Here is a 56,024-nt window from a genome sequence, read left to right on the forward strand (position 1 = left end):
AAAAACTTGTCCCAACAGGCGACTTCCTGCGCGCTTATATATGCCCACACCCCGAGGTGGGGGGGCGTGAATTTTCGGCCCCCGCCCCCGCACGTCGCTGGGCGCGGGCTTGCCCAGACTGACGGCGCGACAATCCGCGCGGCCACACCCGCGATATCGCGGGTGAGAGAATCACGCTTAACTATGCATTAATATTATCTCAGTACCTTCCGAACATGTCGGTTATAGCGCTATTTCGGTACGATGTCCCCTCGTCGATAGTTGTTTTCCTGATCGCCATCCCGTTGTCCCTCGGCATCGCTGCCGCCTCCGGAGCACCGCTGCTGGCCGGGTTGATCGCCGCCGTCGTGGGCGGGATAGTCGCTGGCGCGCTCAGCGGCGCGCCGCTCCAGGTCAGCGGGCCAGCGGCTGGGCTCACCGTGATCGTCGCGGGCACCATCGCCGAGTTCGGCTTCGCCGGCACCGCCGCGATCGTGACCGTCGCCGGGCTGCTGCAGATCCTGCTGGGCATCACCCGCCTCGGGCGGGCCGCGCTCGCTCTGTCGCCAACAGTCGTACACGGGATGCTGGCCGGCATCGGCCTGGTGATTGCGCTGAGCCAGGTCCACGTAGCACTCGGCGGAGCGCCCCAGAGCTCCGCGTGGGCGAACCTCCGTGACCTTCCCGGCCAGGTCGCCAACTACCACAGCATGTCCGTGCTGCTCGGCGCGCTGACCATGACGCTGTTGCTGATCTGGTCACGCCTGGTCAAGACCACCATGCTGCCGGCGACCCTGGTGGCGGTGGTGGTTGCCACTGTGGTCGCGACGACCCTCGGTGCCGACGTGGAGCGGGTGAATCTGCCCGCCAACCCCTTGAGCGCGCTCACCTTCGCCCGCTGGCCCGACTCACCGCTGTGGGAGGTGCTCCCGGCAGTCATCACCATCGCCCTGGTAGCGAGCGTGGAATCTCTTCTCTCGGCGGTGGCCGTCGACCGCATGCACCACGGCGCACGGGCGAACCTCGACCGTGAACTCATCGCTCAGGGCGCCGCGAACGCCGTCTCCGGAACGCTCGGCGGCCTGCCGGTCACCGGCGTCATCGTGCGCAGCTCGGCCAACGTCGCGGCCGGGGCACGCACCCGCGCCTCGGCGATCCTGCACGGAGTCTGGATCGCCGGATTCGTGATGGCCGGCGCCGTACTGCTGGAAATGATCCCGATGGCCGTGCTCGCCGCCGTGCTCGTGGTGGTCGGCCTGCGGCTGGTGAGCCTCGCCCAGATCCGCACGTACGCCCGGCACCGGGAACTGCCCATCTACGTGATCACCGCGGTCGGCGTTGCCGCGACCGATCTGCTCATCGGGGTCGGGCTGGGCATGGCGACGGCGGTGCTCTTCATGTTGTGGCGGTTGGCTCGGTGCGACATTCACGTCACCGAGCCGACCTCCGGCGCCTGGCTCGTGTCGATCACCGGAACACTCGCCTTCGTCGCCTCCGGACGACTCACCCGCCGACTCGCCGCCCTGCCCCCGGGGCAGCACGTCGTCCTCGAACTTCACCTGGACTATCTCGACCACGGCGCCTACGAGACCATCCGCGACTGGCAGGCGTCCTACGCGCGGTCCGGTGGCAACGTCCGGGTCAGCGAGGTACACGGCTCGTGGTTGCATCGTGCGGACACCGACGGGCTCGGCACCGGCAAACGCACCTCCCCGTGCGTGACTCGGGGTTGTCAGTCTCCGGACGCGCACGGGCACGTTGCACCGCCCCTGGCAAAGCCTCGGGTTCCGTAAGTCGGGGCATCTTCGCACGTGGGACACCCCGACTTCCGGAAAGTCGAGTCGATCAAGCCGCGGCGGGGGCGACCGAGCTGCGGCGGGCGGCCGAGGTCAGACCCGGGTGAGGCGGACGGCGTCGGCGATGACCAGGCCGGCGGCGTTGCTCCACCGGCTCACGCCCACCCGGTTCGCGTCGCCCGCCGGGAGTGCGAACGTGCCGAGGACGCGCCACTGCCCGCCGGTGGCCCGCTGGTCGACCCGCACCGTCTGGTTGCCGGTGCTGGTGGCGACGAGGTAAGGGGCGGCGCTGTTGTAGCCGGAGTTCGCCGGCCACCAGGCCTCGACCCGGTAGCTGGCGGTGGCCGGGACGTTGAACCGGTACCACGCGACGTCGCTCGCGGCGACCGGGTCCGCGTAGCGGTAGTCGGCGCCGTAGCGCTGACTGGAGTACGACGACACGCCCCAGTTGGCGCTGGCGGTGAACCGGCCGCTTGTCGTGTTGTCCACGGTGGAGGACCACGCCGTGCCGCCGGCCATCCTCGCCGCCACGTCGGCGCGCATCACGTTCAGGTCGATGAACGACGGGTCGATCTTGCCGGTGGTGCTTGTCTCCCGGTGCCCCCGGGCGTAGCTGCTGTCCCGGCCGAGGCGGGTGAGCACGGCGGCGGTGGCGGCGAGCGACGCGTTGTACTGCGCGGCGGTCATCTCCTGGCTGACGCCGTTGTAGTCGATCTCCCACCCGATCATGAGGGTGTTGCCGTCCCCGGCCGGGATCGGCCCACTGCCGCCGCTGACCCCGGCGTGGTTGCACCGGCCGGCGGAGATGACGTGGAAGACGCCGTTGTAGTCGACGAGCGCCTGGCACAGCGGCCCCGGCAGGTCGGACCGGCCGTTGATGCAGATGCCGAGCGCCGGGTGCGGATTGCTGGCGCTGGACGTCGAGGCGGTGTGGTGCCAGAGCACCCCGATCGGGTCGAAGGAGCCCGGTCGCATCCGGTTGAGCCAGTCCCCCTCGACGACGACCTGGACTCCGGCGGCGCGCAGCACGTCGACCAGCCAGGGAATCGTGGCCATCAGGAGTCCTGGAGCAGGTCGGCGAGGCACTCGGCCTTCGGCGCGGCGCTCGCCGCGGCGGGCCGGGTGACGACTGTCAGCGCGGCGACCACCAGGGCGGGGATGCCGAGCACCCCACGGCGGCGCAGACGGACGGACGGGGTTCGGGCCATGGCGATCCTCCAGCGACGGCGGGTACTGACGCATCGACGAACGTGATGACGGGCACGCTATACCGTCACGTACGTCGATGTCGACACCCTTCATCACCGGGTCGCTGAATGAAGGAATTCGCCGCCTCAGACGTCGCCGAGCGCGTCGATGTCGCGCATCTCCTCCGCCGTCAGCGCGAAGTGGAAGACGTCGAAGTTGGCGGTGATCCGCTCCGGGGTCACCGACTTCGGGATCGCCACGATCTCGTGGTCGATGTGCCACCGCAGCACCACCTGCGCGGGGGAAACCCCGTGCGCGGCAGCGATCCTGGTCAACACCGGGTCGCTGAGGTCGCTGGTCTTGAACGGGCTGTAACCCTCCAGCACCACGCCCCGGTCCCGGTGCTCGGCGTGCCGCTGCCGGTCGTACAGCGCCGGGCTCCACTCGATCTGGTTGACCGCCGGGTTCTCCTCGGTCGACTGGATCAGCTCGTCGATCTGCCCGGTGCTGTAGTTGCTGACACCCACCGCCCGGACCAGGTTCTCGTCCCGGGCCGCCAGCAGCTCACGCCAGAGCGGGATGCTGTCCGACGGCGACGACGGCGGCCAGTGGATCAACCACAGGTCCACCTGGTCGACGCCGAGCGCCTCCAGGCTGGCCTCCAGGGTCGCGCGCTCCTGGCCCACCCGGTTCGGCGGGAGCTTCGTGGTGATGAAGAGGTCCTCCCGGCGCAGCCCGCTCTCCTGCACGGCCCGGCCGACCTCGCGCTCGTTGCCGTACACCGTGGCGGTGTCGACGTGTCGGTAGCCGGTGTCGAGCGCGGCCAGCACCGCCTCGTAACCGGCCTGGCCGGTGGCCTGCCAGGTGCCGAAGCCGAGCAGGGGCATCCGGACGTCCCCCGGGAGCAGGACGGTGGGCTGGTCGGTGAGGTCCATGAGGTCCGTTCTACCCCGCCGAGCCCTCCGCCGCCGAGCGAACCGGACACTCCGGCATCCAGCGCACCGGTCCGGTGTGCCGCAGAATGCCTGTGTGACCGACCGGCTGGAGGAGTACCGGCGACGACGGGACGCGGCCCGTACGCCCGAGCCGGTGCCCGAGCGGAGCCCCGCGACGGCCGGCCCGGACGGCGACACCGCGCGCTTCGTCATCCAGCAGCACCACGCCCGAAGCCTGCACTGGGACCTGCGCCTGGAGCACCAGGGGGTGCTGGCGTCCTGGGCGGTGCCGCGCGGCCTGCCCCGCGATCCGGGTCGCAACCACCTCGCCGTACACACCGAGGACCACCCGATGGAATACCTCGACTTCGCCGGCGAGATCCCCGCGGGTGAGTACGGCGGCGGCCGGATGCTGATCCACGACCGGGGCACCTACCGGTGTGAGAAGTGGCGCGACGACGAGGTGATCGTGACCCTCTCCGGTGACCGGACCGCCGGCCGGTACGTCCTCTTCGCCACCGGAGGACGGGACTGGATGGTCCGACGGACCGACCCCGCGCCGCCGGGTTGGACGCCGATGCCCGACCTGGTCCGCCCGATGCACGCCACGGCCGCCGCCGGGCTCCCCCGCGACTGTGCCGCCTGGGGGTACGAGCTGCGCTGGGACGGTATCCGCGCGATGGCGTACGTCTCCGGCGGGCGGCTGCGGTTGCTCTCCGAGACCGACGAGGAGATCACCGGCGGGTACCCGTGGTTGCGGGCGATGGCCGAGGCGCTCGCACCCACCGAGGCGGTGCTCGACGGTGTGCTGGTGCGCATCGACGGCGCCGGCCGGGTCCGCCCGGTCCGCCCCGCCAGCGGCACTCGGGTGCCCGCCGGCGCCCAGTACCTGATCGTCGACCTGCTCTGGCTGGAGGGTGTGAGCAGCGTCGACGTGCCGTACGCGCAACGCCGGGAGCTGCTCGATGGGCTGGCCTTGGCCGGTGTGCACTGGCAGACTCCGCCATGGTTCCCGGGCGCGGGCGACGAGGCCCTGCGCACCGGGCGGGAGCAGGGCCTGCCGGGTGTGGTCGCCAAGCGGCTCGACTCGGTGTACGAGCCGGGGCGGCGCAGCCGGCGCTGGTTGAGCATCGACGCGGTCTGAAACGGCGAGGAGCGATGTGTACCTGACCCACCTGGACTGCCCGCGCTGCGGCAAGGAGCACTCCGCCGACGAGCTGCGCAACCTCTGCGCCTGCGGCTCCCCACTGCTGGCCCGTTACGACCTGCCGGCGGTGGCGAAGGCGGTCACCCCGGAACGGTTCGGACTGCGCCCGGCCGACCTGTGGCGCTACCGGGAGTTGCTGCCGGTCGGCGACCCACGGCACGTCACGACGCTCGGCGAGGGCTGGACGCCGCTGCTGCGCGCCCCGGCGTACGGTGCCGAGATCGGCATCGCGGACCTGATGGTCAAGGACGAGGGTTTGATCCCGACCGGCTCGTTCAAGGCGCGCGGCGCGGCGGTCGGCGTGAGCCGGGCCCGTGAGCTGGGAGTCGAGCGGATCGCGATGCCCACGAACGGCAACGCCGGATCGGCCTGGGCGACGTACGCCGCGCGGGCCGGCATGGGCGCGACGATCGTCATGCCGCTGGAGGCCCCGAGCATCTGCCGGCGCGAGTGCGTCGCCGCGGGGGCCGACCTGCGCCTGGTCGACGGGTTGATCAGCGACGCCGGCCGGCGGGTCGCCGAGCTGATCGCGGAGTCGAACGGGGCGATCTTCGACGCCGGCACGCTGCGCGAGCCCTACCGGCTGGAGGGCAAGAAGACGATGGGGTACGAGATCGTCGAGCAGCTCGGTTGGCAGACGCCCGACGTGATCATCTACCCGACCGGCGGCGGTGTGGGGCTGATCGGCATCCACAAGGCACTGCACGAGCTGCGCGAGCTGGGCTGGGTCGGCGACAAGCTGCCCCGGCTGGTGGCGGTGCAGTCGATCGGCTGCGCACCGATCGTGCGGGCGTTCGCCGCCGGTGAGGACCGGGCGCGACCCTGGGCGGACGCGCACACGGTGGCGTTCGGCATCACCGTGCCGGCGCCGCTCGGCGACGAGCTGATCCTGGCGGCGCTGCGGGAGTCCTCCGGCACGGCCGTCGCCGTGGACGACGCGGACCTCCTGGCCGACCTTCGGGACTTCGCCGGCCGGGAGGGTTTGCTGCTCTGCCCGGAGGGGGCGGCCTGCCTGACGGCGGCGCGGCAACTGCGTGCCGGCGGGTGGATCCGGGCCGGCGAGCGGGTGGTGGTGCTCAACACCGGGGCGGGGCTGAAGTATCCGGACACGGTCGACGTGTCCGGCGTACCCGTGCTGGGGTGACCCGGCGGGCCGCTCAGTAGCTGTCCGGCGCGGTCAGCCGCCAGGCCGCGTTGATCAGCCCGACGTGGGAGAGCGCCTGCGGGGTGTTGCCGATCTGCTCCCCGCTGTTCAGGTCGATCTGCTCGCTGAACAACCCCACGTCGTTGGCGTACCCCACCACCCGCTCGAACAGCGCCTCGGCCCGCGGCATCTCGCCCGCCATGACCAGGCACTCCACCAACCAGAACGAACAGAGCAGAAACCCGCCGGGGTCGGTTGACCACCGTCGGACCAGCCCGTCGTCGGTGCCCAGTTCCCGCTCCACCATCGCTATCGTCGAGCGCATCCGCGGATCGGTCGCGGGCAGGAAGTGCGCCACCGGCAGGGTCAGCGCCGAGGCGTCCAGCTCCGCCGAACCGAAGGCGCCGGTGAACGCCCCGATCCGGTCGTTCCACCCCTCGCGCAGCACGGTCTCGCGGATCTCGTCGCGCACCGTGGCCCAGCGGCGTGGGTCGGCCCTCTCGCCGAGCCGGTCGGCGAGGCCCACCGCCCGGTCCAGCGTCAGCCAGCAGATCACCTTTGACGACAGGTAGTGCCGCTCCTCGTCCCGGGTCTCCCACATGCCCCGGTCCGGCAGGTGCCAGGTCGCCGCCACCTGCTCGGTCAACCCGAGCACCATCTCCCGCAACTCGCCCTCGAACGGCGTGCCGAGGTAGTCGCGCAGCCGCCACACGGCCGACATCACCTCGCCCGGCACGTCGAGCTGCCGCTGTTGCCAGGCGTCGTTGCCGATCCGGACCGGCCTGCTGTCGCGGTATCCGCGCAGGTGGTGGCAGTGGTGTTCGGAGAGGTCACGCTCGCCCTCCAGCCCGAAGAGCACCGGCACCGGTTCGTCGCCGATCCGGCCGATCGAGCGCGACGCCCAGGCGAACAGCCGGGACGCCTCGTCGGGACAGGCGGCCACCCAGAGCGCGCGGATGGTCAACGAGAAGTCCCGCAGCCAGGAGTAGCGGTAGTCGTAGTTACGGTCGCCGCCGATCCGCTCCGGCAGCGAGGTGGTCAGCGCCGCGGCGACCGCGCCGCTGCGGGCGTACGTGAGGCCGGTCAGGACCGTCGCGCTGTGCCGGACGAGGTCGGGGTACCGGCCGGAGTACTCGTGCACGTCCCGGTACGCGTCCCAGGCCTGTGTCGTCTCGGCGAGCGCGGCCACCGGGTCCAGTCGGGCCGGTGGGTCGCCGTAGGCGGCGCCGTACGCCACGTCCACCCCGACCACCTGACCGGCGGACACCTCGAACTCGTGCGTCACCCGGTCGAGGCCCGCGCGCAGGCGCAGGCCCGGCGCGCGCAGCACCAGCACCACCGGGCCGGCGCCGGCCAGCACCCCGCCATCCGGCTGCTCGTGCAGGTACGGCGTGAGCAGGCCGTACTCCGGTCGGGGTGCGAAGTCCAGCTCCATCCGGACGCGGCCGGACAGCCCCTCGACCACCCGGAGCAGCACGGCGGGCGAGTTCATCCCCAGCTCGTGGGCGCGGGCGCCGATCTCGGCGGCGAGCGCGTCGGTGACCGCCACGCTGCCGTGCGGTGTGTGGTGCACCGTGCGCAGCACGAGGGTGCCCGGCCGGTACGCGCGTTCCACCCGATACCCCGGCCCACCGGCACCGACCGGAGCGAGCCGGAAGTGCCCGGCGGTCGGGTCGAGCAGCCGCCCGAACACGGAGGCCCCGTCGAACCGGTGCGGGCACCACCAGTCGATCGAGCCGTCCTTGCCGACCAGGGCACCCGAGCGGGAGTCCGAGAGGAATCCGTAGTCGGAGATCGCCGGCTGCTGCTCCACCCGCCGCGGGTACCCGCATCGGCCCGGATCAGACCGCCCTACTCGGTGGGGGGCTCGTCCTTGCCCGCCGCCTCGGCCGCGTCGGCCTCCTCCTTGGTCCGGTGGACTGCCTTGTCGGCGTGCTCCGCCGGCCCGTAGACCGTGTACAGCACCAGCGGGTTGGGGCCGGTGTTGACGAAGTTGTGCTTGGTCCCGGCCGGCACGACCACCAGGTCACCGGAGACGACCTTCCGCTTCGAGCCGGCAACCCGGGCCTCGCCGACACCACTGACGAAGGTCAGGATCTGGTCGACGTCCTCGTGCACCTCTTCGCCGATCTCCCCGCCCTCGGGGATGGTCATGATGACCAACTGGCTGTGCTCGCCTGTCCACAGCACCCGCCGGAAATCCGGACTCTTCTCGGCGACTGTCGCGATCGTGAAATGTTCCATGACCACGCTCATACCCCGTTCGTCGGCGCGTCACGCAGGGACTGAACGGGTTGCCGGGACTCGCGAATGGCGGAATTCCCCACGGTCGGCGGGTTTGGATCCGCGCCGGCCGGGGATCGAGTACGCGGACCGGCACCAAGAGTCGGTCGAGCCAGGTCCCTGCCGGCGTACCGCCGAACGGCTGCGATGGTGGGAGACGGCCAGAGCGCGGCGACGTTCCGACAACTGTCGGAGCGGCGCCGCGCGCTCCTGTCCCCAGCACCCCGCCGGGCCGCGCCTACTGCCGCTCGGTGAAGCCGAACTGGATGACGCCCTCGTCGTCGACGGTGGCGTCGACCGAGGCGTCACCGAGCAGCTCGGCGGCGTCCTCGTCCAGGAAGATCCGGGCACCCTGGTTGTCGACCACACGGTCGCCCTGCACCGGCTCGGGCACCAACTCGACGGTCAGCGAGCCGGCCTCGGTGTCGGCGGCGATGCGTACGCCGCCGTCCTGGGCGACGTCCTGCTGGTTGGCGAGGTCACGGATGACGAGCACGGCGTTGTCGGTCATGGTGAGCATGTGTGGAACTCCTCGTGGATTCTCGGCTCGCGGTCGCAGTGACGCACAGACCGGACGGTCGGCTCGCGTACGAGCACACGTGGGAGGCGACAGAAGGGCGGACGGTCGTCGCCGTCGCATCGAATCGGGGCAGCTGACGGCCCCGTCACCTCCACCGTGCCCGCTGGCCGGTCATCCGTCAAATAGAGCCAGGTCAGTCGAGAGCGGGGGCCGGGGCCAGCCAGGCGCGAATCTCGTTGACGGCGGCACGGCCGGCCCGGTTGGCGCCGATCGTGCTGGCCGAGGGGCCGTACCCGACCAGGTGGATCCGGTCGTCGGCGACCACCCGGGTGCCGTCCATCGTGATACCGCCGCCCGGCGCGCGCAGGCCCAGCGGGGCGAGATGGTCGATGGCGGCGCGGAATCCGGTGCACCAGAGGATCACGTCCGCCGGCACGAATCGCCCGTCCGCCCAGGCCACCCCGTCGGGCGTGATCCGGTCGAACACGGGTAGCCGGTCCAGGACGCCCCGCTCGTGCAGCCGGCGTACCTCCGGGGTGACCGGCAGCCCGGTCACGCCCACCACGCTGCCCGGCGGGCGGCCGGCCCGGACCGCCTCGTCCACGCGGGCGACCGCGGCACGGCCCAGCTCCGCGTCGAACGTCTCGTCCCGGAACTTCGGCGGCCGGCGGGTGACCCAGGTGGTGGCCGCCGCGACGGTGGACACCTCGCCGAGCAGTTGCACGGCGGATGTCCCGCCACCGACGACCACGACCCGCAGGCCGGCGAACTCGGCCGGGCCCCGGTAGTCGGCGGTGTGCAACTGCCGGCCCCGAAACGACGACCGGCCCGGGTAGTGCGGCCAGAACGGCCGGGTCCACGTGCCGGTCGCGTTGATCAGCGCCCGCGCGATCCACCGGTCCGCGTCGGTGTGGACGTCCAGCCGCCCGTCCGGGCGGGAGCGCACCGCACGGACCCGCACCGGTCGCCGTACCGGCAGGTCGAAGGCCCTCTCGTACGCGGCGAAGTAGGCGCTCACCTGCTCGGCGGCCGGGCGCTGCGGATCGGCGGGCGGCAACGGTAGGCCGGGCAGATCGTGGAAGCCGTGCACCCGGTCGAAGACCAGTGTCGGCCAGCGGTGCTGCCAGGCACCGCCGGGTCCGTTGTCGCCGTCGAGGATGACGAAGCCGCTGCCCGGCGCGAAGCCGGTACGACGCAGGTGGTAGCCGGCGCTCAGGCCAGCCTGGCCGGCGCCGATCACCACGACGTCCGCGGAGTGGGTGTCCACCTCGGGTGCAACGCCCCGGTGAGCACCGCTGTGCCCGTACCTGCCGTCGTGTCGATCACAGACAGCCATTCCGGCAACAGCCATCTGACCTGCGCCTACGCTGAGTTCATGAGCGACTTCCGTCGGTACGCGGCCGAGTTCCTCGGCACTCTGCTGCTGGTCTTCTTCGGGGTCGGCAGTGCGGTCGCGGCTCGGGTCCAGGGCGGCGTGGTGGTGGTCGCCCTGGCCTTCGGCTTCGTGATGGTCGCCCTCGTCTACACGATCGGCCCACTGTCCGGAAGCCACGTCAATCCGGCGGTGACGCTCGGTGTGCTGCTCTCCGGAAAGATCTCGGTGGTCGGCGCGGTGGCGTACTGGATCGCGCAGTTCGTCGGTGCGACGGTGGCGGGCTTCGTGCTCTGGGCGTTGACCCGCTGGGGTGACGTCGCGGACCAGACCGGGGCGCTGGGCACGAACGGTTACGGCGCGCACATCAACCGGGGCGGGGCAGCGGTGCTGGAGGTCGTCCTGACCTTCCTCTTCGTGCTTGTCGTCCTGGTGGTGACCAGTCGTAGCGAGAATCCGGGCACCGCCGGTCTGGCCATCGGGCTGGCCCTCGCGGCGACCCAGCTGATCGGCGTGACGCTCACCGGCGCCGCGGTCAACCCGGCCCGCGCGTTCGGCCCGGCGGTCTTCGAGGGTGGCGTGGCGCTGCGGCAGCTCTGGGTGTTCATCGTCTTCCCGCTGCTCGGTGGGGCGCTCGCCGCGCTTGTCGCGCCGATGGTGATGGGTGCCCAGCGGCACTACTGGGGTGGTCACGACAAGTCGGTCGGCCGGCCGACGTAGTCCGGCGAGGACCGGCGCCCGATGCCCTTCTCCGGCGAACACACCTCATGACAGCATCGGCGCATGCATCGCCGTCACTTTTCCCGGGCCCTCGCGCTGCTCACGCTCGCCGCCGTCGCGGCCACCGCCGGAGCGCCCGGCGCCACGGCCGAGTCGCCCACGCCCGCGACGACCCGACTGAACGCCACGATCGACACGATCCTCGCCGACGCCCGGCTTGCCGGCGCGCAGACGTCGGTGGTCGTGCTCGACACCAGCACCGGCCAGACGCTCTACGACCGCAACGGTGACCGCCGGCTGATCCCGGCCTCGAACACCAAGCTGCTGACCTCGACGGCGGCCCTCGAACTGCTCGGCCCGGGGCACCGCTTCAGCACCGACGTACGCGCCACCGGCAAGCGCCGCGCGGGCCTGCTCTCCGGCAACCTCTACCTTCGCGGCGGAGGTGATCCGACGATGCTCGCCACGGACTACGACGCGCTCGCCGCGCAGGTCGCCGCCGACGGCGTGCGCGTGGTCGCCGGCAACCTGGTCGCCGACGACACCCGCTACGACCAGACCCGGCTCGGCCCCGACTGGACCTGGGACGACGAGCCCTACTACTACGCCGCCCAGGTGTCCGCGCTCACCGTCGCGCCGAACACCGACTACGACGCGGGCACCGTGATCGTGCACGCCACCCCGGCAACGCGACCCGGCGCCGCACCGGTGATCAGCACCACCCCGCCCACCGCGTACGTGCGCATCGACAACCGCGCCCGCACGGTCGCCGACGGCGCGACCTCGATCTCGATCGAGCGCGTACACGGCGACAACACGGTCGTGGTGAGCGGTCAGATCGCCGTCGGAAACGAGCCGGTCAGCGACTGGGTGACAGTCGAGGAGCCCGCCGGCTACGCGGCCGACGTGTTCCGGGCGGCGCTGCACCGGCACGGCGTCCGGATGCTCGGCCGGACCGTGCTCGGCCAGCCCACCCCGGAGACGGCCGACCCGGTGGCGCGGCATGAGTCGATGAGTCTGGGTGAGCTGATGACGCCGTTCCTCAAGCTCTCCAACAACGGCCACGCCGAGGTGTTGACCAAGGAGATCGGCCGGGTCCGCTCGGGGTCGGGCACCTGGACGGCCGGACTGACCGCGATCAGCGAGTACGTGGCCGACGCCGGCCTGGACACCGGGAAACTGCGCCAGCGCGACGGGTCCGGGCTGTCCCGGCGCAACCTGGTCCCCGCGACGGAGTTCGTCGACCTGCTGAGCGCCATCCGCGCCGAACCGTGGTTCGCCACCTGGTACTCGGCACTGCCGATCGCCGGCCAACCCGACCGGTTCGTCGGCGGCACCCTGCGCAGCCGGATGGCGAACACGCCCGCGGCGGGCAACGTGCACGCCAAGACCGGCAGCCTGACAGGCGTCTCCGGGCTCTCCGGCTACGTCACGAGCGCCGACGGCCGGTTGTTGGCGTTCTCCATCCTGCTGAACAACTACCTGGCGGCGTCGGTCAAGCCGCTGGAGGACCAGATCGCCGTGGCGTTGGCGGGATACCGCGAGGACGGGGCGGCCAGCACGGCGCGGATGGCACCGCCGGCGGTGCCGGAGACGCCCCGGACCCCGGAGGGCGTCGAGTGCTCCTGGGTCAAGCCGATCACCTGCTGAGCGAGGGCCGGGAGGCGTATCCGCGCCTCCCGGCCGGTCGCACGGTCAGGCCGGACGGTCCGGTGGGGGGACCACCGCCGTCGGGTCGCCCCGCTCGATCAGCGCGTCGATGTCGGCGGCCCGCAGCCCGCGCAGGGTGAGCACCTGGGTGCCCCAGCGGTGCAGGCGGCACGGGTGCGGGCTGGCATCGTTGCGGCAGACCACTCCGCCGGACCACCGCTGGGGGGCGTGCACCACCACCGCCCGCACCGCGAACTGGGTGTCCTCGCAGGTCACGTACGGCGGCAGGGGAATGTCGCGGAGCGCCTCCCCGGACACTTCATCGGCACCGGACCTGGCGGCGCGACGGATGCGGTGGACGGTGCTGCTGCTCATCTCCGCTGCCTCCACACTGGATAGTCGGATGGGGACAGCAGAAAGTTACGACCTCCTCGACAGTGCGCGACGGACAAACTGTCCCGCTGTGCGATCGATCGGTCAGCGCACCGCCACTGCCTGGAGGCCGACGTTGCCGCAGTGCGGGGTGAAGACCTTGTCAACGGTCCAGGTCAGCACCAGTCGGGCGGTCTTCGGCGCGGCGAACCGGACGGTGAACTGGGCGCTCCGACTGGTGTACGGGTCCTCCAGCACCGCGGTGCTGGCAGGCCCACCCGTGGACAGGCGTGCCACCAGCCGACCCCGAGCCATCCAGGTGCCGCCGTAGACCTGGACCGTGCGCGGCTCGCCGCTGCCGGCGACGGCGAGACTGAACCCGTTGCCGGCGCCGCAGGTGTAGACGCCCTCGGAACTGTCGTTCGCCGAGCGCTGCGACGCGCCGTCGGACCAGCGGACGTACTCCTGGTTGCCGTCCCAGCCGACCCGGGTGCCGGCGCCGCCCGCGTCGACGATCTCCCCGGAGCCGGCGCGCTTGCGGACCGTCGAGGTGCCCCCGCGCGACCCCCAGTGCATCCAGTCCCGGGCGCCCACGGCGGTGAGGTCGACCTCGGCGGGCATATCGGCCTGGGTCACCGACAGCACCGGGGACCCGGGTGACGCGGGCGGCGCGGCGGACGCGCTGGTGGGGGGAGGCGGGTCGGGCGAGGGTGGGCGCTGACGCGGAAGCAGGCCCGGCATCGCCGGCCCCGCGTCACCGGTGCGCCCGTCGGTGGCCGGGTGCGCGGCGGAACGGGCGGCGCCGGCGGGCACCTCCCCCGCGCGGCCCGCCTGGTCGTCGCCGGGCTCCGGGTCGGACCGACTGGCGAGGTACGAGACCAACAGCACCAGGCAGACGAGTACGGCGCCGCCCTCCACCGCCCAACGCCGCCGCTGCCGGGCACGGGCGACCCGGCGCAGCCCGGCGCGGGTCTGCGTCCTCGTGTGGTCGTCGTCCGCCACCGACCCCTCCACCTCCACCGCCCCGGCTGCCATCGACCGTCGCGAGCCGTGCCGTCCACTGTGGGTCGTTTCACGTGTGCACCGGTGTGGACGACACGCTAGATCCGGAGCGCCGGACGTGTCCAGCCCGCGACCGGACGCTGTCGGACGGCCCGGCCCGCGCGAACGGGCGTACGGGCTGGATCGCCGGCGCCTCTCGCGTCAGCCGATCCGGAAGCCGAGCAACTGGGCGATCACGATGGCCTGCTCGGCGTCGACGATGGCGCCCTCCCGCTCCACGACCGTCGGGTCGAGCGCGGTGAGGTCGCTGCCGCGCAGGTCGGCGCCGCCGAGCCGGACGTTGAGCAGTTGCGCGCCGGACAGGTCGACGCCGGTGACCGTGGCACCCGTGAGATTGGCCCGGGTCAGGTCCACCTCCCGCATCCGCACCCCGGTCAGCCGGACACCGCGCAGGTCGGCGCCGGGCAGCGCGACGAAGGACCAGTCGCCGCCGTCCACCACCATCGGACGCGTGTCGCACTCGACGAAGGTGCTGCCGACCAGCTTGCAGCCGACGAACTCGGCCTCGAAGAAGTTGCACCGCCGGAAGACGCAACGGGTGAAGGCGGAGTCGACGTGCCGGGAGGCGTTGAACAGCACGTTGCCGAACGTGCAGCCGGTGAAGACCGCGCCCCGGCTCACCGCCTCCGTCAGGTCCACGCCGAAGAACTCGCAACCCACGAAGTGCCTGTCGACCAACTCCTCGCCGTACCAGTCCTCGTTGCGGAATGTCACGTCCTCGGTCAGCTCCGGCATCCGGCCAGGCTAATCGGCACAGGCGTCGACAGGTGCGCGGGTGCGGCCGGTGGCGGCCCCCTTCCGGTCTCGGCGTACCGGCTAGTAGGTTCGGCGGCGTGAGTGTGGCGCGAAGCACGGACCCGGATCAGATCGGTTTCGACCCGACGCGGTTGGCGCGGATCGACGAGCACTTCGGCCGGTACGTCGACGACGGCCGGCTGGCCGGTTGGCAGGTGGTGGTCACCCGTCGTGGCGAGGTGGCGCACTCCTCGACGTACGGGCTGGCCGACCGGGAGTCGGGCGCGCCGGTCGAGGCCGACACGCTCTGGCGGATCTACTCGATGACCAAGCCGGTCACCTCGGTCGCGGCGATGATGCTGTGGGAGGAGGGCCGGTTCGAGCTGACCGACGAGATCAGCCGCTGGCTGCCGGAATTCGCCGACCTGCGGGTCTACTCCAAAGGGTCGACACTCAAGCCGTTCACCGTGCCGGCGACCGAGCCGATCCGGGTCTGGCACCTGCTCACCCACACCGCCGGGCTGACATACGGCTTCCTACAGACCTCGGTGGTCGACGGGCTCTACCGGGCCGCCGGTTACGACCTGCACCCGCCGGACGACGTCGACCTCGCCGGCGCCTGTGCGGCCTTCGGCGAGCTGCCGCTGCTGTTCCAGCCCGGCTCCGCCTGGGGCTACTCGGTCGCCACCGACGTGCTCGGCCGGCTCGTCGAGGTGATCTCCGGGCAGAGCCTCGACGCGTTCTTCGCCGACCGGATCTTCGGCCCGCTGGGCATGACCGACACCCGCTGGTGGGTGGACGGCGACGAGGCCGGGCGGCTGGCCGCGCTCTACGTACCGGACCCGCGCAGCGGCCGGGCCGTCCGCCACGACAACGTCGGGGCGCGCGCGTACCGCAAGCCGACCCTGTTCTCCGGCGGTGGTGGTCTGATCTCCAGCGCCGCCGACTACCACCGCTTCACCCAACTGCTGCTGCGCGGCGGGACACTGGACGGGGTCCGGCTGCTCGGGCCGCGCACGGTGCGGTTCATGACCCGCAACCACCTGCCCGGTGGTCAGGACCTGGGCACGCTGTCCACCGGCGGCTTCGCGGAGACGACCCTGGACGGGATCGGCTTCGGCCTCGGGTTCGCGGTGGTCGAGGACCCGATCCCCAGCCGGGTGCCGAGCAGCGTCGGCGAGTTCTACTGGGGTGGGGTGGCCAGCACCGCCTTCTGGGTGGACCCGGCCGAGGAGGTCACCGCGCTGCTGTTCGCCCAGCTGATGCCGTCGAGCACCCACCCGCTGCGCTCCCAGCTGCGCCAACTCGTCTACGCCGCCCTGGTCGACTGACCGGTACGACCGCCGGGCCGCTCGGCGCCGACCTCAGTCGGCGAGGCGGGCCGGGAAGCCTCCGGTGGCGATCGGGCCCCAGGCGTCGATGGTGACCCGGATCAGTGACTTGCCCTGGCGCACCATCGCCGCCCGGTAGTCGTCCCAGTCCGGGTGCTCGCCGGAGATGCTGCGGAAGTAGTCGACGAGCGGCTCCACCGCCTCGGGCAGGTCGAGCACCTCGGCGGTGCCGTCGATCTGCACCCAGGGGCCGTTCCAGTCGTCGCTGAGCACGCACGCCGAGACCCGCGGATCGCGGCGGATGTTCGTCACCTTGGCCCGCTCGGGGTAGGTCGAGACCACCAGCCGGCCCTGCCCGTCGATCCCCGCCGAGACCGGGGAGGACTGCGGGCGACCGTCGGCCCGGGTGGTCATCAGCACGACGCGGTGCCGCGGCCGGAGGAAGTCGAGCAGGCTGTCCCGGTCGACCCGGGTGTTCCGTGCGATGCTGCGCGCCATCCCCCGTTCCTACCAGGGCGCGGGCGGAGCGGCGGCGGCGGGTCAGTGGGGCCGGGCCGTGGAGCGGCGCGCCGCCTGGGTGGGCACCCGGGGGCGGCCGGAGGGACGCCAGGACCGGCCGTTGGCATAGATCACCCGGAAGCCGAGGTACGAGGCGAGCGGCGCCCAGTGGGCGGAGCCCATCCGCAGCTCGGCGGCGTTGTGCCGCTGACCGTTGGCGAGCACGTCGAGCAGGACGGTTTCGAAGGCCGCCGATTCGACCCAGTCCACCTCGCGGCTGAACCCGCAGATCAGCGCCGCCCCGGTGACCTCCAGGAACTCGCGCAACACCGCGTCCGAGGCGCGCAGCACCGAGCAGCTGCCGAAGTAGAGTCGCCGCCCCTCGGCGCGGCCGGCCATCAGGTCGGCCACCTCGTTCAGCTCCACGGACTGCCAGTCGGTGAGGCAGAGCCGGCTCGGCTCGCCGTGCATGGCGAAGAAGCCCACCCGGTGGTCGGCGTACTGCTTGAGCAGCCAGCGGTCCAGGAAGTAGAACAGCTCGTCGCGCGTGGCCGCGTCCTTGTGGATGAAGCGGATCTTGCCGAGCCGCTCCAGCAGCTCAAGGGTGGGCAACACGGAACCCCGCTCGTTGAGGTCCCGGTGCCACTGACCCTCGACGCAGAAGACGCCACCGCGTGCCACGTGCACCTCCGCCAGTCCGCCGTCCGGGGCTGACGTTACCGCCCGCCGATGGCCACGGAACATCACCCTCGGTGTAGTTGATTGCGACGTTCGGTGTGCTTGGTCATGGTTGGGCCCGGCAGGGGCGATCGGTGGGGAATGGCTGTTTCGTAAATCAGCCTAATTGCCAGCCAATACCCAGGGACGACAGTTTGTGAGGACGATTCTCGTTAATCACCTCCAACTGCCCCGATGGGTGTCAGGGTGGAAATCGCGGGACTTCTCGGTCGATGTCCTGGAGCCACCCCATTCGCTCTCCTATCGGGAGGACTTCTGTGCGCGTAAACACCTTGAAGCGAGTCGCCGTCGCATTCGCCCTGGCGCTGCCCGGGGCAGCAATCGCCACGGTGGTCGCCGCGCCGGCGGCACACGCGGACGGCTGTTACACCTGGAACCGCAACCTGTACCAGGGACGCTCGGGCGACGATGTCCGCCAGTTGCAGATCCGGATCGCCGGTTGGGCCGGCTACCGCGACATCGTGGAGAACGACGGCCTCTTCGGGCCGAAGACCGCCGCCGCGGTCAAGCGGTTCCAGCAGGCGTACGGGCTGCGTGCCGACGGCGTCGCCGGCCCGCAGACCTACACCAAGCTGTACCAGCTACAGGACAACGACTGCACGCCCGCGCACTTCAGCCACAGCGAACTGGACGACGGGTGCGGCGGGTCCGGTTACAGCGGTGGCCCGCTCTCGGCGGCCCAGACCCGGCAGAACGCGCTGCGCACCATGTGGAAGCTGGAGGCGCTGCGCAAGAGCCTCGGGGACAAACCGCTCGACGTGTCCAGCGGCTTCCGCAGCCGTGCCTGCAACAACCAGGTCGGCGGCGCGTCCGACAGCCAGCACCTCTATGGCAACGCGGCTGACGTCACCCCGCGGTCGTCCACTCTGTGCCAGGCCGCCCGCAGTGCCCGCAGCAACGGCTTCAGCGGGATCTACGGGCCGGGCTATCCCGACCACGACGACCACGTGCACGTCGACTCGCGTCGAGAGAACAACAGCGACGACACCTCCAACACGACGAACTGGTCAGCGCCGGACTGCGGGGTCGGCAACTGAGCCATCCGCCACGCGCGTGACGTCGGCCCGACGCGGAGGGGATCTTCGCGCCGGGCCGGCGTCCTGTCGCCCCGGGTCGGGCGGACGGGTGCTCAGCTCGCCCGGGGCCAGCGCGGCGCGGTGACCGGGCGGGTCACCGGCCGGCCAGCGGCGGTGGGCCGTACCCCGGGCGGGACGGCCCGCGCGGCCTGCTGCCGCGACGGCCCGGTCGCCGTGAAGGGGAAGGGCACGTGCACGAACGGGTTGCCGTGCCGGATCACCGCCTCGATCTGCCGCTCGTTGAGCCCGTGTGTCTCCAACACCCGTCGCCCCCAGCGGTGCAGGCGGCACGGGTAGGAGGCGCCGTCGTTGCGGCACAGCGGCCCCGTGGGCCACTCCTCGGCGGTGTGCACGACCACCGCCCGGACCGCGAGCCGAACGTCCTCCGGGGTCAGCGGTGCCGGCATTGGCACCTCCCCCAGTACCTGATCGATGGGATCCGTCGACTGCTCACCAACTCGCACGGCAGGCCTCCCGCAGCTCGGCAGCGGTACGGCGGACTCACCGCACCGACATCCTCGGCCATGGGTACGGCCGGCACCCGACGAAAGTTCAATCCCGGTACGCGCTAAGCAGATCCTCCGGCGACAAAACGTTCAGGCCGTCGACGGAGGTGCCGCTGCGCGCCACGGCAAGTGTGGGTACCGACTCGTCGGCACCGGGCAGCTGGGACCGGTGCAGGAGCAGCCGGCCGAGGTCATGCGCGTCGAACGGCCGGTTCTCCTGCCATTTGATCGACCCGACGAAGCTGATGCGCCGAGCGACGGGCTCCCGGTCGGCACCGACTATGTCGATTTCCGGATCGTTTGTCCGGGTCCAGTAGCCACCGACCGTCGCTGCCTCCGCCGGCAGGTGCTCGCCGGGCAGCCGGCGCAGCGCCTCACGAACGACAGGTTCGATGGCCCGCCCTCGCCAGGACGTCCAGGACCGGAGGATCCGGGCCAGGGTTAGATCACCCCGTCCCCGCTCGATCTCGGAAAGGTGTGGGCCCAGGAAGGACAGCCAGAAGCGCAGGTACGGATCAGCCACCGTGTACCGGGTTTCCCGCGAAGGCCTGGTGGACAACGGAACGGCGACCTCCACGGCCCGCTTCTGCGTCAGCAGGCGCAGGGCGCGGTTGAGCGACGCCTGCGGAAGATCCCCCGCCGCGCGGGAGATCAGCGAGAAGGTCCGCTCACCGGAGCCGATGGCCCGCAGCACCAGACCCGCCTGAGACTGGGGCGGGAACTCCGCAGCCAGCGCCCGTTCGCCGCTGACCAACAGGGCCGAGGTCGGGTCCCGTACGGCGTCGGCCAGATAGTCATGCACCGACACGCCGGTCGGCCACTCGTCGAGGATCAGCGGCAAACCACCTGACACCAGGTAGGCGTCGAACGCGTCGGCGGCGGACAGGTCCAGCATGTCGCGAACGTCGGCCGGGCTCAACGGCGGGATAACCATCTCGGTGGCCCGCTGGTGGAACGGCCGACCGTAGTCGTTCAGGGCCTCCATCATCGCCAGATCCGATCCGACACAGATCAGCAGGACCGGCCGTCGGGAAAGCTCACGATCGAAGATCTTCTGCAGCGTCCCCTCGAAGCCCGGGTCGCCCGCGATGAGGTACGGCATCTCGTCGAGGACGACGACGCTCGGCCGGTCGATCGGCAGCGCGGCGGCGAGCAGGCTCAGCGCGGCATCCCAGGTCTGTGGTTGCTGCTCGCGAAGGAGCTGTGCGCCCGGCAGCGTCGAGGCTGCCGCCTCCTCTACGAAGAGAGCGAGGTCGGCGGCGACGCTCGGCTGCGCGGAGGCGGTGAAGAAGAGGTACGGCACCTCGGCGCGCTCCACGAACTCCTCAACCAGCCGGGACTTGCCCACCCGTCGGCGACCGCGCATGAGGAGTGCGCGACCCGGCCGACCAGCCCTGCCGCCCCGTTGCACCCGAGCGAGCATGCCGCTCAGGAGCTGAAGCTCACGGTCCCGACCGACAAAACCGTCCACGACCACCCCTGAGACAACCAACGATGAAACAACCAAGTTTGAGTGTAACCTCATACGTGTTGTCGCGATCGGCGGTTGCCCCGGTACGACCGGCGGCAGGCTCAGACCAGGCCGGCGTCGTGCACGAGCAGGGCCACCTGGACCCGGTTGTTCAGGTCGAGCCGGGTCAACAGCCGGGAGACGTACGCCTTCACCGTCGCCACGCTCATGAACAGCTCCCCCGCGATCTCCGCGTTGGTCTGCCCCCGCCCCAGGGCGACCGCCACCTGCCGCTCCCGTTCACTGAGCCCGGTGAGCAACCGCAGCGCCCGCTCCCGGCGCGGGTCCGGGCCGACCGGGCCGGGAGTGGCGGCGGTCACGTGGGCGATTAGCGTCCGGGTCACCGTCGGGGAGAGCGTCGCCTCCCCGGCCGCCACCCGTCGCACGGCGTGCACGATCTCCGCCGGCGGGGTGTCCTTGAGCAGGAAACCGGCAGCCCCGGCGCGCAGCGCCCGCAGCACCTGCTCGTCGGCGTCGAAGGTGGTCAGCACCAGCACCTCCGGCGGGTGCGGCTGGGCGCGCAGCGCCTCGGTGGCGGTCAGCCCGTCCACCCGTGGCATCCGGATGTCCATCAGCACCACGTCCGGGGCGTACGCGGCGACGGCGGCCGGGACCTCGCTGCCATCGGCCGCCTCGCCGACCACCGTCAGGTCCGGCAGGCCGCCGAGGATCATCGAGAGGCCGGCCCGGACCAGGGCGTCGTCGTCGACGATCAGCACGCGCACCGACGGCACGACCGACTCCGGCCCCGACGGCCCGGCCACACCCGAGGGCCCGGTCACACCTGACGGGCCAGCCACACCCGACGGCCCCGTCACGCCGGCCACGGCAGCCAGGCGGCCAGCCGGAAGTCGCCCGCGTCGTCCCGGCCGTAGGCCAGCCGACCGCCGGCCAGGGTGACCCGTTCACTGATGCCGACCAGGCCGGTGCCGGCACCCGGCAGTGTGCCGCCGGCCGGTGCGCCGACCGGCCACCGGTTGCCGATCGCCACGGTCAGCCCGTTGCCCGGCCCGCCGGCCACGTCCACGGTGACGGCCGCGCCGGCCGCGTGCTTGCGGGCGTTTGTCAGCCCCTCCTGCACGATCCGGTACGCGGCCCGGCCCAGCGCCGCCGGCACCTCCCCCGACCGGTCGACGATGTCGCTGACGTTGACGTTGACGCCGGCCGAGCGCGATTCGGCGATCAGGGCCGGCAGGTCGGCGAGGGTCGGCTGGGGTGGCTCCGGGGCATCGCCGTCGGTGCTGCCCGAGGCTCGCAACACCCCGATCACCTCCCGCAGGTCCTGGAGGGCGGCGTGCGCGCTGCCCCGGATCACCCCGGCGGCACGGGCCACCTCGTCGGGCGGTGCGTCCGGGCGGAACTCCAGCGCGCCCGCGTGCAGGCTGAGCAGCGAGATCCGGTGCGCCAGCACGTCGTGCATCTCCCGGGCGATCCGGGTGCGTTCGAGGTGGCGGGCCTGGGCGACGCGGAGCTGCTGTTCGGCCTCGGCCCGCTCGGCGCGCTCGCGCAGCGACACGATCAACTGCCGGCGAGCCCGGACGAACATCCCCCAGGCCAGCACGGCGAAGCTGAGCACCACGCCCCACGACGCGGTGGCCCAGTACGACATGTTCGGGTCCGGACGCAGCCAACTGAAGACCAGGTTGGTGACGAGGCCGGCGCCGGTGACCGCGATCGCGATGGCGGTCCGCCGGTGGACCACCACCGTGAAGTAGAAGATCAACAGTGGGATGGCCGAGGCAATCGAGAACAGCGACAGTGGTGTCGTGGCCACCAGCAGCCCGAGCGGCCAACGGCGGCGCAGCCAGAGCAGCCCGCAGCAGACCAGCCCGAGCAGCGCGTCCGCGGCGGTCATCCAGCCGTGCGGCAGCGGGAGGGCGATCGTCGGGTGGGGCTCCAGGGCATCGGCGGTGGCGAACAACACCCAGAGCAGGCAGACCAGGAACGCGACGCTGTCCACGATCCAGTCGCGGGTGGTGCGGCGCGGACGCCCACGCCCGTGGTCAGCCGGCACCACCAGCTCCCCCGGCAGCAGCCAGGGGTGCTCCGGGACGGCGAGGCTGGTCACGGCCCCATGCTAGGCAGCCGACGGGCACCACGACCAGCTACCAAAGTCGAGACCCCTTCCTCGACCAAGGTCGACGCGGCACCGACCGGTGGCCGCAGCGGATGGCCGGGCGGCGCGGGCAGGCTCATTCGCATGATCACGGTAGAGAACCTCACCAAGCGATATGGGCCACACCCGGCCGTGGACGACGTGTCGTTCCAGTGCGAGCCGGGCACCGTCACCGGCTTCCTCGGCCCCAACGGCGCCGGCAAGTCCACCACCATGCGGATGATCTGCGGGCTCACCGCGCCGAGCGCCGGCCGCGCCACCGTCTCCGGACACCCGTACCGGGAGCTGCCCAACCCGGGGCGGGAGGTCGGCGTGCTGCTGGACGCCTCCGCCCAGCACGCCGGGCGCACCGGCCGCGAGGCGTTGACGCTGTCCGCGTACACGATGGGTCTGGACCGGCGTGAGGTCGCCGCGAAGCTGGACCTGGTCGGGTTGAACGCGGTGGCGGCGAAGCGTCGGGTACGGGCGTACTCGTTGGGCATGCGCCAGCGGCTCGGGCTGGCACAGGCGCTGCTCGGCGACCCTCGGGTGCTGATCCTCGACGAGCCGGCCAACGGCCTGGACCCGGAGGGGATCTTCTGGATGCGCGGCCTGCTGCGCGACTTCGCTGACCGGGGCGGCACCGTGCTGCTCTCCTCCCACCTCCTGCGCGAGGTGGAGGCGGTCGCGGACCGGCTGGTGGTGATCGGGGGCGGCCGGATCGTGGCCCAGGGCAACAAGGACGAGCTGCTGGCCGGTGGCGGCACCGTGGTCCGGGCCCGCGACGACGCGGCGCTGCGCCGGGCGCTGGAGACGGCCGGGTTGAGCGCCGCCGACAGCTCCGAGGGGCTGCTCGTGCAGGCCGACGCCGAGGCGGTCGGCCAGGCCGCCGCCGATGCCGGCGTCGCGCTGGCCGAGCTGCGGCCCGCCAGCGGCGGTGGCCTCGAACAGCTCTTCCTCACCCTGACCGCCGGCGAATCCACCAAGGAGGCCGTCCGATGACCACCACCACCGCGCCCGCCGTCGGCGCCGTCGCGCCCCGGCACCACACTCCGGTACGCCGTCCGTCGCTGCTCCGGCTCTCCGCCGTGGAGGTACGCAAGCTCGTCGACACCCGGGCCGGCCGTTGGCTGCTGATCACCATCGGTCTGGCCACCGCCCTGATCGTCACCCTGCAACTGATCTATTCGAACGACGCCGAACAGACCTTCCTCAACTTCTTCGTCCCCTCGCTGCTGCCGGTGTCGGTGCTGCTGCCGGTGCTCGGCATCCTGTCGATCACCAGCGAGTGGTCGCAGCGGACAGCCCTCACCACCTACGCCCTGGTGCCCCGCCGGGAACGGGTGGTCGTCGCTAAACTGATCGCCGTGATGCTGACCGCGCTCGCCTCGGTGCTGGCCAGCCTCGTCTTCGCCGCCGTCGGCACGCTCGTGGCTTCCGCCACCGGTGGCGCGGGCACCTGGGCGTTCGACTGGTCGCTGCTGCTGAACGCGGTGGTCATCCAGGTCACAAGCGTGTTGATGGGCGCGGCCTTCGGCCTGCTGCTGCTCAACCCGCCGTTGGCGATCGTCGGCTACTTCCTGCTGCCCACCCTCTGGGGGGTGCTCGGCGAGATGGTCAAGCCGCTGCGCGGCCCGTCCGAGTGGTTGGACACCAGCAAGACGATGGAACCGTTGTTCAGCAGCGACGCCGTCACCGGCGGGCAGTGGGGGCGGATAGTGGTGTCCCTGCTGGTCTGGATGATCCTTCCGCTGGCCGCCGGTCTGTTCCGGACGCTGCGCCGCGAGGTGTCCTGACCATGGACCTGGCCGGCAATCGACCACGCACCGTCGTCAGCGGCGGCGCGACAGAGCTGGCCGTCATGTGGGGCGGCTTCCCGCTTGTCGGCGCGGGCCTCGGATGGCTCCTCGCGGCGACGACCGGTTGGCTCGCCCGGTTGCCCTGGGTGCCGTTCGGTGACCTGGTCGAGTGGCTGGACCGGCTGCCCGAGCCGCAGGCCACCGCCGGCGCGGTCGCGGTGGGCGTCCTGGCCGGCCTGGTCGTCGCCGGGATCGGCACCGCCGAACGGCTGATCGTCACCGTCGACGCGGCGCAGGTCCGGCTGCGCCGCTCCGGCCAGGACCAGACGGTCGCGCGGGCCGACACCCGGATGGTCTTCCTCGCCGACAAGCACCTGGTGCTGCTCGACGGCGACGGCGCGGAACTGGTCCGGGAGTCGACGGACCTGCCGGCCGCCAAACTGGCGGAGGCGTTCCGCACCCACGGCTGGGGTTGGGCGGACGACGACCCGCACCGGTCGGCGTACCGGCTGTGGGTGCCCGACCTGCCCGGTCTGCCCGCCGGCGCGGACGCGCTGCTGCGCGCCCGCGAACGGGCGATCGAGCGGGACCGCCGCGACGACGCCCGGGAACTGCGCCGCGAGGTGGGCCGGCTCGGGGTGGTGCTGCGCGACGAGAGCAAGCGGCAGTACTGGCGGTTGACCCCGCGGGCCGTCGCCGCCGGGTCCGAGCAGCCGACTTCGGCCGAGCGGGAGCCGGACGAGCGGTAGCGTCTGTCCCAGGAGACCCTGGGAGCCGCGCGATGACCGAACAGCAGCCGTACCGGGTGGTGTCCCGACACCCCGGCTTCGAGCTGCGTCGGTATCCGGCCCACCTGGTGGCCGAGATGCAGATCCAGGCGTCGTTCACCCGGGCGCCGATCGAGGCGTTCCGGCCGCTGGCCGCGTACCTCGGCGGCGCCAACCGCGCCCGGCACCCGATCGGGACTGCCGCGCCGGCGCTGCCCGCGGCCAGCGGCTCGGAGAAGATCGCGATGACAGTTCCGGTGGTCCAGGTGGAGGGTGAGCGGCCGGGGGCGTACCTGATCCAGTTCGTGATGCCTGTCGCCTTCACCGCCGCCACCCTTCCCGAACCTGTCGACCCGAGGGTGCGGACCCGCGAGGTGCCGGCACAACTGGCGGCGGCGATGCGGTTCTCCGGGCGGTGGACGGAGCAGGCGTTCAGCCAACGCGCCACCATGCTCGGCCGCTCGGTCACCGCGGCCGGGCTGCAACCGACAGGCGCGATCCGGTACGTGCGCTTCGACCTGCCGTGGAAGCCGTGGTTCCTGCGCCGCAACGAGGTCGTGCTGCCGGTCGTCGAGTGAGCCGCCGGCGGCCGTCCGGGCCACCGGCCGGCTGTCCGGGCTACCGGCTGGTTGTGCGGGCTACCGGCCGGTTGTCGGTGGTCGGCCAGGCCAGCAGCAGGGCCATCCCGAGTCCGGAGAGCAGCCCGCACAGCGAGACCAGCAGGTCGGAGTCGGCCGAGCTGATCGGGCTGTTGCCGGCCAGCGCGGTGAACGTCGCCCCGATCGGCAGCAGGACCAGCATGGGAAGGGCCGTGACCAGGAGGAAGGCCACAGGTCCCGCCAGCGCCGCGAGGGCGGCCAGAGCGTGGTGCCGCCAGCTCGGCCGACCGCCCGGCCAGTCCCAGGCCAGCAGGGTGACCCCGGTGAGCAGCACCGCCCCGAGGGCCATCTCCGGCAGCAGTCGCGACTCGGGTGGGACGGAACGTACCAGCCCCACGCCGAGCAGCGCCGCGACGGTGAGGCCGGCCGCCAGCCCGACGCGGGGCCCCGACCGCGCCGGGGCCGCCGCCAGCGCGGCAGCGACGGTCAGGACGACAAGCAGCGTCGCGGTGGCCAGGGCGCCCTGGTTCAACTCCGGCTCCCGGTCCGTGGGCGACTCGATGCCGGCCGCCACGATCGTCAGCACCCCGGCCACACACGCCGCGCCGGTCACGACCTTCCGATCGACGGCCGGGGGCAGGCCGCGTTCCCAGCCCATCAGGGCCACCGTCAGCACGCCTAGAACCGCGCAACCGCCGACGGCGAGCAGCACCGTCGCCTGGACGCCGATCGGATCGACCCGGTCGATCGCGAGGTCGGCGGCAACCCACAGACCACCGAGCACCACGGCCGTCCGGCTCCAGTGCCGAAGACCCCGACCGGCCAGCACCAGCCCGAGCGCCACCGCCATGATCGCCATGAACCGCAGGTCGCGCGCCCAGTAGGTGTTGTTGCCGGGCAGGCGCTCCGACCACGGGCCGATCGGCTCGGTCAATGGTTGCAGCACTGTCACGCCGAACGCCCAGAGCACGACGGCGGCGCAGGAGAGCAGCAGCCCGAGCGGCCGCGCGGATCGCATCCGTGGACGGTAGCGGCCCGGTCGCTCTCCCGGGGGGCGGGGACGCCGTGCGGTGCCGACCGGGGACCGGGGGCGGGGACGCCGTGCGGTGCCGACCGGTGCCCGCGCGGGCCGGTGCCGCCGTCATCCGGCGAGGCCGACAGGTGACCGTGCGGGGCGGTGCCGCAGCAGCCGCCACGTCGGCAGGATGCTGGCCAACGCGGCGAGCAGCAGGCACAGCCCCACCGCCCCGGCGATCACCGGCCACGGCACCACCAGGTCGACGGGCGCGCCGACCTGCTCGGCGAGGGCGGCGCGGATGCTGAGCAGACCGACGAAGGCGACGGTCCCACCGAGCAGCGCGCCGATCAGCACCACCAGGGCGGACTCGGCCGTGACCAACCAGATGACCTGCCGCCGGGTCGCCCCGGCCAGGCGGATCAGCCGCAGGTCGGCGGCCCGGCCGGCAGCGGCCAGCACCACCGTGTTGGCCACCGCGATGGCCCCGTAGCCGGCCGACACACCGATCAGCAGCAGCGTGAAGAGCCAGACGAGGCGGTCCTCCGCGGCGTCGGCCTCGGCCGCCCAGGTGGCGACGTCGACGACCCGCGCGCCGACCGGAGGATCGATCCGGTCCCGGACGTACACCGTGGACGTCAGGGCCGACGGGTCGTGCGTACGCACCACCGCGCGGGGCACGAGCAGATCGCCGGGGAGCGAGTCGTCGGTGACCACGGCGACGACGCGCAGCGACACCAGTTCCCCGTCGGCGAAGACCACCGCGTACGGCTCGGACGGCCGCAGGTTCGCCGCGGCGGTCACCACCACCGTGTCGTCGCCGCGCAGGTCGTCGAGCGAGCCGGCGACGACTGTCAGCGCCCGGTTCGCGGCGGCGAAGCCGACCGGGTCCACACCGAGCGCGGTCAGTGGCTGGTCCGCCGGCACCGTCGCGGGGTCGGTACGGAAGACGGTGGTCGGCAGGAGGGCGGTGCCACCTGTCGCGGCGACCGCCTGGTCCGACAGGCCCGGCGCCCGGTCGGGCAGCACGATCCAGCCGGCGTTCACGGTGTCCGCCCGACCTGCCGCGTACGCGGCCGTGGTGGTCCGCACCATCCCGGACACCAGCACCGCGAAGGCGATGGTGAGCAGCACCGGGGCAGCCGTGGACGCGGTCCGCCGGGTCGCGGTCAGCGCCCCGCCCCGGACCAGCATCCCGATCGCGCCACCACGCCGCCGGATCGGAGAGCGCAGCAGCCGCACCACCGGCCCGACCACCGCCGGGGAGAGCACCGTGGCACCGGCCACCAGGGCCATCACCGCGTACAGGGCGTACTGGGCCGCGATGCGAGCCTCGTCGGCGGTCGCCGTCCCGACGCTGAGGGCGATCCCCGCCGCGACGAGCAGCGCGCCGGCGCCGACCCGCAGCCGCCCGATCGGCCGCTGCTCCACCGCCGCCTCGCGCAGCGCCTCCATCGGTCGGACCCGCGCCGCCCGGCGCGACGCCGACCAGACGGCCAGCAGCGCGATCACCGGCCCGGCGACCAGCGAGAGCGCGATCGGCCACGGGCTGTACCGGACCCGGAAGGTCGCTGGTTCGAAGCCGACATCGACGAGCAGCCGACCCACAAGCGGGGCGAGCACCGCGCCCACCAGCAGCCCGACGACTCCCGCCGCGACGCCGACGACGAGCGCCTCGGCGTACACCATGCGCCGGACCTGGCGTCCGGTGGCGCCGACGGCGCGCAGCAGGCCCAGCTCACGGCGGCGCTGCGCGATGGTGAACGCGAAGGTGGAGGCGACCACGAACACCGTGACGAAGCCGGCGAGAGCCGCCGTGGCGGTGAGCACCTGCATCCCGATCCAGCGGGTGCGGGCGTCGGTTCGCGGCTCCAGCGCGCCACGCGCGTCGCCGGTCAGCACCCGTCCGTCCGGACCGACGACACCGCGCGCCGCGGCGGCGACCCGCTCGGGATCGGTCCCCGGGGTGAGCACCAGCCCGATGGCCCGGACACCTGGCGCGAGCGCGGCGGCCACCTCGTCCGCGACCTGGACGCCGGGCGCGTCGACAAGACCACTGACGGTGTACGGCTCCGGTCCCGCCGCGGTGAGCAGGGTGATCGGCGCACCGGGACGCAGTCCGAGCGCCTGGTCGACGACCACCTCGCCGGCCCGGGTGGGCGGCCCGCCGGCCGTCAGGCGCAGTCCGCCCAGCCGGGCGCTGGACCAGCCGTGTCCCTGGTGGGCGTCCTCCCGCCGGGTGTCGGCGCCCGAGGGTCGGCCGTCGATGAGCGGCTGGGCGTAGAAGGTCCGTTCCGGCACCGCCGCCGCGACACCGGGCAGGGCTGCCAGCCGGTCGACGAGTCCCGCCGTCGCGGTGGCCGACCAGGGCCGGGTCGGCAGGAACGAGTCGGCCGACGCGCCCGCCTCGGGGCTCTCCACGACGACCGCGGCCCGCGCGAACCGGTCCGGCACCTGTGGACGGCCGGAGGCGAGCAGCAGGGTGGCCGCCGCGACGAGCGCGACCCCGATGGCGACGGCCACGAACGCGCTGGCCGACCGCCGGACGCTCACCACGACTGCTCCGCGGGCGCGTGGGCGGACGGGCTCGTCTCCCGCTCGGCGATCCGGGCGGCGACGACCGCCGCGGTGATCCCGCCGTCCAGCTCGTCGACGACGCGGCCGTCGGCGAGCAGCAGGACCCGGTCGGCATACGCGGCGGCGGCCGGATCGTGGGTGACCATCACGACTGTCTGCCCGTGGTCGTCGACGAGCGCGCGCAGCAGCCGGAGCACCTGACGGGACGCGGCGCTGTCCAGCGCGCCGGTCGGCTCGTCGGCGAAGACCACGGCTGGACGGGTGATCAACGCGCGGGCCACGGCGACGCGCTGCTGTTCGCCGCCGGACAACTCACTCGGCCGGTGCCCGGCCCGGTCGGCCAGGCCCACGGCGTCGAGCGCGGCGGTCACGTCCCGGGCCGGTGGGCGGCGGCCGGCCAGGCGCAACGGCAACTCGACGTTCTGCGCGGCGGTAAGCGTGGACACGAGGTTGAACGCCTGGAACACGAAACCGATCCGGTCGCGCCGCAGCCGGGTCAGCTCGTCTTCGCCGAGGTCGTTCAGTCGCGTGCCGTCGATCGTGACGACCCCCTCGGTCGGGCTGTCCAGCCCCGCCGCGCAGTGCAGCAGGGTGGACTTTCCCGAGCCGGAGGGGCCCATCACCGCCGTGAACGTGCCGCTCGCGAAGCTTGTGCTCACGCCGTCGAGCGCCGTCACCCGGCGGGTTCCGGCGCCGTACACCGCGCGCAGCCCCGTCAGGGTCACCGTGTGTGTGGTCATGACCGCTACGGTGCCGGTTGCCCGGGGTGTCGCGCGTCGTGCCGGAGCGGGCACTTTCCGACAGTCCTCCGGGTGGAGGTGGCGGCCCGGAAACACCCGCCCGTCGTCCTCGGTGATGACCACCCACGGGTGGACGCGGGCGGCCCGGCCGGCCGATACCGTCGGGCGGGTGACCACCCTCCTGCTGACCCGGCGACTGCGGCCGGTGGACCTGTACCTGGCGGACGCCGTGCTCGCCCTGGCCGTCGGTGGGTTCCTCTGCCCGTACGCGGCGTTGGAGTCGCCGCTGCACGGAGGCGTACGCGAGCCGCTCTGGGTGTCCATCCTGACCGGGCTCGCCCTCGGGCTGCCGTTGGCCGTTCGACGCCGGTGGCCGATCACCGTCGCCGTGGTGATCAGCGGCGGCACCACAGTGTCGCTGGTGACGGGGGTGATTCCCAACTTCGCCGCCGCCGCGCCGGCGTTCGCCATCGGCCTGTCCTTCTACACGGTGGCGGTGTCGACGGCCACGCGCCGGTCGGTGCTCTGCGCGGCCGGTTGTCTCGCTCTGGTCAGCGTCGGCCTGGTGCTGACCGCGGGTGACCTGTGGTCCCGGGCCGGGGGCGTCGCCTACGCGGCCGTCATGATCGCGCCCGCCTGGTTGATCGGCTGGTTGCTTCGGGAGCGGCGCGCCCTCGCCGCCCTCCAGGGTGACCAGCGGGTCCATCAGGCCGCCACCGAGGAACGACTGCGGGTGGCGCGCGAGCTGCACGACGTGGTGGCGCACACGCTGAGCCTCATCGTGGTGAAGGCGGCCGTCGCCAACCACGTCGCCGAGGCCGATCCCCGGGAGGCGGGCGCCGCCCTGCGGGTGATCGAGGAGACCGGCCGCAACGCGCTCACCGACGTCCGCCGGGTGCTCGGCATCCTGCGTGAGGACACCCCGTACGTGCCGACGCCCGGCCTGGACGAGCTGCCCGCGCTCGCCCGGCAGGCGGCGATCGGCGGCGTCGACGTCCAGCTCGACGTCCGACGCGACGAACCGGAGGGTACGGTGCCCGAGTCGGTGGGCCTCGCGGTGTACCGGATCGTGCAGGAGGCGGTGACGAATGTGGTGAAGCACGCGGCGCCTGCCGCCTGCCGGGCCCTGGTGACAGTCACCCCCGACGAGGTACGGGTGGAGGTGACCGACGACGGCCGTCGTCCGGTCCTGCTCGGCGGCGAGGGGCACGGGTTGATCGGCATGCGGGAGCGGGTGGCGTTGCACGGCGGGGAGTTCCGGGCCGGTCCACGTTCCGACGGCGGTTTCGCGGTGACGGCCAGCCTGCCCTACCGGGTGGTCGCGTGATCCGGGTGCTGATCGCCGACGACCAGGCGCTGCTGCGCGGCAGCTTCCGGCTGCTCGTCGATCTCGCCGGGGACTGCACAACGGTTGGCGAGGCGGGCACCGGCGTGGAAGCTGTCGCGTTGACCGGCCAGCATCGTCCGGACGTGGTGCTGATGGACGTCCGGATGCCGGAGATGGACGGCATCGAGGCGACCCGGCGGATCTGCGCCGACCCGGCGACGGCCGACACCCGGGTCATCATCCTGACCACGTTCGACCTGGACGAGTACGTCTACGGCGCGCTGCGCGCCGGCGCCAGCGGGTTCCTGCTGAAGGACACCCCACCGGCGGACCTGCTGACCGGGATCCGGGTGGTCGCCGCGGGTGAGGGCCTGCTCGCGCCGACGGTGACGCGCCGGCTGATCGACGAGTTCGCCCGGCGGGCGGAGCCGACCCGACCGTTGCCGCGCCACCTGGACGGGGTGACCGAGCGGGAACGGGAGGTGCTCACGCTCATCGCCCGTGGCCTGTCGAACGCGGAGTTGGCCGCGCGGCTCAACCTCAGCCCGGCGACCGTCAAGACGCACGTCGGGCGGTTGCTGACCAAGCTGGCGGTGCGGGACCGGGCGCAACTCGTCATCGTCGCCTACGAGACGGGGCTGGTGGGGCCGGGCAGCCTACGCTGAGCCGGTCGACCCGCACCCGAGGAGGAGCAATGACCCGGTACGTCGCCCTGCTGCGCGGGGTAAACGTCGGCACCACCCGGCTGGCGATGGCCGACCTGCGCCGGATCGTCACCGACCTCGGGCACGAGGAGGTCAAGACGTACCTGCAGAGCGGCAACGTGGCCTTCGGCAGCACCGTGCGGGACGCGGGGAAGCTGGCCGCCGGGATCGAGCGGGCGCTCGCCGACGAGCTGGCACTGAAAGTGCCGGTGTTGGTGCGCAGCGGCCGGGAGTTGGCGGCGGTGGCCGGCGGCAACCCGTACGCCGATCGGGAGGACGACCCGACACGGCTGCTGGTGGCGTTCCTCGCCACCGAGCCGAAGAAGTCCACGGTGGACGCTCTCGCCGTGCCCGGTGGGGAGAACGTGTCGTTCACGGTGACCGGCCGGGAGGTCTTCCTGCACTTCGTCGACGGCGGTTACGGGCGGTCGAAGTTCACGAACGCGTACCTGGAGAAGAAGCTCGGCGTGGTGGCCACCACCCGCAACTGGAAGTCGGTGCGCGCCCTGGCGGAGCTGGCCGCCGCCTGACCCGGTGGGGCCGCGGTCTCGCGACCCCACCGGTGCTGCTCAGAAGTGGTACGCGGTCTCGTACTCGGGCACCAGCACCCGGCTGCGCGGCGAGATCCGGCGCACCGCCGCGATCATCTCGGTCAACCGGGTGCGGTCGGTCTCGGCGACCGTCGGCGGGTTCTCCAGCGGCGTCTCGAAGTTGTCGTAGTGCACCGGCACGATGACCTTCGGGTAGTCCAGGCCGGCCAGCAGCCGGGGCAGGTAGTCGCCGGTGGTGGTGGCGCTCTGCATGGCCACCATCGCCACGTCGGGCGCCAGCCCGGTGAGGTTGCGTTCGGCGACGTCGCTGGCCCCGGTGAAGTAGACCGACGGGCCGCCGTCGACCCGCAGCAGATAGCCGAGCGTGTCGCCCTCGGGCAGGTCCGCGATTGTCGCCGGCTGCGGCGGCTGGGTCACCCGCACCCCCGGAAAGGCCACCGAGTACGACGGGTTGCGGCTGTGCAGCGAGCCGACCACCTCGACGCTGTGGTCGCCGAAGTCCAGCACCTCCCCACCCTTGACGGCGCTGAGCTGCGTCGACGGCACCCCGTAGGCCAACCCCAGGTGGTACGCGGTGAGCGTGCCGAACACCCGTGCGCCGGTGCGCTTGGCGATGTGGGGCACGTCCATGAAGTGGTCCCAGTGCGTGTGCGTGACGAGCACCGTCATGGCCTTGTCGACGCGCGGATCGATCACGTCGGCCCGCACGGTCAACGGGGTGGCGGTCTGGAACGCGCCGGTGAACAGCCCGGTGTCGATCCGGCTGAGGAACGGGTCGACGAGAACTGTGCGGTCGGCGATGTCGACGCGCCAGCCGGCCGTACCCCACCAGCGGAAGCTGACCGCGCCCCTGCGGCGGGCGCTCGGCGTGGGCGCGGCGGCCGGGGTCGTGGCCGGGGTGGCGGCCTGGGCCGGGGTGGCGGCGGCGAGGCCCCCGGCGGAGACGAGTGCGGTGGTGGCGGCGGCGTCGCGCAGGAAGCGACGGCGGTCGAGACTGGGCATGCGGTTCTGCTCCCCCATGGTCGGGCGGTTCGTCGAGCACGAGCCAACCAGTGCCGCCCGGCCCCGGTCCAAGATCAGAGGCGGTCGGCTCCGATACGTCGCCGGATATCGGGCCAGCTCAGGCTCGGCGCGCCGAGGCTGCGGCGGGTGTGAAATCAGTCGCCGCGCAGCGCCTCGACCGCCGTCCGAGCGGCCTCCCCCATCGCCAGGTCCACGTCGATGCGGCGCGAGGCCAACCGGTCGGCGCGGGCGAAGACGGCGATCGCGTACCGGCCGCCGTCGGGATATTCCGCGACCCCGGCCTCCAGGTGCAGGCCGGGCAGCGTGCCGGTCTTGCCGGAGACCCGGACGCCGGGCGGGAACCCGGCGGCGAGGCGGGTCCAGAAGATCTGCCGGGCCATCCAGGTGCGGACCATCGCGCACGCCGCCGCCGGCCCGGCCTCGTCCCGCCAGATCAACGTGAGCAACCGGGTGATCTCCCGGGCCGTGCTGGAGGTGGTGCGCGCGGGGTCGAAGACCCGCATCGCCCGGACCCGGTCCGCCGACAACGTGGGGAAGATCCGGGCGAAGTCCGCCTCGGTCCGCGCGCCCACGTCGGTGAGCATCATCTCGACAAGTTCCCGGGGACCGCCGAGGACACGGGTACGGGTCAACCCCAGCTCGGCGGCGAGCATCGGCAGCAGGTCCGGTCCGACCCGGCGCAGCAGCAGGTCGGCGGCCGTGTTGTCGGTGACCGACATGGCGAAGTACGCGAGGTCGCGCAGCGACACCTCGGCGTCGTCGGCGCAGCCGGCCAGGCCCCACCCGCCCAGCCGGTCGTCGGCGGTGACCAGAATCCGTTCGGTGGGGTCCAGTTGGCCGGCCTCGACCTGCCGGGCGAACTCCAGCACCAACAGGATCTTGAAGATCGAGGCGATCACCACCTGCTCGTCGGCCCGCACCCCGACCTCCGGACCGCCGCCGCCGCTGCCGCTGCCGCTGCCGACACCTTCGCCGCCGCCCCCGTCGCCGCTGTCGCCGCTGCCGACGCCGCCTCCGTCGCCGCTGCCGCCGCCGACGGTCAGGTCCGCGGCGTCCAGGTCGACGGCGTGCAGGCTGGCCGTCACCCCCACGGCGGCGAAGATGGCCTCGATGCGCTCGCTGACGTCCACGCCAGCACGGTATCCAGCGGCGCCGGGCCGGCGCTGGCGTAGGGTCCGGCCGTGGATCTGCTCCGGCACCTGCGGCACTTCGTGGTGGTCGCACACGAGTTGCACTTCGGGCGGGCCGCCGAGCTGCTCGGGATGGCCCAGCCGCCCCTGAGCCAGTCGATCCAGCGCCTGGAACGGGAACTGACCGTCGAGCTGTTCGACAGGTCCCGCCGCCAGGTACGCCTCACCACTGCCGGTGAGCTGCTCCTCGGTGAGGCGGAGGAACTGCTCGCCGGCGCGGGCCGGCTGCGGCATCTGATGCGGCAGGTCCGCGCGGGTGAGCTGGGCGTACTCCGGGCCGGGGTGCCGCCGGAGACGCCCGCGGTGACGCTGCGCGCGCTGCTGGACGGGCTCACCACCCGGGCGCCCGGCCTGGACGTGGAGTTGCACGAGCTGACCACCGCCGAGCAGGCCCGGATGCTCGGCGAGCGGACGCTCGACGTGGGGCTCGTACACCACCCGGTGACGGCGGACGGGCTGCGTTTCGGCACTCCGGTGGACGTACCCCTCGGGGTGTTGCTGCCGCGTGCCTCGCCGCTGGCCCGCGGCCGTACGGTGGCGCTGGCGTCGCTTGCCGATCTGGATCTGGTGACCGCGCCCCGGGCGACCGCGCCCGGCTGGCACGACCACCTGCTGACCGTGTGCCGCCAGCAGGGTTGGCGGCCGGCCCGGGTCCGGCCGGCCCGCAACCCGGAGTTCCTCTTCGGGCTGGTGCTCGCCGGAGGCGCGGTGGCCGTGGAACCGGCGACGGTGGCGCGCCGGGAACCCCGGATCGCCTGGCTGCCGGTCGCCGGCGCGTCGCTGGTCAGGCGTACCTCGGCGGCCTGGCCGGTCCGGTCGGCGCACCCGGCGGCGTCGATGTTCGGGCAGCTCGCCGCCGAGGTGCTCGCCGACGCCGAGCCCGTCGCGGCCGCGCCCGCGCCGGTGCCGGCGGCCCGGCCCTGGCCGGTGCTCTTCGACACGACCGGGTGAACGGGTCGGGCGTTGCCCTCGTCACCCCGGGTTGGCCGGTGGATCGGCCCGCGCTCGGGTATGGATGACAGGCAACGAAGACGACGCGAAGGAGCCGCAATGGCCAACACGATTCCCGACATCAGCCTGAACGACGGCACCACGATTCCGCAGCTCGGCTTCGGCGTGTTCCAGATCGAGCCGAAGGACACCGTCGCGGCGGTGACCACGGCCCTGGAGACGGGCTACCGGCACATCGACACCGCCGAGATGTACGGCAACGAGGCCGAGGTCGGCGAGGCGGTCCGCGTGTCCGGCCTCGACCGCGGCTCGGTCTACGTGACGAGCAAGCTGAACAACGCCTTCCACCGCCCCGACGACGCCCGCCGGGCGTTCGACTCGACGCTCGCGGCGCTGAAGATGGACTACATCGACCTGTTCCTGATCCACTGGCCGTTGCCGACCCTGTACGACGGTGACTACGTCTCGACCTGGAAGGTGCTGGAGGAGTTCCAGCGCGACGGCCGCGCCCGCTCGATCGGCGTGTCGAACTTCCAGGTGGCCCACCTGCGGCGGCTGGCCGACGAGGCGAGCGTGGTGCCGGCGGTGAACCAGGTCGAGGCGCACCCCTACTTCGTCAACGAGGAGGTCCGCGCCTACGGTCGCGAGCACAACATCCTCACCGAGGCGTGGTCGCCGATCGCGCAGGGCAAGGTGCTCGACGACCCGACAGTCGTCGACATCGCCGAGCAGATCGGCCGGACGCCGGCGCAGGTGGTGCTCCGCTGGCACGTGCAGCGCGGCGACATCATCTTCCCGAAGTCGACCACCCCGAAGCGGATCGAGGAGAACACCCGGATCTTCGACTTCGAGCTGGACGACACGGCGATGGAGCGGATCACCGCACTGGACAAGGGCGAGGCCGGGCGGACCGGCCCGAACCCGGACACCTTCGCCTACCTGCCCAACTGACCCGAGCCGCCGGCGCCATACCGCAGGGCCATGACGTGGCTCTGCGGTATGGCGCTCACCGGCGAGGTCAGGACCCGACGCGTTCGGCGATCCGGCGGAACACCGCGTGGGTCGACGATCCGGGCTCGGCGACGTAGACGATCATCCGCTGGTCGGTCTCCGGCACCAGCAGGACCCGGCACTCGAACTCCAACGGCCCCAGGTCGCGGTGCGGCACCCGCTTGACGACCGGGCGGCGTTCCTCGACGTCGTGCTCCGCCCAGAGCTGAGCGAACCGGGGCGAGGTGCCGAGCAGCTCGGTGACCAGGTCGCGGATCGCCGGGTCGGCAGGGTAACGCCCGTAGGCGGCCCGCAGGTCCGCGACCGTGCCGCGCACGAATCGGATCACCTCGGCATCGGTCCAGTGGGCGCTGGTCGCCGGTTGCCGGAACGTCCAGCGGATCATGTTGCGGTCCGCGTCCGGCACGGCCGCGAGATCCCCCACGAAGTACGTGGCCAGGCGGTTCCAGGCCAGCACGTGGTACGCGGCGTCGACGAGGTACGCCGGAGTCTCGATCATGGCGTCGAGCAGGTGCTGCAGGCCGGGCGGCACCTGCCGGCTCGGCCCACGCACCGGCGTCGGGTTCTCCCCGGCGATCCGGAACAGGTACTCGCGCTCGTCGCGGCTCAGCAGCAGCGCGCGTGCCATCGAGGCGAGCACCTGCCGGGACGGGTGCGGCCCGCGGCCCTGCTCCAGCCGGATGTAGTAGTCGATCGACATCCCGGCGAGCTGGGCGACCTCCTGCCGGCGCAGGCCGGGAGTGCGTCGGCGTACCCCGTCGGGAAGGCCGACCTCGGCGGGGCTCAGCCGGGCGCGGCGGGCGCGCAGGAACGCCGCCAGTTCGTCGCGCCGCAGGCCGTTGCTCGACATGCCTCCAGCATGCACCGGACCGGGTCCACAAGGGTGGTACCGCTGATACCAGCCTCGGGGAGTCCCTCCCCGGAAGCCGCCGGCGGGGACAGGCTCGACGGCATGACGAACATGATCGCCCTGATCACCGGGGCCAACAAGGGGATCGGCTTCGCCACCGCCCGACAGCTCGGCGCCCTCGGGATGACCGTGCTGGTCGGCGCGCGGGACGCCGAACGCGGCCGGGCGGCGGAACGGGAGCTGCGCGACGGCGGCGCGGACGCGCGGTTCGTGCCGCTGGACGTCACCGACGCCGAGTCGGTGGCCGCCGCCGCGAAACGTGTGGAGACGGACTACGGCCGGCTGGACGTCCTCGTCAACAACGCCGGCATCGTCCTCGCCGACGGCGAGCGAGGGCTGCCCAGCGAGACGACTGTGGCGACGCTGCTGCGGGTGTACGAGACGAACGTGGGCGGGGTGGTGACCGTGACGAACGCGCTGCTGCCGCTGCTGCGCCGGTCCCCCGCGGCCCGGATCGTCAACGTCTCCAGCGATGTCGGCTCGATCGCGGCGATGACCGACCCGGCGAGCGCGCTGTTCGCGTTGACCTCCGTGCCGTACCCGTCGTCGAAGGCGGCGCTGAACATGCTCACCGCCATGTACGCCAAGGAGCTGCGGGATACCCCGATCAAGGTGAACGCGGCGAACCCCGGCTACTGCGCCACCGACTTCAACAGCCACCACGGCTTCCGGACCGCCGAGCAGGGCGCCGAGGTGAGCACGCACCTGGCGACGCTGCCGGCCGACGGCCCGAGCGGGCTGCTCTGGGGTTTCCAGATGGACGCCGGCGGTGGTTACGGGGTGCTGCCCTGGTGACCGAACGCTTGACCTGGAGCGCACTCCAGCCGTCAGGGTGATCCTCGGGCGCCCACCGGCAGGGCGCACGGAAGGAGATCCCCATGCGGTACCGCACGATCGGCACCGACCCGGCGACCCGCCGCGAGGTAAGCGTGCTCAGCCTCGGGGCCATGCTGTTCGGCAGCGCCACCGACGAGGCCACCTCGTACGCGATCCTCGACAGGTACGTCGAGGCCGGCGGCACCTTCGTCGACACCTCGGACAACTACGCGTTCTGGGTGGACGGGTCGCAGGGCGGCCAGAGTGAGGAGCTGCTCGGCCGGTGGCGGCGCAGCCGGGGCGTCGGCACCGAGATCGTCATCGCCACCAAGCTGGGCGCCCGCCCGCTGGGCCCCGGCACCAGCTACCTGGACAACGCCGAGGGCCTGTCGGCGAAGGTGATCCGCGAGTCGGCGGAGCGCAGCCGCGACCGGCTCGGCGTGGACCGGCTGGACCTGCTCTACGCGCACATCGAGGACCGCACGGTGCCGCTCGCGGAGACCGTGGAGGGCTTCGCCGAGCTGGTCGCCGAGGGCACGGTGGGCCTGCTGGGCGCGAGCAACCACCGCGCGTGGCGGGTGGAGCGGGCCCGCGCGCTCGCCGCCGCCGCCGGCCTGCCGGGGTACGAGGTGCTCCAGTACCACCGCAGTTACCTGCCCAACCGCACCGACCTGGCCAGCGAGCTGGATCCGGACGGCGAGCCGGGTGGTGTCGGCGGTGACCTGCTCAGCTATCTGCGCGCCGAGCCCGAGCTGACCCTGGTGGCGTACTCGCCGCTGCTCAAGGGGGCGTTCACCCGGGCGGACAAGCCGCTCACCGCCGCGTACGACCTGCCGAGCGCGCCCCGCCGGCTGGCCGTGTTGCGGGAGGTGGCCGAGCAGACCGGCGCGACCGTCAACCAGGTGGTCCTGGCCTGGTTGTTGGGCGGTGACCTGCCGTCCATCCCGCTTGTGGGCGCCTCCTCGGTGGCCCAGCTCGAGGAGAGCCTGGCAGCTGTCGACCTGGAACTGACCGCCGAACAACGGCACCGCCTCGACACCACCTGGTGACCTGTCACCGGCCGCCCGCCGACCTCAGCTCCCGGTGGGTGGGGCGGTCAGGTCGAGCTGCCAGTCGTTGGCACGCATCATCCGCCCCGGCGGGTACTCGAAACCGGTCTCGCCGAGCAGCGTGAACCCGGCCTTGCGGCAGACCGCGTTGGAGGCGGGGTTGTCGACCGAAGGGTAGGCGTGGGCGTGGCGGTGGGTCCGCCGGGCGCGGGCCACGTCGACCACCGCGCGCACCGCCGCCGTGGCCAGCCCCTGCCCCCGGTACGCGGGCAGCACCGCCCAGCCCATCTCGTAGACCTGCTGCTCCCGCCACTGCCGGGACCAGTAGGCGACGCTGCCCACCCGCGCCCCGTCCGGCAGGACCATGACGAACATGCAACCCTGGCCGCCGTCGGCGAAGTGCACGTAACGCTCGTGCCGGGCGAGCACCTGCTCGTCGGTCTCCGGGCCGCCGGTGTGCCTGCGCGTCTCCGGGGTGTTGAGCCGCCGCAGCAGGTCGAGATCCTCCTCGCGCCACGGGTCGATGCGTACCTGAGCCATCCCACTCCCCTGTTCGTCGACCCCAGTCAAGCCGATCCCCACCGACATTCCACCCCGAAACGCCGCCGCTAGATCGAATCTAGCGGGCGGCTGGCGACTGTCTCGCGCCCTGTGAGTGGGAGGAGGTGGCGATGACGACACCGTTGCGGGTCGCCGTGATCATCGGCAGCACCCGGGAGGGGCGCGCCGGTGACCGGGTCGCCCACTGGTTCGTCGACCAGGCCGTGCGGCACGACGACCTGGCGGTGACCGTCGTTGACCTGTCCGAGTACGACTTCCCGGGCCGACACCCCGCCGAGCCGACCCCGTCCATCCGGGCGTTCGTCCGCGAGGTGGGCCGGGCGGAGGCGTTCGTCGTGGTCACCCCCGAGTACAACCACAGCTTCCCGGCACCCCTGAAACAGGCAATCGACTACGCGTACGACGAGTGGCAGGCCAAACCGGTCGGCTTCGTGGCGTACGGCTGTCGGTCCACCGGCCGCCACGCGGTCGACCAGCTACGCGTGGTCTTCACCGCGCTGCACGCGATGACGGTACGTGACGTCGTCGGGATCGACCTGCTCGCCACCGAGCCGACGCCGCGGTGCACCGACGAGGTGCGCCGCGACGCCGGCGTCCTGCTCGACCAGCTCCGCTGGTGGGGTCTGGCCCTGCGCGACGGCCGGGCCACCCGGCCGTACGTCTCCTGAAGAAGACATCCACACCGAAAGGTACGAATCATGAGTAGACGCACCACCGGCCTGGCCATCGAGGCCGAGGGACTGACCCGTTCGTTCGGGGACACCCGGGCGCTGGCCGGCATCGACCTCCAGGTGCCCGCCGGCACGGTCTACGGCCTGCTCGGCCCGAACGGGGCGGGCAAGACCACAGCGGTCCGGGTGCTCGCGACGTTGCTGCGCCCGGACGGGGGCTCGGCCCGGGTGTTCGGCCACGACGTGGTCACCGATGCCGACAAGGTCCGTTCCCGGGTCAGCCTCACCGGCCAGTACGCCTCCGTCGACGAGGACCTGACCGGTACGGAGAATCTGGTGCTCCTCGGCCGGCTGCTCGGCCTGCGCAAGCCGGCCGCCCGGGAGCGCGCGGCGGCCCTGCTCGCCGCGTTCGGGCTGACCGAGGCGAGTGACCGGCAGGTCAAGAAGTACTCGGGTGGGATGCGGCGGCGCATCGACATCGCCGCCAGCATCCTCAACACCCCCGACCTGCTCTTCCTCGACGAACCGACGACGGGCCTCGACCCGCGCAGCCGCAACCAGGTGTGGGAGATCATCCGGGCGGTGGTGTCGCACGGCACGACTGTGCTGCTGACGACCCAGTACCTCGACGAGGCCGACCAGCTCGCCGGGCGGATCGCGGTCGTCGACCACGGTCGGGTGATCGCCGAGGGCACCCCGGGTGAGCTGAAGTCGTCGATCGGCTCCGGCACCGTCCACCTGCGACTGCGCGATCCCGGCCGGCGGCCCGAGGCGGAGAAGCTGCTGCGGGAGGCACTCGGCGTGCCGGTGCAGCTCGCCGCCGATCCGGTGGCGTTGACCGCCCGGGTCGGCGAGGCCGGCACCGACCTCGATGCCAGCGCCCAGGCCTCCCGCGCGCTCGGCGAGCTGGCCCGCGCCGGCATCGTCGTGGACAACTTCTCCCTCGGCCAGCCGAGTCTCGACGAGGTCTTCCTGGCCCTGACCGACCACCCGGCCGTGCCGGCCGACGAGCGCGACAACGAGCTGGAGGCCGCCCGATGAGCGACACCACGACCACCACCACCGAACGGGCGCCGACTGTCTACGTCCCGTCCGCCGAGGCGCTGGCGACCGTGCTCGCGCCCGGTGCCCGACCAGACCGACCGAGCGCGCTGGGCGCGTCGCTCACCTTCGGCTGGCGGGCCATGCTGAAGATCAAGCACGTCCCGGAGCAGCTCTTCGACGTGACCGCGTTCCCGATCATCATGGTGCTGATGTTCACGTACCTGTTCGGCGGCGCCCTCGCCGGCAGTCCTCGCGAGTACCTGCAGTTCTTCCTGCCCGGCATCATGGTGACAAGCGTCGTGATGATCACCATGTACACGGGTGTCGGCCTCAACACCGACATCGAGAAGGGCATCTTCGACAGGTTCCGGACGCTGCCCGTCTGGCGTCCCGCCGCCCTGGTCGGCATGATCTTCGGCGATGCGCTGCGCTACATCCTCGCCGCCCTGGTGATCCTGGGCCTGGGGCTGGCGCTCGGGTTCCGCCCCGCCGGCGGGGTGGTCGGTGCGGCCGTCGGGATCGGGCTGCTCGTGGTCTTCTCGTTCGCGTTCTCCTGGGTGTGGACGTTCTTCGGGCTGATCCTGCGCAGCGAGAAGTCGGTGATGGGGGTCAGCATGATGGTGCTGTTCCCGTTGACGTTCCTGAGCAACGTCTTCGTCGAGCCGAGCACCATGCCCGGCTGGCTCCAGGCGTTCGTGAAGGTCAACCCGGTGACGCAGCTGGTGGCCTCGATCCGCGGGGCGATGAGCGGCGAGTCGGACCCGACGGCCACGATGTGGCTGCTGCTGTGGAGCGCCGGCTTCGTGCTCGTCTTCGGCACCCTGACCATGTACAAGTACAACCGCCGCTGACCTCACCCCCATCGCCCTTCGCGATCTTGCACTTACTGTCCCGACAAGGGTGACGAATCCACCTGAGTCGACGACAGAAAGTGCAAGATCGCGGCGGGCGAGGCTGGGGTCAGAGCCGCCAGGGCAGGGGCTCGGAGGGCAGGTAGCGGCAGGTGGTGCCGGTGGAGACGGATTCGCGCAGGTGGCTGGCGAGCGCCGGGTGCCGCTCGTCGAGCTTGCGCAGCGTGTCCCGGATCCGCGCGGTCACCGTCTTGCGGGCCCGCTCGGCCTCGTCGCCCAGTCGGCGGGTCCGGCCGGCCAGCCCCGCCGCGGCGCGCAGCTCGTCGAGCAACGCACCCCGTTCACCGTCCAGCGCGGCCACCTTCCGGTCGTCGTCGCGTGCGGCGGCCCGGTCGATCTCCTCGTCGAGACGTGCCAGGTGTTGCCGGTAACGGGCCTTCGCCTCGTCGTCGAGGACCGGATCGGCGCCCAGCCGGCGGGCGGCGACCAACTCCGGGCCGGCGGCCGGGTCGAGCAACTCCACCGCCGGCACGTCGCTGCCCGGCCGACCCAGCAACAGGTGTAGATCACGCAGGCCCTTGGCGTCGGGCAGGTGCACCACCGACCCGGCGTACCCGAGTTGCCAGACCGGCCCGTCGCGCCGAAACTCGTACCCCTCGTCGGCCGGCCCGTCTACTGCGGCCCGGCCCGCACCGACCGGCCCGACACCCGGGTCCGACGCGACACCCTGGCCTGGCCCGGCGGCCGCGGTCGGGGCGATGGCCTGGCCCGGGGCGACGACCTGGTGTGCGGTGGGCCTCCCGGCCGCGTCGGTGGAGGTCGCGCCGAGCCGGTGGAGCACCTGCGTCATGCCGAGTGCCGTTGCTTCCCGGGCGGTGGTGGCGCGTAGCGCGGCAAGCGTCGGGGCGTCGGCCGGGTCACCCCGCCCGGCGAGGGCGTTCGCCAGGCCGGCGCGGGCGATGAGCGACCAGGGGCGGGAGCCCAGTCGGTTGGCGGAGTCGCGCGCGGCGGTGAAGCCCTCGATGGCGTCGTCCCAGCGCTGTTCGGCGGCGTGAACGAGCGCCAGCCAGTGGTCGACGGGTCCGCTGATGTCGCAGCCGAACAACCCCACCGTCCACTCTCCACGGTGCGGGGCGAGCGCGGCCCGCGCGGCGTCGCAGCGGTGCGGGTCGGCGGACGCGGCGGCCGCCTGCGCGCGCAGCCGTAGCCAGAGCGGCGACACGGGGCGCGGGTATCTGATGGAGGCGGCCTCGATGCCGGCGGTCAGCCGGACCGTCGTCTCGTCGTCGCCACGCTCCGCCGCGGTGATCGCCCGCAGCAACTCCCGGTAGGGGTAGTCGAGCGGGGCCAGGCCGTCCAGCAGGGTGTCCGCCTCGTCGTGCCGGCCCTGCAGCAGCAGCCGGGACCACCGCAGGTGATGGCCCATGAAGCCGAACTCGGCATCGCCCACGCCTGTGAGGTCGGCGAACCTCTCGTCGGCCTCGACGAAGTCCCCGCGGAAGGCCGCGATGATCCCGCTGTCGACGGTCGCCGCCATCCGGTGCCGGGCAAGGTCGCCCCGCCGGTCGACGCTGACGAAGGTGGTGAACTCCTCGTTGAAGCGGGGATCGCCCAACTCCAGCAACGCCACCCAGCGCAGCGAGGTGGCCCACAACTCCGTCTCGCGGTCTCCCGTCCGGCGCGCCACGTCGCGGATCTCGGCGGTCAGCGCGGAACGGGTCGCCGCGGTGCCCAGACCCCAGGTGGTGTCGTGGCGGGCCCAGAGGCTGAAGGTGAGCGCCTCGTCGTCGCGTCCCCGACGGGCGATCGACTCGGTGGCGGTGATCAGGTCGGCGATCAGCGCGCCGACCGACGCGTCGGGGCCCGGTTCGCCGATCAGCCGCCGGTACGCCTCGCGGACCAACTCGGCCGCCTCGATCGAGTCGGCGGTCTCCACCTGACGGGCGCGGTTGACGATGAGCGCGACCCGGGCCAGCAGGGCCGGGTCGTCGAGGGTGCGGGCCAGCGTCCCGGCCTCGGTGAGCAGGCGCCCGGCCTCCTCCCGGCCGGCGTGGTGGTATTGCGCCTCACCGAACTCGACGAGGATCCGTACCCGTTGCGGCGGGTCCTCGACGACCTCGAGCGCCCGGCGGTAGTGCACCGCGGCCTCGTCGGTGGCGAGCCGGGCGAACGCCTCGCGGCCGGCGGCGACCAGCAGCGTGGCCACCCGGGCCCGGTCGAGCGCCGGGCCGGCGAGGTAGGCGTGCCGGGCGAGGTCGGCCGGGATCAGCAGGTCGGTGAGCTCCCGCAGGTCGTCGACCGCCCGGACCACGGTGCCGTGCCGGGCCTGCCGGTCGTCGTCGGCCAGACCGTCGTAGAGCGTCTCGCGGACCAGGTCGTGGGCGAACGCGAACCGGCCGCCGCCCCGGGCGACCACCAACCGGGCGGTCACCGCACGGTCGAGCAGCCTGTCGACCTGCGCCGCGGGGGCGCTCACGCAGGCCGCGAGGACCTGGCGGTGGAACTCGCGACCCAGCACGGCGGCGACGGTGAGCGCCTCGACCACGGGCGACGGCAGTTGGGCCAGGCGACGCCGCACCGCCTCCCGTACGCCGGGCGCGATCGTGTCCGCGGCCTCGTCGGCGTGCCACAGCCGGGCGGTCTGCTCGATGAAGAACGGGTTGCCGCCGGTGCGCCGGTGCACCTCGTCGACGAGGCCGGCGTCCGGCTCCCGCCCGGCGGTCCGTGTCATGAGCGCGGCCACCTCGTCCCGGGAGAGCCCGGTGAGGGTGATGGTGGTGGCCTTCGCGACAAGCGGCATCAGCAGCGGACGGAGCGGGTGCTCCTCCGACTCGACCTCGGCGTCGCGGTAGGTGCCGATCAGCAGGAGTCGCTCGAACCAGGTGTGCTGGGCGGCGAAGCTCAGCAGCCGCAGGGAGGCCGGATCGGCCCAGTGCAGGTCGTCGAGGATGACCACGACCGGCCGGTGCTGGGAGACCGCGACCAGTGCGGCGGTCACCCCGTCGTACAGCGCGAACGCCTCCTGGTCGGCGACGTCCGGGCCGGCGTCGACGCCGACCCACCCGGTCAGGCGCTCGGCCTGCTCCTTGCTGGCGTCGGACTCGCCGAGCAGTGCCGTGAGGGCCGGCTCGGCGGCCTGCCGCGCCACCGCCCAGTCGTCGGCGGAGCGCCGTAGGCCGCGCAGCACCTGCACCCACGGCCAGTAGCCGGGGGCGCTGTCGGAATCCCAGCAGGCGGCCCCGAGCACCAGCGCGCCACGCTGCCGGGCCTCCCGCGCCGCCGACGTGACGAGTGTCGTCTTGCCGATGCCCGGCTCGCCGGTGACCAGGGCGAGGCCGCCGTGGCTGGTGGCGGCCCGGTCCAGCTCGGCGCGCAGCAGACCCGCGGGGTGATCCCGCCCGATGATGGCGTCGCCGCGCCGCGCGTCCATGGTTCCCAGACGGTACTGGAACCCTCCGACACCGGGCGTCGAGATTTGACAGTGCCATAGCTAGCGGTTATCTATTAGCGGTCTATTCGAGGGGTGTGCCGGGGTGCAGGACGTGGTGCTGGCCATGCTGGCCAAGGAGCCGGCGCACGGGTACGAGCTGCGCAGCCGGATGCGGAACGCGCTCGGCCCGCTCGGGGAGTCGATGAACGCGGGGCAGGTCTACGTGACGCTGGCCCGGTTGGCGAAGGCCGGCCTGGTGACCTCCGAGCAGGCCGAGGGCCTGCCGGACCGGCCCGACCGGCGGGTCTACGCGTTGACCCCGGCCGGACAGCAGCGTGTGGCCGGCTGGCTGACCGAGGTGAGCTGGCCCAAGCCGGACCTCACCGAGTTCCACCTGAAGCTGGTCGCCGCCGCGGCTGCCCGGTTGGCCGATCCGGTGGCGTTGGTGGACGCGCAACGGCGTGAGGTGCTGCGCCGGCTGCGTGACGCGCAACGGGCGGCGTTGGAGCGGTCGGTCGATCCGATTGCCGGGTTGCTGCTGGAGGGCGTCGTGTTGCGGCTGCGAGCTGATCTGGAGTGGCTGGAGGCGTGTGAGCGCATGTGGTCCGAACGTGATCGAACTGGACGGAAGGCGGGGGCATGAGCGGGTCGATGGCCGTGCGGACGCGTGGGCTGAGCAGGTGGTACGGCTGGGACAACGCGTTGGTACGCGCGGTCGACGAGGTCGACCTGGACGTGCCCGCCGGCCAGACGTTGGCGATCATGGGTCCGAGTGGGTGCGGTAAGTCGACCCTGCTGCACCTGCTGGGCGGGCTACAGCGCCCCACCGACGGCGAGGTGTGGCTGGCCGACCGCCGGATCGACACGATGAGCGAGCGCGCCCTCGCCCGACTGCGGCGCGACACCATCGGTCTCGTCTTCCAGTCCTTCCACCTCATGGACGAACTCACCGCGGTGGAGAACGTCGAGATGGCCGCCCTGCTGGCCGGGTGGTCGCCGGGTCGCGCTCGGCGGCGCGCCCTGCACCTGCTCGACCAGGTCGGGCTGGCCGACCGCGCCACGCACCTTCCCTCGGCACTCTCCGGCGGCCAGCGCCAACGCGTCGCCATCGCCCGCGCTCTGAGCAACGAGCCGCAGGTCGTGTTGGCCGACGAGCCGACCGGCAATCTGGACACCGCCGCCACCCTGGAGGTGCTGCGACTGTTCGAGGAGTTGCGCACCACCGGGCAGACCCTCGTGGTGGTCACGCACGACGCCCGCATCGCCGCGGTCGCCGACCGGGTGATCTCGATGCGGGACGGAGCCTTCGCCGACGACAGCCTCCTCACCGGCACCGTCTACGGCGGGGTGCGCTGACGTGGCTGGCCGTCTGCTGCTCATCTGGCGGCTGCTGATCCGGGGCCTGCGTCAGCACCGGACCGAGAACGTGCTGCTGCTGGTCGCCATCACCGCCGCGACCGCGACGTTGACTCTCGGCCTCGCCCTCAACGAGCTCGTCACCCGCCCGTACGAGCGCACCCAGGCCGCCACCGCCGGGCCCGACCTGGTGGTGGAGCCGGGCTTCACCGGTCCGCAGGCCCTCGACGCGCTCGCCCCGCTGGCGACCCTGCCCGGCGTCACCGAGCACAGCGGACCCTTCCCGCTGGCCTTCCTGGCACTGACCGCCCGCGACACCACCGTCCGGGTCATCGTCGAGGGCCGCGATCAGGCACCCGCCGCCGTCGACAGGCCCGCGGTGACCGACGGCACCTGGGTACGCCCCGGCGGCGTCGTCATCGAACGCACCTTCGCCGAGGCTCTCGACGTGCACACCGGCGACACGGTCACCGTCGACGGCCACCCGTTGCAGGTGGCCGGGATCGCGATCACCGCCGCCAGACCGGCGTACCCGCGCCCCGGGTGGCACCTCCCGGGCAGCGTGCTGACCGAGGGTGGCGGCCTGGTCTGGGTCGACCGTGGCGACATCGCTTCGCTCGCCGGCGAGCAGCCACTGTCGTACACCCTGAACCTCACACTGACCCACCCGGGACGCGGCGTCGCCGCGATCGAACCGTCGCTCGGCGACACCGAGCACGATCCGAGGTTCCACGGTTGGCGCTTCAGCACCGAGCGGCAGATCGCCGAGGCCAGCAGCAGGTTGAACGGCCCGGCGCGGCAGGCCCTGCTGATCGGCAGTTGGCTGCTGACCGCCCTCGCGGTGACCGGCGTGGCTGGCATCGTCGCGGGCCGGGCCATCGGCCAGCGCCGTCGGGTGGGGCTGCTCAAGGCAGTCGGGGCTGGGCCGGCCATGATCGCCATCAGTCACCTCGTCGAGTACCTCGTGATCGGGCTCGCCGCCGCCGGGACGGGTCTCGCCGCCGGTTGGGTCGCCGCGCCCGCGTTGTTCCGCCCGGCCGTCGGGCTCATCGGCTCGGTCGGCGTCCACCCGCCACCACTGCGCACAGTCCTCGCGGCGACCGCGCTCGCCCTCGGAATCTCGGTCGCGGCGACCCTGGGGTCGGTGGTCCGTGCCGCCACCACCAGCACCATCCACGCGCTGGCCGACGCCGCGACGCCACCGCGACGCCGTGGGTGGGCCATCTGGCTGTCGCGCCGGCTGCCCACGGCCCTCCTGATCGGGGTACGCATCAACGCGCGCCGACCGCGCCGCGCCCGGCTCGTCACGGTGAACACCCTGATCGCCACGACCGCGATCGCCGTTGTGCTGATGGCCCTGGCCCAGCGTCGCGACCCGTTGAATCTCGGCTACTCGGCGCTTCCCGACACCCGCGACGAGCGCACCACCCAGGCCATGCTCCTCGTGGTCGGCGTGGTGTGCGTCCTGGCACTGCTCAACACGGTCGTGAGCACCTGGACCGCGGTCCTCGACTCGCGGCATCCGCTGGCGATCGCCCGCGCGCTCGGCGCGACACCGGGGCAGGCCGGGATGGGTCTGGCGATGGCACAGCTACTTCCCGCGATACCGGGCGTCGCCGGTGGAATCCTCGTGGGACTGGTCAGCTACTTCGCCGGGGACGACAACCGGTACGCACCCGCCTCCTGGATGCTCGGTGCGGCGTGCGGAGTGCTGCTCGCCGTCGTCGCGCTCACCGCCATCCCCGCGCTGGCCGCCGCGCGCCGTCCGGTCGCGGACACCCTGCGGTCCGCAGCGACCTGACAACGGCCGACGACCGCTCCCCGGCAGCGTAGAGCCCCGGTGTGCCTGGCGTCGTCCGCCGAGCGGCCCCATCACACCCTAAGCTTCCCCATATCGCTATCATGGGGAACGATGACGGAAGAAATGTACTCGGTTGAGCAGGTGGCCGACCGACTCGGGTTGCACGTGCGGACGGTGCGCGGCTACATCCGCTCCGGGCGTCTGCGCGCCGTCCGCATTGGCAAGCAGTACCGGATCGCCGCCCCGGACCTCGACGCGCTCACCGGGCAGACCCGCGGCCCCACGGCCACCGGGCTGGCGGAGGTGTCGAGCATCGTGCAGATCGACGGTGTCGACCGGGCCGCCGCCGATCGGCTCGGCACGCTCGTGCTCACCAGCGCCAACGCCGCCCACGACCAGGCCAACCCGCTGCGGGTGCAGACGGTGTACGACGAGCAACGCCACCGCATGAAGATCATCATCTTGGGCGCCCCGGCCGACACCGCCGAACTGCTGCACCTGCTCGACGCCGTGCTCAACGCCGACAACGGCCTGCTCGACCGGGAGGTCCACGATGCCTGACGAGATCCAGGAACGCGCCGGGGTGCAGGTGTTGGTCTGCGACCCGACCGGCCCGCCCCTGGCCACCGAGCAGGACGCGCTGGACCTGATCGGTGCGGCGTTCCTCGGCGCCCAGGTGGTCGCCGTGCCGGCCAACCGACTCGACGAACGCTTCTTCGCGCTGGGCACCCGCTTCGCCGGCGACGTGATGCAGAAGTTCGTCAACTACCGGCTGCGGTTGGCCGTCGTCGGCGACATCTCGGCACAGCTCGCGGAGAGTGCCGCGTTGCGGGCCCTGGTGCACGAGTCGAACCAGGGTGGGCACATCTGGTTCCTCCCCGACCTCGACGCGCTCGACGCCCGTCTCCGCGCCGCGCGATAGCCACCACCACGCGGCGCGATCCACCTCAACCGCCGCCGACAACCGTCATCTCCACCTCGTCCGCCTCGACTGCCCGCGCCTGGGCCTGCTCGGCAGCCCACCGCAGATAGGCCAGCCACTCCTCGCAAGACCAGCCGTTGCGCCGGCCGACACCCGCCTCGGCGGGGAGCGAACCGGCCACGACACGGTCGAGGATCAAGGGCTGCACGCCGCCCACCCCGCGCCGGTAGCCGACGAAGTAGAGGACCTTCGTGAACAGGCCCGGCCCCAACCAGGGCAGGCGAGCGTGGTCGGGGTCGCCGAAGCGGCGGTACGCCGTGCGCAGCGCGTCCTCGTCGGGCGCTGGCGTGGACACCTCTTCCAGCGCGTACGCCAGGCGTTTGCCGTTGGGGTCGGCGTCGAGTGACCTGGTGGCGCGCCACGGGCCGTACCCGATGGGTCCGTAAGCCCAGACCAGCACGGCGGTCAGCAGGTGGCGTGCGCTCGCGGAACCGGCCCGGTAGGCGTCGGCCACCGCGAAGACGTCGCGTCGCCAGACCTCGCCGCTCGCCGGCAGCGCGTCGGGCCACGCGTCCGGCGGCAGCCCGGCCCGCCAGCGGCTGATGTCCACGGTGACCGGTGCCCGCTCACCCGGTAACACCAGAACGTCGGTCATGGCGGCCTCCCTCAGATCGCGCGCTCGCGGAACTCCGTGGTTCGGACGCTATGGACCGGCGCTCCCACCTGCCGCCCGCCGACGGGAAATCGCGGTATCGGTTGCCTGGGGCCTGCCTTCTGGCGACACCGCATCTCGGCAGGGGCGGAGAACGTCGCACGGTTGATCTACGGTGTCCGCGTGCTTCCCCGAAACGAGAAGATTCTCGATCAGGTCCGTGCCGAGGCGCTGCGCCGCGACATCCCCGCCGCCGAGGTGGAGCGCTGGCTGGGGCTCGCCCGCCCGTCTGCGCTCCTGATGCAGCAGGGTGATGGGCCGGTCGTGGGCGTCGTCCGTGGGCCCGTGCTGCTTCCCGCCGACGCGAAGAACCCCACGTTCCCCCTGATCGCCACCATCGACTGCGCTGCCCTTCCGGCAGACGTGACCGACCTTCCGCTACCGGCCGACGGCCACCTGCTGCTGTTCGGTTGGCCCGAGGAGGACGGCTACGGCCAGGTGATGTACGTGCCGGCGGGCGTTGCCGTCGAGGAGCGGGAGCGGCATCCGCCGGGCTTCTCTCCGGACGACGAGGAGTGTGCCGAGGTCTACGCGGAGATCCCGGAGGGCGATCTGCACCTCACGGTCGACATCTCCCTGCCCTACGTCAAGACGATCCCAGGGCCGCCGTGGTCTCCGCCGTTACCGGGCGATCCTCCGTTCGAGGAGCTGACCAAGGTGTGGCAGGACGTCCTGGGCGACGTGCCGGGCGGCGCCTTCTCCTACGACGGCCACACGACGCCGCTGCTGCTGGGCGGCTACGGCACTGACTGCAACGGTTTCAACCCCGCCTGGTTGGGCGCCAACCGCTCGGGCAACGCCGGCGAGGACGGGCCAACCGACGCTGCTGACTGGGTGTTGCTGGCCGAGTTCCACGGCGGCAGACAGGGCGGCGCGAGCATCCACTGGGTGATCCAGCGTGCCGACCTGAGGGAACGGCGCTTCGACGAGGCCAGCGTCCTCGTCTACTGGAATCCGTGAGGCCGCTCGCTGACCGGGTACGCCCGATCCATGGGTAGCCACAAGCAGAACAAACACGACAGCGGCGGCGAATCGGCGCGAGGTCGGCGGCATCCGGGCAGCGGCGCTCCGGGCCGTCAGGGTTCGACCGTGGAGCACTCGCCTGACCAACGTCACCGCCGTACCGCGACCGGGTCCGCTGGCACCGAGCGCGACCTGGGTCGAGCCAAGGTCTCGGGCGATGGGCGGATCCAACGCCAGGGCGGATCGTGAGCTGACCGGTCAAGGGTGTTGCCGCCCCGTTTCCGCGGGGCGGCAACACCTGGCGACCTGTTGTTTACGCCGTGGCGCAGATGGCGTACGCCGTGTCGGACCAGTTGTTGGCGACGGCATCCTCCTCGTAGGCACCCGAGTCGACTGTCGTCGGGGCGGTGGCCACGCCGCCGTTGGGACGGAAGTCGTCCACGATGCCCTCACCCGTGACACCGTTCAGCTCGTAGCCGGCGCCGGTCAGCACCTTGCCGGCCGGGCAGCCCGCGACGACGCTGCGGAAGTCGAGTGAGGTGCTGGCACCAATCGTCGACGCGCGCACCAGGCCGGGCAGCGGGTTGGCGCAGATGGCGTACGCGGTGACGGACCAGTTCAGCGCTGTGGCGTCCGCCTCGTACGCGCCGGCGGTGACGGACGTTGGCGCGGTGGCCACGCCGCCGTTGGGGCGCAGGTCGTCGACGACGGCCTCACCGGTGGCGCCGTTCAGCTCGTAGCCGGTACCGGTCAGCACCTTGCTGCCCGGGCAGGTGGCCGTGGTGGAGTGGAAGTCGGCCGAGTCGCTGACGCTGACCGTGGAGACCCGCACCAGGCCGGGCAGCGGGTTGGCGCAGATCGCGTACGCCGTGACCGACCAGTTGCCAGCGAACGCCTCGGTCTCGTAGGCGCCCACGGTCACGGACGTCGGGGCGGTGGCCACGCCGCCGTTGGGGCGCAGGTCGTCGACGACGCCCTCGCCGGTGACGCCGTTCAGCTCGTAGCCGGTGCCGGTCAGCACCTTGGCGCCCGGGCAGGTGGCCGTGGCGCTGTGGAAGTCGGCCGAGCTGCTGACGCTCGTCGCGGCGATCCGGACCAAACCGGGGACCGCGGCGGACGCCGGGCTCGCCGGGACGAGCACCGCCCCGGTCGCGACGAGACCGAGCACGAGTACGAACGCTCGGGCTTGTGTGGTGGTACGCATGGTGTTTCTCCCGTCTGGGGCCCGACGGCGAGCGTGACGACGCCGACGTCGGGCCGTTCGTGGTGACGGGTTAACGGTAGGTAACTGCACCACCAGGCGTTATCTTCAAACCGACTACGTCGCGTAACGGACCGTCGGGCCTGCGATCCACCCCGGCAGCTCATATCCGCTGTCATGGATGTCACCGATTGCGATACGACGAGAGCGGAAGGTGACCCTTTATTACTTTTGGGTAGATGCGGGGGGAAGCTGCGAATAAATACCGCGTTCGCCCGAAAGTTGCGGTAGCTTGACGTTCGCGTTTACCGCGCATCCCTCACTCGGACGTGCCACCCCTGCCGTCCGCGTCCACTTTCACCACTTCGTGGAAGGTCCAACGGCGGACATGGGCGACGGTCCCGTTGACGAGTTCGAACGGTACATACAGGATGCGACGGTTTCGGTCGCGCTGCGGGAGTGGGCGGCCGGGCGTGATGCCACCGTCCGCCCTCCGTGCCATGCCACCCGACGTCGTGGGCGCAGCGGCGCGGAGCTGATCCCGGTCATCGTCCAGCGACGGGACGGCCGCGACGCCGAGCAGTTGTACGTCAAGGTGCTGCCGGCCGGGCAGGCGATCGAGGAAGCCGCCCGGCACGCGGCGGCCGTCGCCGTGGACGCCGGCTTCGCCGAGCGCCACCTGGTCGGCCAGCCGTACCCGCGATACCCGGTCGGCGACGGCCGGTACCTGATGTTCCAGGAGATCGCGCACGGCGCGGAGCTGGTCGTTCCGCTCGCCAAGGTCGGCGACGACCAGCTCAAGGACGCCTACCGCACGCTGCTCGACGGGGTGTGGAACTCCTGGCACCGCGCGGGGCGGCGGAGCGGCCGGACCAGCGTCGGCGAGTTCGTCCGCCGGGAGCTGGCCGACGCCGGCGCCACCTCCGAGGTGTACACGGTGGCGGGCGCGCTCGGCCTGCGTGACCTGGACGCCGACTGGCTGCTCGACCCGGCCACCAACACGGTGGTCCCCAACCCGCTCCGGTTCGGCGACGGCAGCTCACTGTTCCACGGCGATCCGCTCGACCAGCTCTGCGGGGTGTCCCACGGGGATCTGCACGGGGCTAACGCTCTCTTCCCGTCCTCCGGTGCGTGGTCGGTGCACGTCAAGAGGTTCTGCCTGGTGGACACCGACCGGTTCGCGGTCGACGCGCCGCTCACCCGGGACCTGGTCAGCCTCCTGTTGGACGCCGTCCTCGCCGAGTTGGCGGCCGGCACCCGCACCGTGCAGGCCGACGCCCTGCGTACCCTGCTTGTCGACCCGCGCGAACGCCCGTCGGACCGGCTGCCCCCGCTGCCCGCCAAGGTGATCAAGGCCAGCTACGCGGTCGGGTTGGCGGTCGCCAAGGACGGCAACTGGGGTGTGAACTGGCGGGCGCAGTACCTGCTCTCCCTGCTGAGTCAGGCGCTGATCTGCTGCACCTACGAGGACGCCGGCCGCGCCGGTCGGGCCTGGTACTTCCGGTTGGCCGCCCACGCGGCGCTCGCCTACCAGCGGGAGTTCCGCCCCGATGTCGTCCCACCTGCCGCTGCCGGCCTGGTCACCGTGCCGGTCGCCGTCGTGGACCCGCAGCCCGCGTTCCCGGGCAACGACCGGCCGGCCCGGTTCGACGCGGTGGGCGCGCAGCCGAGCCAGCAGAACCGGCCAGCCCCACTGGACCGGGCACACCTCGACCAGGCGCGGCGTCCGTCCACCCCGGACGCGCCGCCGTGGCGGTGGGGGGCGGTGGCGATCCCCCAGCGCCAGGTACCCGGTGGCTGGCACGGGACGGCGCCCGTCGGCGGCCGGCCCGGCCCGGCGACGGGGACGGCGGCCAGCGCCAGCGCCAGCAGCAGCGCGTCGGGGCGGCCTCCGGTCCGGGACGGGAACCGACGCGCGAACCGGTCGGTCCCCCGGCACCTCGTCGCCACCCGGACGAACGCCATTCCGCGGCCCCGCCGCCCCTCGGGCACGAACCCTCCGGCGCCGCCGACGCCCCCCGGCCGGATCAGCCGGCTGCCACCCAAGCTGCTGGCCGTCCTGGTGATCCTGCTCGGCGGCGGGGTGACGCTGACGTCGCTGGTGGCGGTCGGCGCTGCCACGGTCCGGGGGCGCGGGGAGACCCCGGTCGCACCGACGAGCGAGGCATCCCCGGGCACCGTGCCGTCGCCGAGCAACACCTCGGGGTACGCCGGCAGGGCACAGCGCCTCGCCGACCTCGCGCTGGCCGTCGCCGGGATCGCCCCGAGCACCGCCGACGGGGCGTACACCCTGTCCTGCCTGCGGGTCTGGGCTCCGGCGGACCTGGCGCCCGGGGTCGATCGGGACAGCTACCGCGACGAGCACCTGTGGTGGAGTCCCGCGCTGTCCGGTCGCCGGGTCGTCACCACCACCACGAAGGGTCGTCGGTCCGGCGCGCCCGCTTCGTTCCGGTACGGCCAGGGCGACCTGACCGAGGTGCCGCCGGTCCCCTCCGTGGACCCGTCGGAGCTGCGTCGCCAACTCGCCGCGCAACTGGGCGAGCTACCGCCGGAGCTGCGCACCGCCGCCGGGATGGTGAACGTGGTCAGTCGACTCTTCCGCTACCACCTGCTCAGCCCGGGTCAGATCTCGGCACTGCTGTTCGAGTTGGCGGCGACACCGGGCATCCAGGACCGGGGCGCGTACCCGGACTGGGGCGACCGACCCGGGCTGGCCTTCAGCGCCGACGCCCAGGACCGCCGGGAGACGGTGCAGTTCGACCCACA

Annotated in this window: 54 protein-coding genes (1 of these 54 running past the window's edge); 28 read left to right on the forward strand and 26 right to left on the reverse strand. The window is 72.5% G+C overall.

Features of this window, described 5'->3' with window-relative positions:
* The first annotated feature begins 215 nt into the window (after positions 1–215).
* Positions 216–1,772: a SulP family inorganic anion transporter gene (locus ACPXBU_RS11625; protein ID WP_425758033.1), complete on the forward strand. Its 1,557-nt coding sequence runs from the start codon at positions 216–218 to the stop codon at positions 1,770–1,772.
* Positions 1,773–1,868: 96 nt separating this feature from the next.
* Here ACPXBU_RS11625 and ACPXBU_RS11630 read toward each other — a convergent pair whose 3' ends face one another.
* The 3 genes from ACPXBU_RS11630 to ACPXBU_RS11640 form a co-directional block, all read right to left on the reverse strand.
* On the reverse strand, positions 1,869–2,831 hold the full coding sequence (locus ACPXBU_RS11630; protein WP_425758034.1) for an N-acetylmuramoyl-L-alanine amidase: 963 nt from the start codon (positions 2,829–2,831) through the stop codon (positions 1,869–1,871).
* Positions 2,831–2,983, reverse strand: a complete 153-nt coding sequence (locus ACPXBU_RS11635) for a hypothetical protein (protein ID WP_393366922.1) — start codon at positions 2,981–2,983, stop codon at positions 2,831–2,833. The genes ACPXBU_RS11630 and ACPXBU_RS11635 overlap by 1 nt, the downstream gene beginning before the upstream one ends.
* 126 nt (positions 2,984–3,109) lie before the next feature.
* A complete protein-coding gene (locus ACPXBU_RS11640) occupies positions 3,110–3,898 on the reverse strand; it encodes an aldo/keto reductase (protein WP_393366920.1) in 789 nt (262 codons plus the stop codon).
* 94 nt (positions 3,899–3,992) lie between these two features.
* On the opposite strand from ACPXBU_RS11640, the gene ACPXBU_RS11645 reads away from it, so the two are divergent.
* Together ACPXBU_RS11645 and ACPXBU_RS11650 are read left to right on the forward strand one after the other, a co-directional pair.
* Positions 3,993–5,042, forward strand: coding sequence for a DNA polymerase ligase N-terminal domain-containing protein (locus tag ACPXBU_RS11645; RefSeq protein ID WP_425758035.1), 1,050 nt, complete (start codon positions 3,993–3,995; stop codon positions 5,040–5,042).
* Between the two features lie 16 nt (positions 5,043–5,058).
* Positions 5,059–6,249, forward strand: coding sequence for a threonine synthase (locus tag ACPXBU_RS11650; RefSeq protein ID WP_425758036.1), 1,191 nt, complete (start codon positions 5,059–5,061; stop codon positions 6,247–6,249).
* A 13-nt stretch (positions 6,250–6,262) separates the two neighbouring features.
* On the opposite strand, the gene ACPXBU_RS11655 is transcribed toward ACPXBU_RS11650, so the two are convergent.
* The 4 genes from ACPXBU_RS11655 to ACPXBU_RS11670 form a co-directional block, all read right to left on the reverse strand.
* Positions 6,263–8,062: a glycoside hydrolase family 15 protein gene (locus ACPXBU_RS11655; RefSeq protein WP_425758037.1), complete on the reverse strand. Its 1,800-nt coding sequence runs from the start codon at positions 8,060–8,062 to the stop codon at positions 6,263–6,265.
* A gap of 38 nt (positions 8,063–8,100) precedes the next feature.
* The gene (locus ACPXBU_RS11660; protein WP_425758038.1) at positions 8,101–8,493 is read right to left on the reverse strand and encodes a cupin domain-containing protein; all 393 of its coding nucleotides are present in this window, start codon (positions 8,491–8,493) and stop codon (positions 8,101–8,103) included.
* 277 nt (positions 8,494–8,770) lie between these two features.
* Entirely contained in the window at positions 8,771–9,052 is a 282-nt protein-coding gene (locus ACPXBU_RS11665; RefSeq protein ID WP_355032899.1) for an adhesin, read from the reverse strand.
* A 193-nt stretch (positions 9,053–9,245) separates the two neighbouring features.
* Positions 9,246–10,319 (reverse strand): NAD(P)-binding domain-containing protein, encoded by a 1,074-nt coding sequence (locus ACPXBU_RS11670; protein WP_425758039.1) that lies wholly within the window; start codon positions 10,317–10,319, stop codon positions 9,246–9,248.
* Between the two features lie 108 nt (positions 10,320–10,427).
* Between ACPXBU_RS11670 and ACPXBU_RS11675 the strand changes: the two genes are divergently transcribed.
* Together ACPXBU_RS11675 and dacB are read left to right on the forward strand one after the other, a co-directional pair.
* Positions 10,428–11,144, forward strand: a complete 717-nt coding sequence (locus tag ACPXBU_RS11675; protein WP_425758040.1) for an MIP/aquaporin family protein — start codon at positions 10,428–10,430, stop codon at positions 11,142–11,144.
* A 63-nt stretch (positions 11,145–11,207) separates the two neighbouring features.
* Positions 11,208–12,794, forward strand: coding sequence for a D-alanyl-D-alanine carboxypeptidase/D-alanyl-D-alanine endopeptidase (gene dacB, locus ACPXBU_RS11680; protein WP_425758041.1), 1,587 nt, complete (start codon positions 11,208–11,210; stop codon positions 12,792–12,794).
* 45 nt (positions 12,795–12,839) lie between these two features.
* On the opposite strand, the gene ACPXBU_RS11685 is transcribed toward dacB, so the two are convergent.
* From ACPXBU_RS11685 to ACPXBU_RS11695, 3 genes are all read right to left on the reverse strand, one after another.
* A complete protein-coding gene (locus ACPXBU_RS11685) occupies positions 12,840–13,169 on the reverse strand; it encodes a hypothetical protein (protein ID WP_425758042.1) in 330 nt (109 codons plus the stop codon).
* A gap of 102 nt (positions 13,170–13,271) precedes the next feature.
* Positions 13,272–14,168 (reverse strand): hypothetical protein, encoded by an 897-nt coding sequence (locus tag ACPXBU_RS11690; RefSeq protein WP_393366904.1) that lies wholly within the window; start codon positions 14,166–14,168, stop codon positions 13,272–13,274.
* Between the two features lie 201 nt (positions 14,169–14,369).
* On the reverse strand, positions 14,370–14,963 hold the full coding sequence (locus ACPXBU_RS11695) for a pentapeptide repeat-containing protein (protein WP_393366902.1): 594 nt from the start codon (positions 14,961–14,963) through the stop codon (positions 14,370–14,372).
* A gap of 98 nt (positions 14,964–15,061) precedes the next feature.
* Here ACPXBU_RS11695 and ACPXBU_RS11700 point away from each other — a divergent pair, with 98 nt between their 5' ends.
* A complete protein-coding gene (locus ACPXBU_RS11700; RefSeq protein WP_425758043.1) occupies positions 15,062–16,294 on the forward strand; it encodes a serine hydrolase domain-containing protein in 1,233 nt (410 codons plus the stop codon).
* Positions 16,295–16,327: 33 nt separating this feature from the next.
* Here the strand turns inward: ACPXBU_RS11700 and ACPXBU_RS11705 are convergent, their stop codons facing one another.
* Entirely contained in the window at positions 16,328–16,792 is a 465-nt protein-coding gene (locus tag ACPXBU_RS11705; protein WP_393366898.1) for a PPOX class F420-dependent oxidoreductase, read from the reverse strand.
* Positions 16,793–16,834: 42 nt separating this feature from the next.
* Complete coding sequence (locus ACPXBU_RS11710) at positions 16,835–17,473, reverse strand: DUF6642 family protein (protein WP_393366896.1); 639 nt, start codon at positions 17,471–17,473, stop codon at positions 16,835–16,837.
* Between the two features lie 314 nt (positions 17,474–17,787).
* Here ACPXBU_RS11710 and ACPXBU_RS11715 point away from each other — a divergent pair, with 314 nt between their 5' ends.
* Positions 17,788–18,567: a D-Ala-D-Ala carboxypeptidase family metallohydrolase gene (locus ACPXBU_RS11715; RefSeq protein WP_393366894.1), complete on the forward strand. Its 780-nt coding sequence runs from the start codon at positions 17,788–17,790 to the stop codon at positions 18,565–18,567.
* Positions 18,568–18,659: 92 nt separating this feature from the next.
* Here the strand turns inward: ACPXBU_RS11715 and ACPXBU_RS11720 are convergent, their stop codons facing one another.
* The 4 genes from ACPXBU_RS11720 to ACPXBU_RS11735 form a co-directional block, all read right to left on the reverse strand.
* On the reverse strand, positions 18,660–19,013 hold the full coding sequence (locus ACPXBU_RS11720) for a hypothetical protein (protein WP_425758044.1): 354 nt from the start codon (positions 19,011–19,013) through the stop codon (positions 18,660–18,662).
* A gap of 145 nt (positions 19,014–19,158) precedes the next feature.
* Complete coding sequence (locus ACPXBU_RS11725) at positions 19,159–20,583, reverse strand: ATP-binding protein (protein ID WP_425758045.1); 1,425 nt, start codon at positions 20,581–20,583, stop codon at positions 19,159–19,161.
* A gap of 101 nt (positions 20,584–20,684) precedes the next feature.
* Positions 20,685–21,458 (reverse strand): response regulator transcription factor, encoded by a 774-nt coding sequence (locus ACPXBU_RS11730; protein WP_393367107.1) that lies wholly within the window; start codon positions 21,456–21,458, stop codon positions 20,685–20,687.
* Entirely contained in the window at positions 21,437–22,690 is a 1,254-nt protein-coding gene (locus ACPXBU_RS11735) for a sensor histidine kinase (RefSeq protein ID WP_425758046.1), read from the reverse strand. Before ACPXBU_RS11735 ends, ACPXBU_RS11730 begins: the two co-directional genes overlap by 22 nt.
* Before the next feature lie 132 nt (positions 22,691–22,822).
* Here ACPXBU_RS11735 and ACPXBU_RS11740 point away from each other — a divergent pair, with 132 nt between their 5' ends.
* From ACPXBU_RS11740 to ACPXBU_RS11755, 4 genes are read left to right on the forward strand one after another with little or no spacing between them, the layout of a single operon-like run.
* The gene (locus ACPXBU_RS11740) at positions 22,823–23,719 is read left to right on the forward strand and encodes an ABC transporter ATP-binding protein (protein WP_425758047.1); all 897 of its coding nucleotides are present in this window, start codon (positions 22,823–22,825) and stop codon (positions 23,717–23,719) included.
* Positions 23,716–24,513, forward strand: coding sequence for an ABC transporter permease (locus ACPXBU_RS11745; protein WP_425758048.1), 798 nt, complete (start codon positions 23,716–23,718; stop codon positions 24,511–24,513). Before ACPXBU_RS11740 ends, ACPXBU_RS11745 begins: the two co-directional genes overlap by 4 nt.
* Before the next feature lie 2 nt (positions 24,514–24,515).
* On the forward strand, positions 24,516–25,265 hold the full coding sequence (locus ACPXBU_RS11750) for a YqeB family protein (RefSeq protein WP_425758049.1): 750 nt from the start codon (positions 24,516–24,518) through the stop codon (positions 25,263–25,265).
* A gap of 32 nt (positions 25,266–25,297) precedes the next feature.
* Complete coding sequence (locus tag ACPXBU_RS11755) at positions 25,298–25,861, forward strand: SOUL family heme-binding protein (protein ID WP_425758050.1); 564 nt, start codon at positions 25,298–25,300, stop codon at positions 25,859–25,861.
* 40 nt (positions 25,862–25,901) lie between these two features.
* Here ACPXBU_RS11755 and ACPXBU_RS11760 read toward each other — a convergent pair whose 3' ends face one another.
* The 3 genes from ACPXBU_RS11760 to ACPXBU_RS11770 form a co-directional block, all read right to left on the reverse strand.
* Positions 25,902–26,900: a hypothetical protein gene (locus tag ACPXBU_RS11760; RefSeq protein WP_425758051.1), complete on the reverse strand. Its 999-nt coding sequence runs from the start codon at positions 26,898–26,900 to the stop codon at positions 25,902–25,904.
* Between the two features lie 123 nt (positions 26,901–27,023).
* Positions 27,024–29,450 (reverse strand): FtsX-like permease family protein, encoded by a 2,427-nt coding sequence (locus tag ACPXBU_RS11765; RefSeq protein ID WP_425758052.1) that lies wholly within the window; start codon positions 29,448–29,450, stop codon positions 27,024–27,026.
* On the reverse strand, positions 29,447–30,214 hold the full coding sequence (locus tag ACPXBU_RS11770) for an ABC transporter ATP-binding protein (protein ID WP_425758053.1): 768 nt from the start codon (positions 30,212–30,214) through the stop codon (positions 29,447–29,449). Before ACPXBU_RS11770 ends, ACPXBU_RS11765 begins: the two co-directional genes overlap by 4 nt.
* Positions 30,215–30,383: 169 nt before the next feature.
* Between ACPXBU_RS11770 and ACPXBU_RS11775 the strand changes: the two genes are divergently transcribed.
* Genes ACPXBU_RS11775 through ACPXBU_RS11785 form a run of 3 tightly spaced genes read left to right on the forward strand, consistent with a single transcriptional unit; the run spans position 30,384 to position 32,775 of the window.
* Complete coding sequence (locus ACPXBU_RS11775; RefSeq protein ID WP_425758054.1) at positions 30,384–31,541, forward strand: sensor histidine kinase; 1,158 nt, start codon at positions 30,384–30,386, stop codon at positions 31,539–31,541.
* Positions 31,538–32,206: a response regulator gene (locus ACPXBU_RS11780; protein ID WP_425758055.1), complete on the forward strand. Its 669-nt coding sequence runs from the start codon at positions 31,538–31,540 to the stop codon at positions 32,204–32,206. The genes ACPXBU_RS11775 and ACPXBU_RS11780 overlap by 4 nt, the downstream gene beginning before the upstream one ends.
* A gap of 29 nt (positions 32,207–32,235) precedes the next feature.
* A complete protein-coding gene (locus ACPXBU_RS11785) occupies positions 32,236–32,775 on the forward strand; it encodes a DUF1697 domain-containing protein (protein ID WP_425758056.1) in 540 nt (179 codons plus the stop codon).
* A gap of 39 nt (positions 32,776–32,814) precedes the next feature.
* Here the strand turns inward: ACPXBU_RS11785 and ACPXBU_RS11790 are convergent, their stop codons facing one another.
* Both ACPXBU_RS11790 and ACPXBU_RS11795 read right to left on the reverse strand, forming a co-directional pair.
* Positions 32,815–33,798, reverse strand: coding sequence for an MBL fold metallo-hydrolase (locus tag ACPXBU_RS11790; RefSeq protein WP_425758057.1), 984 nt, complete (start codon positions 33,796–33,798; stop codon positions 32,815–32,817).
* Positions 33,799–33,953: 155 nt separating this feature from the next.
* Positions 33,954–34,949, reverse strand: a complete 996-nt coding sequence (locus ACPXBU_RS11795) for a serine hydrolase (RefSeq protein ID WP_425758058.1) — start codon at positions 34,947–34,949, stop codon at positions 33,954–33,956.
* Between the two features lie 51 nt (positions 34,950–35,000).
* Here ACPXBU_RS11795 and ACPXBU_RS11800 point away from each other — a divergent pair, with 51 nt between their 5' ends.
* Complete coding sequence (locus ACPXBU_RS11800) at positions 35,001–35,960, forward strand: LysR family transcriptional regulator (protein ID WP_425758059.1); 960 nt, start codon at positions 35,001–35,003, stop codon at positions 35,958–35,960.
* 99 nt (positions 35,961–36,059) lie between these two features.
* Positions 36,060–36,911: an aldo/keto reductase gene (locus ACPXBU_RS11805; protein WP_393366863.1), complete on the forward strand. Its 852-nt coding sequence runs from the start codon at positions 36,060–36,062 to the stop codon at positions 36,909–36,911.
* 67 nt (positions 36,912–36,978) lie between these two features.
* Here ACPXBU_RS11805 and ACPXBU_RS11810 read toward each other — a convergent pair whose 3' ends face one another.
* The gene (locus ACPXBU_RS11810; RefSeq protein WP_425758060.1) at positions 36,979–37,821 is read right to left on the reverse strand and encodes a helix-turn-helix transcriptional regulator; all 843 of its coding nucleotides are present in this window, start codon (positions 37,819–37,821) and stop codon (positions 36,979–36,981) included.
* A gap of 102 nt (positions 37,822–37,923) precedes the next feature.
* Between ACPXBU_RS11810 and ACPXBU_RS11815 the strand changes: the two genes are divergently transcribed.
* Entirely contained in the window at positions 37,924–38,676 is a 753-nt protein-coding gene (locus ACPXBU_RS11815) for an SDR family oxidoreductase (RefSeq protein ID WP_425758061.1), read from the forward strand.
* A gap of 83 nt (positions 38,677–38,759) precedes the next feature.
* Entirely contained in the window at positions 38,760–39,746 is a 987-nt protein-coding gene (locus ACPXBU_RS11820) for an aldo/keto reductase (RefSeq protein WP_425758062.1), read from the forward strand.
* Between the two features lie 24 nt (positions 39,747–39,770).
* Here the strand turns inward: ACPXBU_RS11820 and ACPXBU_RS11825 are convergent, their stop codons facing one another.
* On the reverse strand, positions 39,771–40,286 hold the full coding sequence (locus tag ACPXBU_RS11825) for a GNAT family N-acetyltransferase (RefSeq protein WP_425758063.1): 516 nt from the start codon (positions 40,284–40,286) through the stop codon (positions 39,771–39,773).
* Positions 40,287–40,417: 131 nt separating this feature from the next.
* On the opposite strand from ACPXBU_RS11825, the gene ACPXBU_RS11830 reads away from it, so the two are divergent.
* The 3 genes from ACPXBU_RS11830 to ACPXBU_RS11840 are packed head-to-tail and all read left to right on the forward strand — an operon-like array spanning position 40,418 to position 42,873.
* Entirely contained in the window at positions 40,418–40,975 is a 558-nt protein-coding gene (locus ACPXBU_RS11830; protein ID WP_425758064.1) for an NADPH-dependent FMN reductase, read from the forward strand.
* Positions 40,976–41,005: 30 nt separating this feature from the next.
* Positions 41,006–42,019: an ATP-binding cassette domain-containing protein gene (locus ACPXBU_RS11835; RefSeq protein WP_425758065.1), complete on the forward strand. Its 1,014-nt coding sequence runs from the start codon at positions 41,006–41,008 to the stop codon at positions 42,017–42,019.
* The gene (locus ACPXBU_RS11840) at positions 42,016–42,873 is read left to right on the forward strand and encodes an ABC transporter permease (protein WP_425758066.1); all 858 of its coding nucleotides are present in this window, start codon (positions 42,016–42,018) and stop codon (positions 42,871–42,873) included. The genes ACPXBU_RS11835 and ACPXBU_RS11840 overlap by 4 nt, the downstream gene beginning before the upstream one ends.
* A 109-nt stretch (positions 42,874–42,982) precedes the next feature.
* Here ACPXBU_RS11840 and ACPXBU_RS11845 read toward each other — a convergent pair whose 3' ends face one another.
* Positions 42,983–46,303 carry an ATP-binding protein gene (locus tag ACPXBU_RS11845; RefSeq protein WP_425758067.1) on the reverse strand — a complete coding sequence of 1,107 codons (3,321 nt, stop codon included), beginning with the start codon at positions 46,301–46,303 and terminating at the stop codon, positions 42,983–42,985.
* A gap of 103 nt (positions 46,304–46,406) precedes the next feature.
* Here ACPXBU_RS11845 and ACPXBU_RS11850 point away from each other — a divergent pair, with 103 nt between their 5' ends.
* From ACPXBU_RS11850 to ACPXBU_RS11870, 5 genes are all read left to right on the forward strand, one after another.
* The gene (locus ACPXBU_RS11850; protein WP_425758068.1) at positions 46,407–46,946 is read left to right on the forward strand and encodes a PadR family transcriptional regulator; all 540 of its coding nucleotides are present in this window, start codon (positions 46,407–46,409) and stop codon (positions 46,944–46,946) included.
* Positions 46,943–47,659 (forward strand): ABC transporter ATP-binding protein, encoded by a 717-nt coding sequence (locus tag ACPXBU_RS11855; protein ID WP_393366844.1) that lies wholly within the window; start codon positions 46,943–46,945, stop codon positions 47,657–47,659. Before ACPXBU_RS11850 ends, ACPXBU_RS11855 begins: the two co-directional genes overlap by 4 nt.
* 1 nt (position 47,660) lies before the next feature.
* Positions 47,661–49,460: an FtsX-like permease family protein gene (locus tag ACPXBU_RS11860; protein WP_425758069.1), complete on the forward strand. Its 1,800-nt coding sequence runs from the start codon at positions 47,661–47,663 to the stop codon at positions 49,458–49,460.
* Positions 49,461–49,571: 111 nt separating this feature from the next.
* A complete protein-coding gene (locus ACPXBU_RS11865; protein ID WP_425758070.1) occupies positions 49,572–50,021 on the forward strand; it encodes a helix-turn-helix domain-containing protein in 450 nt (149 codons plus the stop codon).
* Positions 50,014–50,382, forward strand: a complete 369-nt coding sequence (locus ACPXBU_RS11870) for a DUF4180 domain-containing protein (RefSeq protein WP_393366839.1) — start codon at positions 50,014–50,016, stop codon at positions 50,380–50,382. The genes ACPXBU_RS11865 and ACPXBU_RS11870 overlap by 8 nt, the downstream gene beginning before the upstream one ends.
* A gap of 25 nt (positions 50,383–50,407) precedes the next feature.
* Here the strand turns inward: ACPXBU_RS11870 and ACPXBU_RS11875 are convergent, their stop codons facing one another.
* Positions 50,408–51,037 (reverse strand): hypothetical protein, encoded by a 630-nt coding sequence (locus ACPXBU_RS11875; protein ID WP_425758071.1) that lies wholly within the window; start codon positions 51,035–51,037, stop codon positions 50,408–50,410.
* 180 nt (positions 51,038–51,217) lie between these two features.
* Between ACPXBU_RS11875 and ACPXBU_RS11880 the strand changes: the two genes are divergently transcribed.
* Positions 51,218–52,054 (forward strand): hypothetical protein, encoded by an 837-nt coding sequence (locus ACPXBU_RS11880; protein ID WP_425758072.1) that lies wholly within the window; start codon positions 51,218–51,220, stop codon positions 52,052–52,054.
* Between the two features lie 316 nt (positions 52,055–52,370).
* Here the strand turns inward: ACPXBU_RS11880 and ACPXBU_RS11885 are convergent, their stop codons facing one another.
* A complete protein-coding gene (locus tag ACPXBU_RS11885) occupies positions 52,371–53,261 on the reverse strand; it encodes a hypothetical protein (RefSeq protein ID WP_425758073.1) in 891 nt (296 codons plus the stop codon).
* Between the two features lie 385 nt (positions 53,262–53,646).
* Between ACPXBU_RS11885 and ACPXBU_RS11890 the strand changes: the two genes are divergently transcribed.
* Positions 53,647–56,024, forward strand: the 5' portion of a protein-coding gene (locus ACPXBU_RS11890) for a hypothetical protein (RefSeq protein WP_425758074.1). It continues 118 nt past the right edge of the window; 2,378 of the gene's 2,496 nt are visible here — the first part of the coding sequence; it begins with the start codon at positions 53,647–53,649; its stop codon lies off the right edge, out of view.

The sequence above is a fragment of the Micromonospora sp. DT231 genome (genome assembly GCF_049847025.1).
Lineage (GTDB): Bacteria > Actinomycetota > Actinomycetes > Mycobacteriales > Micromonosporaceae > Micromonospora.

Coding starts and splice junctions, on each gene's coding strand:
- ACPXBU_RS11625 (WP_425758033.1), top strand. CDS start 216: ATGTCGGTTATAGCGCTATTTCGGTACGATGTCCCCTCGTCGATAGTT.
- ACPXBU_RS11630 (WP_425758034.1), bottom strand. CDS start 2,831: ATGGCCACGATTCCCTGGCTGGTCGACGTGCTGCGCGCCGCCGGAGTC.
- ACPXBU_RS11635 (WP_393366922.1), bottom strand. CDS start 2,983: ATGGCCCGAACCCCGTCCGTCCGTCTGCGCCGCCGTGGGGTGCTCGGC.
- ACPXBU_RS11640 (WP_393366920.1), bottom strand. CDS start 3,898: ATGGACCTCACCGACCAGCCCACCGTCCTGCTCCCGGGGGACGTCCGG.
- ACPXBU_RS11660 (WP_425758038.1), bottom strand. CDS start 8,493: ATGGAACATTTCACGATCGCGACAGTCGCCGAGAAGAGTCCGGATTTC.
- ACPXBU_RS11665 (WP_355032899.1), bottom strand. CDS start 9,052: ATGCTCACCATGACCGACAACGCCGTGCTCGTCATCCGTGACCTCGCC.
- ACPXBU_RS11675 (WP_425758040.1), top strand. CDS start 10,428: ATGAGCGACTTCCGTCGGTACGCGGCCGAGTTCCTCGGCACTCTGCTG.
- dacB (WP_425758041.1), top strand. CDS start 11,208: ATGCATCGCCGTCACTTTTCCCGGGCCCTCGCGCTGCTCACGCTCGCC.
- ACPXBU_RS11685 (WP_425758042.1), bottom strand. CDS start 13,169: ATGAGCAGCAGCACCGTCCACCGCATCCGTCGCGCCGCCAGGTCCGGT.
- ACPXBU_RS11695 (WP_393366902.1), bottom strand. CDS start 14,963: ATGCCGGAGCTGACCGAGGACGTGACATTCCGCAACGAGGACTGGTAC.
- ACPXBU_RS11705 (WP_393366898.1), bottom strand. CDS start 16,792: ATGGCGCGCAGCATCGCACGGAACACCCGGGTCGACCGGGACAGCCTG.
- ACPXBU_RS11720 (WP_425758044.1), bottom strand. CDS start 19,013: ATGCCGGCACCGCTGACCCCGGAGGACGTTCGGCTCGCGGTCCGGGCG.
- ACPXBU_RS11740 (WP_425758047.1), top strand. CDS start 22,823: ATGATCACGGTAGAGAACCTCACCAAGCGATATGGGCCACACCCGGCC.
- ACPXBU_RS11745 (WP_425758048.1), top strand. CDS start 23,716: ATGACCACCACCACCGCGCCCGCCGTCGGCGCCGTCGCGCCCCGGCAC.
- ACPXBU_RS11750 (WP_425758049.1), top strand. CDS start 24,516: ATGGACCTGGCCGGCAATCGACCACGCACCGTCGTCAGCGGCGGCGCG.
- ACPXBU_RS11755 (WP_425758050.1), top strand. CDS start 25,298: ATGACCGAACAGCAGCCGTACCGGGTGGTGTCCCGACACCCCGGCTTC.
- ACPXBU_RS11760 (WP_425758051.1), bottom strand. CDS start 26,900: ATGCGATCCGCGCGGCCGCTCGGGCTGCTGCTCTCCTGCGCCGCCGTC.
- ACPXBU_RS11770 (WP_425758053.1), bottom strand. CDS start 30,214: ATGACCACACACACGGTGACCCTGACGGGGCTGCGCGCGGTGTACGGC.
- ACPXBU_RS11785 (WP_425758056.1), top strand. CDS start 32,236: ATGACCCGGTACGTCGCCCTGCTGCGCGGGGTAAACGTCGGCACCACC.
- ACPXBU_RS11790 (WP_425758057.1), bottom strand. CDS start 33,798: ATGCCCAGTCTCGACCGCCGTCGCTTCCTGCGCGACGCCGCCGCCACC.
- ACPXBU_RS11805 (WP_393366863.1), top strand. CDS start 36,060: ATGGCCAACACGATTCCCGACATCAGCCTGAACGACGGCACCACGATT.
- ACPXBU_RS11810 (WP_425758060.1), bottom strand. CDS start 37,821: ATGTCGAGCAACGGCCTGCGGCGCGACGAACTGGCGGCGTTCCTGCGC.
- ACPXBU_RS11815 (WP_425758061.1), top strand. CDS start 37,924: ATGACGAACATGATCGCCCTGATCACCGGGGCCAACAAGGGGATCGGC.
- ACPXBU_RS11820 (WP_425758062.1), top strand. CDS start 38,760: ATGCGGTACCGCACGATCGGCACCGACCCGGCGACCCGCCGCGAGGTA.
- ACPXBU_RS11825 (WP_425758063.1), bottom strand. CDS start 40,286: ATGGCTCAGGTACGCATCGACCCGTGGCGCGAGGAGGATCTCGACCTG.
- ACPXBU_RS11830 (WP_425758064.1), top strand. CDS start 40,418: ATGACGACACCGTTGCGGGTCGCCGTGATCATCGGCAGCACCCGGGAG.
- ACPXBU_RS11835 (WP_425758065.1), top strand. CDS start 41,006: ATGAGTAGACGCACCACCGGCCTGGCCATCGAGGCCGAGGGACTGACC.
- ACPXBU_RS11840 (WP_425758066.1), top strand. CDS start 42,016: ATGAGCGACACCACGACCACCACCACCGAACGGGCGCCGACTGTCTAC.
- ACPXBU_RS11845 (WP_425758067.1), bottom strand. CDS start 46,303: ATGGACGCGCGGCGCGGCGACGCCATCATCGGGCGGGATCACCCCGCG.
- ACPXBU_RS11855 (WP_393366844.1), top strand. CDS start 46,943: ATGAGCGGGTCGATGGCCGTGCGGACGCGTGGGCTGAGCAGGTGGTAC.
- ACPXBU_RS11865 (WP_425758070.1), top strand. CDS start 49,572: ATGACGGAAGAAATGTACTCGGTTGAGCAGGTGGCCGACCGACTCGGG.
- ACPXBU_RS11870 (WP_393366839.1), top strand. CDS start 50,014: ATGCCTGACGAGATCCAGGAACGCGCCGGGGTGCAGGTGTTGGTCTGC.
- ACPXBU_RS11875 (WP_425758071.1), bottom strand. CDS start 51,037: ATGACCGACGTTCTGGTGTTACCGGGTGAGCGGGCACCGGTCACCGTG.
- ACPXBU_RS11885 (WP_425758073.1), bottom strand. CDS start 53,261: ATGCGTACCACCACACAAGCCCGAGCGTTCGTACTCGTGCTCGGTCTC.